This window comes from Streptomyces sp. NPDC024632 (genome assembly GCF_055559175.1).
This window is the reverse complement of record NZ_JBVHLD010000008.1, coordinates 243397-301067: the sequence shown is the minus strand read 5'-3', so window position 1 is coordinate 301067 and position 57671 is coordinate 243397. Positions and strand designations below refer to the sequence as shown.

Genomic DNA, 57671 nt, shown 5'->3' with positions numbered 1-57671 from the left:
ACGTCTTCTTCCGGATCGGCGGCGCGGCCGTCGGCAAGGCCACCCAGTCGCTGGTGGTCAACAGCAACAACGTCATCGGCGACCACATGTGGCTGTGGCGCGCCGACCACGGCAACGGCGGCACCGTCGGCTGGAACACCAACACCGCAGCCACGGGCCTCGTCGTCAACGGCCAGAACGTCACCATGTACGGCCTGTTCGTCGAGCACTACCAGCAGACCCAGGTGCAGTGGAACGGCAACGGCGGCAGAACGTACTTCTTCCAGAACGAGATGCCCTACGACCCGCCCAACCAGGCTTCCTGGATGAACGGTTCCTCGCAGGGCTACCCCGCCTACAAGGTGGCCGACTCGGTCACCAGCCATGAGGCGTGGGGGCTCGGCAGCTACTGCTACTTCTCCGCCAACTCCTCGGTGGTGTCGGCCAACTCCTTCCAGGTGCCCAACACCTCCGGGGTGAAGTTCCACGACATGGTGACCGTCTCGCTCGGCGGTGTCGGCACCATCAGCCATGTCATCAACACCACGGGAGCGGCCGTGAACAGCGGCCATCAGGTCACGTACCTGACCAGCTACCCCTAGTCACACAGGGGTACACGGGGGACACAGTGGGGCCGGCCGGCACAGGGGGCGCATCCCGTCGGCCGGCCCCTCTCCCGTGCGGTGACCCCCGCTCACCCGCGCCGTAACCCGCCTCCTCCCGTGCCGTGGCCGGGCACGGTGACGACCGACACACCCGTGGTCGAACACCGGAAGCCCCGGGAGTCCAGTCGCTATCGTCGGCAGACGCGCGGTGGTGCGCCGCGCGAGTTCCGCCCCCCGACGAGAGCGGAGTTCCGAATGACCCTCATCCTCAAGCCCGGAACGGCCTGGAGCGACGCGTGGCGGCGCGCCCTGCGGACCGCGCCCGAGGCATTCCGCGACGACCGTGTGCTGAATCTGTGGGACGGCCGCTGGCAGGCCGACGGCCGCCCGCTGCCCGCCACTTCACCGGTCGACGGCAGCCCGATAGCCGGGCCGCCCCGGCTCGACGCGGCCACCGCGCGACAGGCGGTACGCGCCGCGCTCGACGAACACCGGAGCTGGCGGCACGTACCGCTGCCCGACCGCAAGGCGCGTGTCTCGGCGACTCTGGACGCCCTCACCGAACACCGCGACCTGCTGGCCCTGTTGCTGGTCTGGGAGATCGGCAAGCCCTGGCGGCTGGCCCGCGCCGACGTGGACCGGGCCATCGACGGCGTCCGCTGGTACGTGGACGGCATCGAGCCGATGGTGGCGGGCCGCACCGCACTTGCCGGTCCCGTCTCCAACATCGCGAGCTGGAACTACCCGATGAGCGTGCTGGTGCACGCCATGCTCGTCCAGGCGCTCGCGGGCAACGCGGTCATCGCCAAGACGCCCACCGACGGCGGCCTGGCCTGCCTCACCCTCGCCGCCGCGCTCGCCAGGCGCGAGGGCATTCCCGTCACGCTGGTCAGCGGCAGCGGCGGCGAACTCTCCGAGGCCCTGGTGCAGTCCTCGGAGATCGGCTGCGTCTCCTTCGTCGGCGGCCGGGACACCGGCGCCCGGATCGCGACCGCCGTCGCCGACGTCGGCAAGCGGCACATCCTCGAACAGGAAGGGCTCAACTGCTGGGGCCTGTGGGAGTACAGCGACTGGGACGCCTTCGGCGCGCAGATCCCCAAGCTCTTCGACTACGCCAAGCAGCGCTGCACCGCCTACCCGCGGTTCGTCGTCCAGCGCTCCCGCTTCGCGGACTTCCTCGCCGCGTACCTCCCGGCGGTCAAGTCGGTCAGGACCGGCCACCCGTTGGCCGTCTCCGCGCCCGACGACCCGCTGCCCGCACTCGACTTCGGGCCGCTGATCAACGCGGCCAAGGCGAAGGAGCTGGCCGATCTGGTCGCCGAGGCCGTCGACCGCGGCGCGGTGCCGCTGCACCACGGCGCCCTCGACCCCGGCCTCTTCCTCCCCGGCCAGGACACCTCCGCCTACCTCGCCCCGGTCACGCTGCTGGGCCCTCCGCCGTCCTCGCCGCTCCACCACACCGAGCCCTTCGGACCCGTCGACACGATCGTCCTGGTCGACACCGAGGCCGAGCTGCTCTCCGCCATGAACGCCAGCAACGGCGCCCTGGTGGCCGCCCTGTCCTGCGACGACCCGCGCACCACCGAACGCCTCGCCTCCCAGGTCCGCGCCTTCAAGGTCGGCCGCGGCGCGCCCCGCTCCCGCGGTGACCGCGACGAACTCTTCGGCGGCCTGGGCGCCTCCTGGCGCGGCGCCTTCGTCGGCGGCGAACTCCTCGTCCACGCCGTCACCGAAGGCCCCACCCTCGACCGCCTCCCGGGCAACTTCCCCGACTACCAATTGCCCGCGGCCTAGGGAGGCGCCCTGGGTGAGGCCGCGGTTGCGGCGAGCCGTGCGGGGGAGCCCTCTTGCGCAGACTCACCGCGATCCCCTTTTTTTGCCGCCCTCTCGCCTCCGGCGGCTTAGATCCGGTGTCGACAGTCGATCGTGCTCGCTCCCTCGTTCCTCGGTCGCTGTGCGCGTTCTCCCTTTCGACACCGGCGCCGCCTTCGGCTCGCTGGCTACCGGCGAACCCACCTGCGCAGCGGTGAAGCGGCGGTGAACCGTGCTCAGAAAAACCCCGGTCGACCCATCCCCCCACGGGTGGGCCGACCGGGGCCGACGGTGGTCGACCGCTGCGTCAGGACAGCGTCGAGGCTGCCGGGTCCCACGCGTCCGGCAGCGGTGACACGGCCGGGGCGCTGGTTTCGAGGGTGCGGACGGTGTGCTCTTGCGCGGCGTCCGTCACCGTGGCCATCAAGTCGAGTACGTGCTGGGCGAGTTCGCCGGAGGCGCGGTGCTCGGTGCCGCCCCGGATGGCGCGGGCCATGTCCAGGACGCCCAGGCCGCGACCGGCGACCGTACCGGTGACGGGCAGGTCACGCCAGTCGTCGTCACCGAACGCCCGGACCTGCAAAGGCCCTTCGAAGGTGTTCGGGTCGGGCAGCGACAGCGTGCCCTCGGTGCCGGTGACCTCGATGAGGCGGCGCGGCACCGAGGAGTCGAAGCTGAAGGTCGCCGAGCCGCTGGGGCCACCGGCGAAGTCCAGCAACGCGTGCACGTGCGTGGGCACTTCCACCGCGAAGGACGTGCCCTCCTTCGGCCCGGAACCGATCACCCGCTGGGCACGCGCCTGCCGCGCCGAGGCCGAGACCCGCGCCACCGGCCCGAACAGCGCGACCAGCGCCGTCAGATAGTACGGACCGATGTCGAAGAGCGGCCCGGCACCGTACTGGAAGAGGAACTCCGGGTTCGGGTGCCACGACTCGGGGCCGGGCCCCTGCGTGACGGCGGTCGCGCTCACCGGCTCGCCGATGACCCCGGCGGCCAGCGCCCGCTGCGCGGACTGGAGCCCGGCCCCGAGAAAGGTGTCGGGAGCGCTCCCGACCCGCAGCCCGCGCGACCGCGCCTCGGCCAGGATCTTCGCCCCGTCGGCCGGCGCCAGCGCGAGCGGCTTCTCGCCGTAGACGTGCTTGCCCGCCTGGAGGGCGGCCGTGGCGACCTCCGCGTGCACGGCCGGGATCGTCAGGTTGACGACGATCTCCACCTCGGGGATCGCCAGCACCGACGCGAGGTCGCCCGCGGCCGGAATCCCGTACGTCCCGGCCGCCGTACGGGCCCGCTCGACGTCGATGTCGGCGACGGCGAGCACCCGCAGGTCGGGGAAGGCGGTGAGATGGTCCAGATACTGCGCGCTGATGACACCGGCGCCGACGACGGCGACGCCGACCGGGCCTGTGGTCATGAACGCTCCAGCGCGGTGAGGTAGGAGAGGCTTTCCGCGACGGCCTCGAAGATGTCGCCCGCGCAGGAGTCGAGTTCGACGATCCGCTGCGCGTCGGGCGCGGCGGCCAGGATCGACGGCACGTCGATGCTGCCCTTGCCGACCGTGGTGTGCGGCTCGTCCTTCACACCGGGACCGTCCTTGACGTGCAGCGCCAGCACCCGGTCGCCCAGCGCGCGCAGCAGCGCCGGCACATCGGCCCCGCCGACCGCCGCCCAGTACGTGTCGACCTCCAGGAACACCTCGGGGGCCAACCGGTCCGCCAGCTCCTCCAGCGCGGTCCTGCCGTCGAAGCGCGGCTCGATCTCCCACCAGTGGTTGTGGTAGCCGATCCGCATACCGCGCTCGGCGGCCTTCTCGGCGAAGCCGTTGAGGAGGTCCGCGGTGCGCGAGAGACCGTCGGGGGTGGTGAACTCCTCGTGTGCGATCCCGCCGGGGATGATCACCAGGTCGGTGCCGACCGTGGCGATCGCGTCGAAGACCTCCGACGCCTCCTTGTCGAACAGGGCGTACGCGTGCGTGCTGTTGACGCTCAGCCCCAGGTCGTCGGCGACCTTGCGGAAACCGGTCGGGTCGGCCGTGGGGTCGTACGCCTCGACGGCGGTGTAACCGATCCCGGCGAGGCGGGACAGCGTGCCGTCGCGGTCGGCGGCGATCTGGTCCCGGAGGGTGTAGAGCTGGATGCTCAAGGGCGTGGCCATCGTGACGATGCCTCCTGGAAGTACGGCGGGTGCGGGTACGGCGGGTGCGGGTACGGCGGGTACTGCGCGTGCGGGTGGTGCGGGGGAGCGGCGGCCGGCGGTGACACGCGGTCGGATCAGCCGACGATCAACGGCCGCAGCGTGCGGTGGGCGATCTCCAGACCCTGGGTGATCCGCTGGACGTCGCCGCTCCAGACGGGGTCCTCGTGCTCGACGGAGAGCGTGCCCGTGAAGCCGCCCTCGTAAAGGGTGTCGACGATCCGGCGCCAGTCGACGTCGCCGAGCCCCGGCACCCGGTAGCGCCACCAACCGCTGTCCCAGCCGTCGGTCCGCGCCACCGACCGGCCGAAGAAGCCGTAACGGTCCCTGGCCCGCGGGTCGAGCTGCGCGTCCTTGGCCTGCGCGTGCGGAATGCGGTCGATGTACGGCTTCAGCGCCTCGACCGGGTCGATGCCCAGCCACAGCAGGTGCGAGGGGTCGTAGTTGAGATAGAGGCCGAGGCCGAACATCCACTCCCACAGCTCGGGGGAGTAGGCGAGGTTGCCCGGATAGCCGTCCGGGTGCCAGCCCTCCATCACGCAGTTCTCGATGATGATCTTCACACCGCGCTCGCCCGCGTACTCCACCAGCGGCGGCAGCTCCCGCTCGGCCAGCGCGATGTTCTCCTTCACCGTCAGACCGGGGTGGCGGCCGACGAACGTGCCGACGTAGTCCACGCCCAGCAGTTGGGCGGCGTCCACATTGGCGCGTACGTGGGCGGCGATCTCCGCCCTGCGGGTCTCGTCCGGGTGCAGGTTGTTCTCGTAGTACGCCAGCGCGGACAGCGTCAGGCCGTGCCGGTCGAACAGGCCGCGCACCTCGTCGGCCCGCTGCTTGCCGAAGCCGGTCACGTCGATGTGGCTGGCCTCGAACTCCCGTGAGCCGGTGGACGGCCAGGTGGCCACCTCCAGCGACTGGTAGTCGTGCGAGGCCGCCCACGCGGCGATCTCGTCCAGCGGGAGCTGCGGAAGGCAGGCGGTCAGGAAGCCCAGCTTCATCTCAGGAGACCTCTTTCCAGGTCCGGTCCGCCGCCGATTTCAGTACGGCCTCGGTCAGGCGCACCATGCGGGCGGCGTCGTCGAAGGTGGGGAACGTGCCCCCGGTGCCGTCGGCCGAGGACCCGCCCGCCGCGCCCGGGGCGCGGATCGCTGCGTGCACATCGCGGACGAAGGCGGCGAAACAGTCGAGATATCCCATCGGGTGGCCGCCGGGGACCACCGAGAGCCGGGCCGCGGCGGGCGAGAGCGTGGCCGGGTCGCGCAGCACCGCCGCGTTCTCACCGCGGCTGCCGACGAACAGCGACTCGGGGTTCTCCTGGTCGAAGGCGAGCGAGGTCCGCGTGCCGTCCACCTCGAACCACAGCCGGTTCTTCCGGCCGGGCGAGATCTGCGAGACGGTCACGGAACCGGTGGCACCGCGATCGGTGCGGAACAGGAGCTGCACCACGTCCTCGGTGTCCGGCCTGACCCGCGCGCCGCCGTCGCCGGCGGGACCCGTACGGTCCACGGTCTGGCTGACCGCGGTCAGCTCCGCGATCCGGTGCCCGGTCACCCACTCCACCAGGTCGCACCAGTGCGAGCCGATGTCGGCGAAGGCGCGGGAGGGCCCGCCCGCGGCCGCGTCGACCCGCCAGTTGGTGTCGCCCGGCTCCGAGAGCCAGTCCTGGAGGTAGTGGCCGTGCACCAGCCGGACCTCGCCCGCCCGGCCGTCCAGCACGCGGGACCGCGCCTCGGCCGCCATCGGGTGGTAGCGGTAGACGAACGGCACCGCCGCCACCAGACCGCTGTCCGCGGCGAGCGCCGCGAGCGCGTCCGCGGTGGCCGACGACGTGGTCAGCGGCTTCTCGCACACCACGTGCTTGCCCGCCCGCAGCGCCAGTTCGGCGAGCCCGGCGTGCGCGTCGTTGGGCGTACAGATGTGCACCACGTCGACGTCGTCACTGGTGACCAGCGCCTCCGAGGAGTCGAAGGCCCGCTCGACCCCGAGCGCCGCCGCGGCCTCCTTGGCCCGCGCGGGCGTCGACGCGCTGACCCCGACCACCGGGGCACCGCTCCTGCGCACCGCGTCCAGGTGCACCTGGCCGATCATCCCCACACCGGCGATGGCCGTACGCAGTGCCGGACGCGATGACGTGCGCAGCGAAGAACCCGCTGTAACCGAGCTAGTCCCGCCCACAAGTGCCCTCCCTTTCCGCTTGCTTGAAACGCTAGCCACCGCTGTTTCGGTTGACAATGGCAATATTTCCGCTATCTTCTGTCATAAATCGGGGGCCGGGCCGTACAGGACGCGGACCGGGACGACGGACGTACGGCGCAGGGGAGGGCAGGAACCGGTGACAGCCGCAAGCGACCGGCAGTTGACCGCGCTCAGCGAACTGGCGGGACTGGTGGCGGGCGGCGCCACCCGGCGCAGCCAACTCGCCACCGCCACCGGGCTGTCCAGGGCCGCGGTCGCCCAGCGGGTGGACCTGCTGATCGCCAAGGGACTGCTGGTCGAGACCGGCACCATGGCCACCGAGCGCGGGCGCCCGCCGCTCACCCTCCAACTCGCCTCGCGGAACGCGGTGGTCTGCGCCGTCGACCTCGGCGCCACCCACCGCACGGTCGCCGTCGCCGAACTCGGCGGCCGGGTCCTCGCCGAAGCAACCGAAGCCCTCGACATCAACGCGGGACCCGAGGCCGTACTGACCGGGGTGCACGAGCAGATCGGCCGCCTGCTGGCCGACGCGGGACACCCAGCCGACCACGTACGCGCGATCAGCATCGGCGTGCCGGGCCCGGTCGAGGCCCGCACCGGTACGGTGATCCGGCCGCCGATCATGCGCGGCTGGGACGGCTACCGGGTCCCCGGCTTCTTCGCCGGGCGCTACCACGCGCCCGTCCTCGTCGACAACGACGTCAACATGATGGCCCTGGGCGAGTACGGCCACCGTCCGGCCACCGCCCATCTGCTGTACGTCAAGGTCGGTACGGGCATCGGCTGCGGCATCGTCTCCGGCGGCGTCGTGCACCGCGGGGCCAGCGGCGCCGCGGGCGACATCGGCCACATCCGCGTACCGGGCCACGACGACGTGCTGTGCCACTGCGGCAACACCGGCTGCGTCGAGGCCGTCGCCTCGGGAGCGGCCATCGCGGCGAAGCTGCGGGAGGCAGGGTTGCCCGCCGAGCACGCCGCCGACGTGGTCCGCCTCGTGGCCGCGGGCGACCCGGTGGCCCGCCGCCAGGTACGGCTGGCCGCCCAACGGCTCGGCGACGTCCTGGCCTCGCTGGTCAGCTTCTACAACCCCGACACCATCGTGCTCGGCGGCAGCATCGCCAGCCTCCACGACGACCTGCTCGCCGACATCCGCGGCGCCGTCTACCGCAGGGCCCTCCCACTGGCCACCAGAACCGTCGCCATCGAGACCACGATGCTCGGCCGCAGGGCGGGCATCGAGGGCGCGCGGCGGCTGGCGGTGCAGCATCTGCTCTCGCCCGAGGGCATCGGACACGTGCTCGCGGAGCCCGCGGTCTGAACCACTGTTGCCCCCATACCTGCCGGTGGACGCGCGTCACGTCAACTCACGGACCCATGACGGCTTTGGCGTATGGGTCGCGTACGCCCCCGCGGTGTGGGCATGCTGGTCCCATGGATGCGCACGGCGACGATGTTCCTGCCTACCAGTCGATCCGGGTCACCACGCCCGAGTCCCCGGTCGCGGCGCTCGCCGACATCGAGGCGTGGAAGGCGAGAAAAACCTACCCCTCGATGCTGTTCGCGGGCGGCCCGGTCTTCGGCATCGCGTGCGAACTGGAGTCCGGCGGCTGGGAGTTGCACCCGTACTTCAGCGGACTCGCCCCGCAGGACGCCCGCGACAGCCTCGGCTCCCACTTCCGCCGCCTCGCCCACGCGGCCGACGAGGCCGGTGACGCCGAGGCCCGGGCCGAACTCCTCGCCGCGGGCGAGCGCATGGACTGGGAAGCCCTCGACGAGGTGACGGTACGCGGCAGCCGCTACCGCGTGGTGCGCGCCGAACGCTTCATCCGCATGGGGCCCGACGGTCCCGAACCCCCGCGCGACACCGACCCCGACCCGAGCGGCCCCGGCGAGTCCGGCGGCTTCGACCCCGCCGCGGGCCTGGTCATCGACCCCGTCAACGCGACCGGCATGTCCGAGGGCATCCTCAAGGTGGAACTCCTCGCCGCCCTCCGCAAAAGCGGCACCGTCCCCGCCGACGTCCGCGACGACTCACGGCACGCCGCCGACACCCACCCCGGCGGTGTCCTGCTCCCCGCCACCTTCATGACCGCGGAACGCGACGGCGGCAGTTGGCGCCCCGACTCCAGCGGCACCGCCACCACCCCGCAGGCGGCCCGCGACGGCCTCGCCATGCAACTGCGCGTCATGCTCCCCTGGCAGAAGGACCTCAGCCCCGAGCAGCGCGAGATCTACTCCCGCGCCGCCGACCACCTCGACGAACACCGCTGCGACGAACTCGACGTCGCAGGACGCCACTTCCGCGTGATCCGCGTCGAACGCCTCATCCGCATCGGCCCCGACGGCCCCGAGGGCCCCCGCCCCTCCGACCCCGACCCCACCCCGCCCGTCATGGTTCAGGACCAGCAACTGCGCGAACAGGGCCTCCTCACCGACGAGGACGAGGAGCCCGACCCCGAACCGGACGAGCACATGCGGAAGTTCATGCGCCTCTTCGAGGAAGAACGGCTCCGCCGGGACAACCTCAAGAACAAGCCCCACCCCTGACCCACCCAGCCGGGCACCGCTGCGCCCAAGAGCCTGCGCCCCTGCGGTACGGCGGCGTGGGGAGGCGGAGGGGCGGCAAAAGAGGGGAGGGACGGTGCGCCCGCGCAAGGCGCCCCCTCACCCCTGACCTCCCCCTCCCACCCCCCACCAGTAATGAGCCGCATACGACCGCCACGGGCGCCACCTCTCCGTCCCGGGCGGCACCGGCTCCGTCGAGGGGAAGACGTCCGGGTCGCCGAGGGCGCGCATGCGGATGTGGGCCGCGGTCAGGGGAGTGATGCCGGGGACGGTCAGGAGGGACCGTTCGGCGGCGTCGCGGTCGGCGCCCGGGTCGAGGACGACCGTACCGTCGGCGAGGGCGCGGCAGAGGTCTCTGACGGGGGAGCGGCCGGCCGGACTGCCCAGGTCGGCCTCGGTCAGATCCTCGGCCCGCGGGAAGAGGTGCGTGAGGGCGCCGTCGGGGGCTCTCAGCGGGGTGCCGTATCGGGCGACCAAGGCGGCCAGGGGCGCCGGGGAGAACGGCGCGGCGCCTTCGCCCAGGGCGGCGCGGACGGCGTGTTCCGCCGGGTCGGGGGAGCCGGGGGAGCGGAGGCCGGGAAGGGCGGCGACCAGCGGGGCCAAGCGCGGGTCGGAGCCCAGGCGTTCGGCGACCGCGTACGGATCGGCGTCGAGGTCGAAGAGCCGGCGGACGCGCTGGGTGGCCGTGGTGAGGTCGCGGAGATCGCCCAGGTGGAGTCGGCAGTCCAGCCAATTGCCTGTGCCGGGCCGCTCGGCGACCTCGGCGATGCCCGTGCCGTGGGGGAGCCGCAGGGTACGGCGGTACGTACGGCTGCCGGGGGCGCCGACGATCTCCTCGACGCCGGGCACGGCGCGTGCGGCGAGGAAGTCGAAGACCCGCGCGGAGGCGTAGGGGCCCCGGAAGGCCAGCCGGAGCGGCACCCCGGCGGCCCCGCCCACCGGCCCGGAGCGCGCGTCCGTGCGCAGCTCGGTCGGGGTGGCGGCGTAGATCTCCCGGATCGTCTCGTTGAACTGCCGCACGCTCGCGAAGCCCGACGCGAAGGCGATCTCGGCGGCCTGGAGCGAGGTGGTCTGGAGGAGCACCCGCGCGGTGTGGCCGCGCTGCGCCCTGGCCAGGGCGATCGGCCCGGCGCCCAGCTCGGCGTTGAGCTGCCGCTGCACCTGCCGGGCGCTGTAGCCGAGCCGGGTGGCGAGGCCCGCGACGCCCTCGCGGTCGACGACGCCGTCCCCGATGAGCCGCATCGCGCGGCCCACCACGTCGGCCCGCGCGTTCCAGTCGGCGGAACCCGGCACCGCGTCCGGCCTGCACCGGCGGCAGGCCCGGAAGCCCGCGCCCTGGGCCGCGGCGGCGGTCGCGTGGAAGGACACGTTCTCGCGCTTCGGGGTGATCGCGGGGCAGCTCGGACGGCAGTAGATCCCGGTCGTGGCCACGGCGAAGAAGAAGACTCCGTCGAAGCGCGCGTCCCGGCTGCTCACCGCCTCGTATCTGCTGTCCTCGACTGTCACGCGTCCCAGTATGCGAGGGCTCCGGCGCCCCGAGCTGGCGGAAATCGGACACGGCCTTCCGGCGAGCGCGGGCGTCCCCGGAGCCCCGCCCCCCGGGGGCACCGGCGTCAGCGTGGCCGGACCGCCCGCGGCCCCACGACGGCCGCGCCGACCTCCGTGACGCGCGCTCGCAGGCCACGGTCGGCGGTGACGACGAGGCACGGGCGGTCGGGGTCCGCGGTGCGGGAGCGGGCGGCGACCTCGGTGATGAGGTCGTCGCCGCTGCCGGGCGCGGACTCCACGCGTACGCCGGGTACCGGCTCGACGCCGCGCGCCGCGCCCTCGACGATCAGGACGATGTCCAGCCGGTGGCCGCGGGCCCACGGCGGGGCGCCGCTGTCCTCGGCGAGGCCGGACGCGGCGAGCGGTACGAGCGCGTCGCGCAGCCGCTCGGCGGAGCCGCGCCGGTCGCGCCACCAGCCGTCGGGCACCGAGCCGACGACGTTGGCGCCGTCCACGACGAGCAGGGGTGCGGTCGGCGCGCTCGTCACCGGCCGCCCGCCAGGTGTGGGAAGCGGAATTCGGTGCGGCTGCGGAAGACCTCGTCGGGGCGCAGCTCGGTCGAGGGGTACTCGGGGTGGTTCGGCGAGTCCGGCAGGTGCTGGGTCTCCAGGCACACCGCGTCGTGCGCGTGGTACGTCCGCCCGTCGGGGCCGGTCAGCGAACCGTCGAGCTTGTTGGCCGTGTAGACCTGGATGGCCGGTTGCGTGGTGCGCACCTCCATCACCCGGCCGCTGTCGGGGTCGGAGAGGACGGCGGCGACCCGCGGCTCGCCCACGGCCTCGCCCGTACCGCCGCAGTTGCCGCGCAGCACGAAGCAGTGGTCGTACCCTCCGGCCGTCTTGATCTGCGGGTCGGCGTCCCGCACGCCGTCGCCGAGGGGGCGCGGCTCGTTGAGGTCGAACGGCGTCCCCTCCACGGCCTGTTCCGGCCCCCAGGGGATGGACTCGGGCGTGGCGGGCAGGAAGCGGTCGGCGTCGACGTACAGGGTGTGGCGCAGCACGTCGCCTCCCGCGATCCGCGACGCGGCTTCGGCGCCGTCCCTCGCCTCCGACCCGCCCAGGTTGAAGTACGCGTGGTTGGTCAGGTTGACCACCGTCGGCCGGTCGCTGCGCGCCTCGAAGTCCAGCGACAGCGTCCCGTCGTCGTCGAGCGCGTACGTCACCGTGACGTCCATCGCGCCGGGGAAGCCCATGTCGCCGTCCGGGCTGTGCAGCGTCAGCCGCAGCGCGCCGGGCAGCGGCTCGGCCCGCCAGACGCGGCTGTCGAAGCCCTCGGGGCCGCCGTGCAGATTGTGGCCGCCGTCGTTGTCCGGGAGCCGGTAGTGGCGGCCGTTGAGCGTGAAGCGGGCTTCGCTGATCCGGTTGGCGTAACGGCCGACGAGCGCGCCGAAGTACGGGGTGTCGGAGGCGTACGCCGCCAGGTCGGGCAGGGACAGCACCACGTTGGCGGGGCGGCCCGTCGGGTCGGGCACGTGCAGCGCGTGCAGGACGCCGCCGTAGGTGAGGATCTCGGCGCTCACCCCGGAGGCCGAGCTGAGCCGCCAGCGTTCCACTCGCCACCCGTCGGGAGTGGTGCCGAAGGGTTCGCTGAGCGGGGTGGGACGGGGCATCGGCAGTCCTCGTAAAGGGGGTCGGGGCGACGGATGCCGGACGCGGCGGACGTCCGACGGCGGGAAGGCGGCGGGAAGGCGGCGAGAAGACGACGGGGAGACCGGGCGGGGAAACCGGCCGGGGGCGCGACCACGGGCGACCACGGGCGGGCACCGGTGGCCGACCCCCCGGGGGACAACGCTACGCGGCGCGCTCACCCCGCTCTGGGCGCGGTCGACTCCCTGGTGACCAGCGTGTATCCGGGCGTGATCCGCTCCGGCCTGATCTGCGGCGTACCGGTCAGCCGCGCCACGACCCGCTCCACGGCGAGCCGTGCGATGGCCTGTTTGTCCGGTGACACCGTGGTGAGCGCGATCGTCGAGAAGCGGCCCTCCTCGACGTCGTCGAAGCCGACCACCGACACGTCCTGCGGCACCCGCAGCCCGCGCTCGACCAGGGCCCGCATCGCGCCGAGCGCCATCAGGTCGTTGTACGCGAACACGGCGTCGGGGCGGGTGCCGCGGTCGAGCAGCGCGTTCATCGCGGCGGCGCCGTCCCAGCGGCCGTAGCCGTCGGTGGCGGCCACCAGCGAGTCGTCGTCCGGCAGCCCGGCCGCCGCCAGCTCCTCGCGCCAGCCGCGCAGTCGCAGGTGCGCCGGTTGCCTGGCGCTCTCCCTGCGGGCGCCGAGGAACGCGATCCGCCGGTGCCCGAGGCCGGTCAGGTGCCGTACGGCGGTACGGGCCGCCGCCACGTTGTCGATGGCGATCTGGTCGTACGGGGCGTCGTACTCCCGCTCGCCGAGCAGCACCAGCGGCGCGTCGTCCATGCGGCCCAGCAGGTCCGCGGCCTCCAATTCGATCGGGCTGAGGATCAGGCCGTCGATAACATGGGCCCGGAAGCCCTGCGAGACCAGCACCTCCTTCTCGCGCTGGCCCGCGGTGTGGTCGAGCAGCACCGTGTAGTCGTGCCGGGCGGCGGCGTCGATGACGGCCCCGGCCAGCTCCGCGAAGTACGGGTTGCCGAGTTCGGGGACGGCCAGCGCGATGATGCCGGTGCGGCCCTTCCGGAGATGGCGGGCCGTCAGATTCGGCCGGTAGCCCAGCTCGTCGATGGCCCGCTGCACGCGCTCCCGCATCCCCGGCGTGACATGCGGATAGTTGTTCACCACATTCGACACGGTCTTGACGGACACGCCCGCCAGTCGCGCGACATCCTTCAGGCTGGCGCCCACGGAGTTCCTTCCCTCGGCCGACCTCGTGCGAGGCGCGGCGGTTCCGGCCTCAGTGTGCTGGAGCCGGTCCCGCGGATCGCGGACGGCCCCTCCCGGCCCGGTCAGGTGCCCCGGCGGGCGGCCGACAGATAGCGCTGGGCGACGACGACCACGATCAGGAAGCCGCCGCTGACCACCGACTGGTAGGAGGAGTTGAGCGAACCGATCTGATTGATCAGATTCTGGATCACACCGAGCAGCAGCACGCCCCACAGCGTGCCCGACACCGAACCCGCGCCACCGACCAGCAGCGTGCCGCCAATCACCACCGCGGAGATCGCGTCCAGCTCCATGCCGACACCGATGATGGTCACACCCGAGGACAGCCGGGCCGCGTTCAACGCGCCCGCCAGCCCCGCGAGCAGCCCGCTGAGCGTATAGACCAGCACCTTCGTACGGGCCACCGGCAGCCCCATCAGCAGCGCCGCGTCACCGCTGCCGCCGACGGCGAACAGCGCCTGGCCGAACGAGGTGCGCTGGAGCACGAGGCCGCCGACCCCGAACAGGGCCAGCGCGATCAGCACCGGGTAGCCGAAGCCCCACACCGCGCCGCCGCCCAGCTCCTGGAAGGCCGAGCCGCGCGGCACGAGATACGTGGTGGCGCCCTCGTGGGTGAGCGCGAGCAGCAGCCCGCGCGCGCCGAGCAGCGAGGCCAGCGTCACGATGAACGGGGCCATCCCGGCCCGTGCGACCAGCAGTCCGTTGAAGGTGCCGATCGCGCCGCACACCACGAGCGGCACCAGCAGCGCGGGCAGGAATCCGTACTGCGAGGCCCACGCGGCCAGTACACCGCCGAGCGCGAAGACCGAGCCGACCGACAGGTCGATGCCGCCGGTGACGATCACCATCGTCATGCCGAGCGCGACGATCGACAGGAACGACGCCTGGATGGTGATGCCGCGCGTGTTGTCGAGGGTGGCGAAGGAGTCGAAGACGAAGGACGAGATCAGGCAGAGCAGGACGAGGACGGCCAGGACGCCCTGGCGCTGGAGGAGTTCGGCGGCGCGCTGCCGCCCGGAGGGGCGCGACTCCGCGCTCACCGGCAGCGGCGCGTCACCGGCCACGGCGAGCGCGGGAGCGGGGGCGGCTGTTTTCACGAGGGCTTTCATCGGGATCGACGCTCCCGGGCGACGTAGACGGCGACGAGGATGATGCCCGCCTGGACCATCTGGGCGGTGGAGTCGTGCAGATTGTGGGTGACGAGCGTGGCGTGCAGGAGCTGCATCAGCAGCGCGCCGAACACCGTGCCGAGGACGCGTACCGAGCCGCCGGTCAGCGGGGTGCCGCCGACCACGACCGCGGTGATGGCCGACAGCTCCATCAGATTGCCCAGCGAGGACGGGTCGCTGGCGGTCAGCCGCGCGGTGGCGAGCACACCCGCGAGCGAGGCCAGCACCCCGCACAGCACGTACACGCCGATCAGCACCCGTTTGACGGGGAGTCCGGCGAGCCTGGCCGCGGCACGGTTGCCGCCGATGGCCACCAACTGGCGTCCGAAGGTGGTGCGTTGCACCAGGAAGGCGACCAACAGCGCGAGCACGCCCGCGATCAGGACGACGATCGGGACGCCGAGCACGCTGTTCGTGCCGAGGTCCAGCAGATTCTGGTTCTCGATCTGCTTGAGCTTCCCGTCGGCGATGACCAGGGCCAGGCCCCGGCCGCCGACGAAGAGCGCCAGGGTGGCCACGATGGGTTGCAGCCCGACCAGCGACACCAGCGAGCCGTTGATCAGGCCGACGAGCACACCGGCGAGCAGCGCCACCGACAGCGCGGGCAGCAGGCCGTATCCGAGGTAGAGCGGCAGCACGGAACTGGCCAGCGCCATCGTGGAGCCCACCGACAGGTCGACGCCCTCGGTGCCGATCACCAGCGCCATGCCCAGTGCCACGATGACGACGGGGGAGACCTGGACGAGCTGCGTGCGCAGATTGTCCGTCGTCATGAAGTGGTCGGTGAAGACGCCGTTGAAGACCAGCAGCGCGGCGACCGCGGCGTACACGCCGTACCGCTGGAGCCAGTCCGCGATCCGCGACCGGTCCAGGCCGCGCGGGAGTGAGTACGGGGCCGAGGTCATCGCGGGTCCTCCTTCGCGGTGGCGGAGCCGGATTCCGCCGCGGGAGCGGGTGCGGGCTCTGCGTCGGCGGGTACGGGCTCCGGGTCCGCGTCCGCGGGTTCCGGGTCGGTGTCCGGCGCGGCGGCGCTGTCGTCGTCCCCGGTCTCCGCCAGTACGGCGAGCAACGCGCTCTCCTCGACGTCGTCGCCGGTCAGCTCACCGGCCACCGCTCCGGCGCGCAGCACCACGATGCGGTCGGCGCCCTCGACCAGCTCCTCGATGTCGGAGGAGATCAGCAGGACGGCCAGGCCCTCTCCCGCGAGGTCGTCGATCAGCGACTGCACCTCGGCCTTGGCGCCGACGTCGATGCCGCGGGTGGGCTCGTCCAGCAGCAGCACCTTCGGCTCCAGGCAGAGCCAGCGGGCCAGCAGCACCTTCTGCTGATTGCCGCCGGACAGCTCGCCGACCTTCTGCTCGGGGCCCGCGGCCTTGATCCGCAGCCGCTTCATGAAGATGTCGACGATCCGGTCCTGCCGCTGCCGGGACACGATCCCGGCGCGGGACAGCCGGGGCATCGCGGCCAGCACGATGTTCTCCCGGACCGAGAGGCCGGGCACGATGCCCTCGGCCTTGCGGTCCTCGGGCAGCAGGCTGACCCCGGCCCTGATCGCGGCGGACGGGGTGAGGCGGCGCACGGTGTGCCCGCCGACGGTGACCTCGCCGCTGTCCAGTGACAGCGCCCCGGACAGCGCCTTGGCGGTCTCGCTGCGCCCCGAGCCCAACAGGCCGCCGAGGCCCAGCACTTCGCAGGGCCGCAGGTCGAGGCCGATGTCGTGCAGCAGGTGACGGCGGGTCAGTCCCCGCGCCGTGAGCACCGGTTGGCGCTCGGCGGTGTGTCCCTCGCCGAAGCTGGTGGCACCGTGCCTGCGGACCTCGGCGATCTCCCGGCCGAGCATCAGCGAGACCAGCCGCACCCGGTCGGTGTCGGCCAGGTCGCCGCTGTGCACGAGGCGGCCGTCGCGCAGGACGGTGACGCGGTCGCAGATCCGGTACAGCTCGTCCATCCGGTGGCTGACGTACAGGATCGAGATGCCGCGCTCGTGCAGCTCACGGATCACCCGGAACAGCGTCTCGACCTCGCGCGGTTCGAGCGACGAGGTGGGCTCGTCCATGACGACCACCCGGGCCCGCACGGAGACGGCGCGGGCGAGCGCGACCATCTGCTGGGTGCCGATGCCCAGGGTGTGCAGCGGGCGGCGCGGGTCGGCGGTGATGCCGAATCCGCCGAGGAGTTCCGCGGTCTCGCGGTGCATCCGGGGGAAGTCGATCAGCCCGAAGCGGTTCTTCGGCTCCCGGCCCAGGAAGATGTTGCGGGCCACGCTCATCAGCGGGACCAGGTTCACCTCCTGGTAGATGGTCGAGATCCCGGCCCGCTGCGCCTCGTGCGGGTGGTGGAAGGCGATCGGCTCGCCCGCCAGTCGCAGTTCGCCGTCGTCGGGCCGGTAGACCCCGGTGAGCAGCTTGATCAGCGTCGACTTGCCCGCGCCGTTCTCCCCGACCAGCGCGTGGATCTCGCCCTCGCGCAGGGTGAAGGAGACGTCGTCGAGCGCCACCACGCCGGGGAAGCGTTTGCTGACGCGGACGGCCTCCAGTACGGCCCCGGCCGCCGGTGGCGGGCTCGGCGGACCGGGCGGCGCGGACTGGGCCGCGGCGGCTTCGGGTGGTGCCATGGTCGTGGCCTTCCGGGGTCGCGGGGAAGCGGGAACTCTTCTAGGGGCTGACGGGCTGTACGGGCTCTACTGGTGGGGCGGGCTCTTACGGGCTGGGCGGGCTCTACGGGTTGGGCAGGCTCTACGAATGGGGCGGCCCGGCAGGCGGCGGCCCTGTGGTCGTACGGGCTTCAGGCGCCCCCACCGGCTCGACAGCCCGGCGGGCCGACCCGCCGATGGTGCGGCGTACGGCGGGGAGGCACCCCGCCGTACGCCTGTCCGAGGGGTGGCGCGGGGGGAGCCGCGCCACCGATTCCTCCTGACCGAGGGTCAGAACGCCCCGCCGACCGACGCCTTGGCGTTGGACTCGTCGTAGGCGCGGTCCGAGATGATGACGTTCTCCGGGATCGCCTCGCCGCTGTAGAACTTCTGCGCGGTGGCGAAGGCCAGCGGGCCGAAGCGCGGGTTGGACTCGATCACCGCGTTGTACGTGCCGTTGACGATCGCCTGCACGGCGTTGCGGGTGCCGTCGACCGAGACGACCTTGACGTCCTTGCCCGGGTTCTTGCCCGCGCTCTTGAGCGCGGTGACCGCGCCGAGGCCCATCTCGTCGTTCTCCGCGTAGACCGCGGTGATGCCCGGCTTGGACTGGATGAGCTGCTCCATGACCTGCTGGCCCTTGTCACGGGTGAAGTCACCGGTCTGCTGGGCGACGACCTTCAGGCCGGGCGCCTTGGCGGCGATCTCGTCCACGAAGCCCTTGGTGCGGTCGGTGGTCACGTTGTTGCCCGAGGAGCCGAGCAGGATCGCGACCTGGCCCTTGCCGCCGGTGGCCTTGATCATGGCGTCCGCCGCGCGCTTGCCCTGCTCGACGAAGTCCGAGCCGAGGAAGGTGACGTAGTCCTTGCAGGACGTGGCGTTGATCTTCCGGTCGATGGTGATCACCGGCACGTGCTTGGCGGCGGCGGCCTTCAGCGCCGGGTCCAGGCCGTCGGAGTTGAGCGGCGCGACGATCAGGAGCTGCGCGCCCTGCGCGAGCATGTCCTGGATGTCGCTGATCTGCTTGGGGAGTTGGGACTGCGCGTCGGTGGTCAGCAGCTTCTTCACGCCGAGCTTGGCGGCCTCGTCCTTGATGGACTGGGTCTCGGCGATACGGAACGGGTTGTCCTCCTTCTCCGACTGGGAGAAGCCCACCACCGCGTTCTTCAGGTCGAGCTTGGGGGCGCCGTACGCCGTCAGGGTGCAGCCCGCGCCGGACGCCGTCGGGTCCGTGGTGACCTGCTGCTGCGCCGCCTGGTCCGAGCCGGAGGGGGAGGCGCCCTTGTCACTGGACTCCGACTTGGAGCAGCCGGTGGCGGCCAGCCCTGCGGTGGCCAGCAGCAGACAGGTGGCGGCCAGTGCGCGGGTTCTGTGGTTCGTCATGCTCACGACACTCCTTGGTCGCGACGGCAGCGGCCGTCGAGTCGTACGTGGGTCCGGCTCCGTGCCGGGGCGGGTGCGCTTCCGGGGTCCGGTCCGGGCTCCCCGAGGAGGCGGTATGGCGTGCGGAGATGGCGGCGCTCCGGGGGTGGGAACGCCCGTTCCCTCCCTCGGCTTTACAACGTTATATACGCGCGGCGGCACCTCGACAACCCGTCGTTCCCGATGTTTCCAAAATGCTTCCCACCGCTGTGATCCGTGCTCAGGCAACAACCCCGACAGGCCCGTACGACTTCTGTCGCTGCTCTGGACATGCCCATCCCTGCGTGCTGTCATTCCGGGTGGCACCGCCGTTTCCAACGTTGGAAGGACCGTCGCCGCCAGGGTTCGCGCCCCCGCAGCGCCCCACCCGAAGCCACCAGGAGCCACCCCCCATGCCCCTGAACCGTCGTCAGTTCGCACTCACCGCACTCGCCGCCGGCACCGCAGGGCTCCAACTGCGGTTCGCGGGCGGCGCCCAGGCCGCCCCCACCCCCGCCGCGGCCCGGGTCGCCCCCGCCCGCGGCGGCCTCTACGCGCCGAACGCCGCACCGCTGGCCCCCACCGCCTTCCTGCGGCTGCCGCCCGGCGCCGTCACCGCGCGCGGCTGGCTCGACGGCCAACTGCGCCTCCAACTCGCCGGTCTGTGCGGCCGGTACGCCGACATCTCGCACTTCCTCGCCATGGACAACAGCGGCTGGGCGCACCCTGACCGCGCCGGCTGGGAGGAAGTGCCGTACTGGCTGCGCGGCTATGTCGACCTCGCCGTGCTCACCCAGGACGCCACCGCGCTGGCCGCCGTACGCCGCTGGATCGACGCCATCGTGGCCACCCGGCAGTCCGACGGCTTCTTCGGCCCGACGGCCCTGCGCACCTCGCTCGGCGGCGGCCCCGACTTCTGGCCGTTCCTCCCGCTGACCTGGGCACTGCGCAACTGGCAGGAGTACAGCGGGGACACCAGGATCATCCCGCTGCTGTCCGCCTTCTTCCGCTACATGAACGCCCAAGGCCCCGGTGCCTTCAACCAGAGCTGGGTGTCGGTGCGTTGGGGCGACGGCCTGGACAGCGTCTTCTGGCTCTACAACCGCACCGGCGAGAGCTATCTGCTCGACCTCGCCGACAAGATCCACGCGGGCGGCGCCAACTGGGTCAACAACCTTCCGTCGCTGCACAACGTCAACATCGCCCAGGGCTTCAGGGAACCGGCGCAGTACGCGCTCCGCTCGCCGTCCAACGCCCTCACCCAGGCCGCCTACCAGAACTACACCGCGGTGATGTCCGCCTACGGCCAGTTCCCCGGCGGCGGCTTCGCGGGCGACGAGAACGCCAGACCCGGCTTCGGCGACCCCCGGCAGGGCTTCGAGACCTGCGGCATCGTGGAGTTCATGGCCAGCCACCAGTTGCTGGCCCGGATCACCGGTGACCCGCTGTGGGCCGACCGCTGCGAGGACCTGGCATTCAACTCACTGCCCGCGGCCCTCGACCCGGCGGGCAAGGGCGTGCACTACATCACCAGCGCCAACAGCGTCGATCTGAACAACACCCCTAAGACGCAGGGGCAGTTCCAGAACGGCTTCGCCATGCAGTCCTTCCAGCCGGGCGTCGACCAGTACCGCTGCTGCCCGCACAACTACGGCATGGGCTGGCCGTACTTCACCGAGGAGCTGTGGCTCGCCACCCCCGACAACGGCCTGGCCGCCGCGATGTACGCACCGAGCAGCGTCACGGCCAAGGTCGCCGACGGCACCTCGGTCACCATCACCGAGACCACCGACTACCCCTTCGCGGACACGGTCACGCTCAAGATCACCGCACCGCGCGCCCTGGCCTTCCCGCTGTACCTGCGGGTCCCCGGCTGGTGCTCCGCCCCGCGCGTCACCGTCAACGGCCAAGCGGTCAGCGCCCCTTCGGGACCCGCCTTCACCAAGATCAGCCGCACCTGGAACAGCGGGGACACCGTCACCGTCCAGCTCCCGCAGCAGACCACCGTCCGCACCTGGTCCGCCAACCACGGCGCCGTCTCCGTCGACCACGGACCGCTCACGTACGCGCTGAACATCGGTGAGAACTATGTGCGGTACGCGGGCAACGCCGAGTTCCCCGAGTACGAGGTGCACGCCACCACACCCTGGAACTACGGGCTCGCGCTCGACTCCGGGTCCCCGTCCTTCACCAAGTCGGGCGGCTCACTGGCCGCCAACCCCTTCACGCACGACGGCACGCCGGTACGGATCACCGTGCCCGCCCGCCGTATCGCCGAGTGGAAGGCGGACGGACAGCAGGTCGTCAACCCGCTCCAGACCAGCCCGGCCCGCAGCACCGCGGCCGTCGAGACCGTCACACTGATCCCGATGGGCGCCGCCCGGCTGCGGATCTCCGCCTTCCCCACCGCCACCCCCAACGGCACCCCGTGGGCACCGGCAGGCGACTACCTGAGGATCTGGAACAAGAATTCCAACAAGGTCATGGGCGTCGACCTGATGTCGACCGCGAACAGCGCGCACGTCGTGCAGTTCGACGACAACGGCACCGCCGACCACCTGTGGCAGCTCGTCGACAACGGCGACGGCTGGTACCGCATCCGCAACCTCAACTCGCAGAAAATGCTGGGCGTGGACCTGATGTCGACCGCGAACAGCGCCCAGGTGGTGCAGTTCGACGACAACGGGACCGCCGACCACCTGTGGCAGCTCGTGGCCAACGGCGACGGCTGGTACCGCATCCGCAACAAGAACTCGGGAAAGGTGCTCGGCGTCGACCTGATGTCGACGGCCAACAGCGCGCCGGTCGTGCAGTACGACGACAACGGCACCGCCGACCACCTGTGGCAACTGCGCTGAGCCCCCGGCTCCCCCCACCCCCGCTCCGCTCTCCTTCCCCCCACCTCTGAGGACGGACTCCCGTGACCCCCGACGACTCCGCGACCCCGCACGCCCGCCCCGGACGCCGCGAACTCCTGCGCTGGAGCGGCGCGTTGACCGCCGCCGCGGCCACCGGCGGCTGGCTCGCCGCCGTGCCCGCACAAGCCGCCACAGCGAACGCCGTCACCGCGACGGCCGTTCCGGGCGCGGCCCCGCACGCCGCCCAGGCGGCGGCCTCCACCTTCAGCCCGCTGCGCCCGCCCGCCGTACCGCTGGCCGTCCGCTCGCCGTACCTGTCGACCTGGCTGCCCGCCGACAACCTCGCGGGGACCTGGCCCGCCTTCTGGACCGGCCACGTCACCGCGCTGTGCGGTCTCGCCCGGATCGACGGCGCGGCTTACGTCTTCCTCGGCAACCCCGCGCTGCCCGGCGGCCCCGCGCTCACCACCATGCAGCAGGTGTCGCTGCAACTCACCGCCACCCGCTCGGTCTACCAGCTCAGCGGCGGCGGCGTGACGCTCACCGTCACCTTCTTCTCACCCGTCGACGTCGGCGATCTCCAGCGCCAGTGCGTACCGCTCAGCTACGTCACCGTGCGGGCCGCGAGCAACGACGGCCGCTCCCACACCGTGGACGTCCACCTCGACGCCTCCGGCGAGTGGGTGCACAACAACGTCGCCACGCCCATCACGTGGGACCGCACGACCACCGGCCGGATGACCGTGCTCAGCGCGGAACCCGCCACCCCGGGCGTCCTTCAGGAGAGCGGCGACCAGGCGTCCTGGGGACGGCTCGTGCTGGCCACCGCCACCGGCGGCGCGGTGACCCATCAGATCGGCCAGGACACCGTGGTGCGCGCGGCCTCGGCGGGCACCGGGCGGCTCGACGGCTCGGTGGACACCGCCAAGCCGCGCGCGATCAACGACCGATGGCCGGTGCTCGGCCTCAACCGGGACTTCGGCACCGTCGACTCCGGTACACCGTCGGCGGAGTTCACCGTCGTCCTCGGCCATGTCCGCACCCCCGCCGTCACCCACCTCGGCGCACAACTCCAGCCCTGGTGGACGCACTACTGGAGCTCCTGGACCGCGATGGTGGACTGGTTCGACGCCGACCGCGGCGCCGCGCTGACCGCCGCGACCGCCCTCGACCAGAAGATCCACGACGACGCGGTCACCGCGGCCGGCGGCGGAAGCACCGGCGACCACTACGCCGCCGTCTGCGCCCTCGCGCTGCGCCAGGCCGTCGCGGGCACCGAACTGGTCGACCGCGACGGCGGCCCCTGGGCGTTCTTGAAGGAGATCTCCTCCAACGGCGACATGTCCACCGTCGACGTGATCTACCCCGCCTTCCCCGCCTACCTCTACCTCTCCCCGGCCTACCTGCGACTGGTGCTCGAACCGCTCTTCCACTACGTCGAACACGGCGGCTGGTCACAGGACTTCGCACCGCACGACCTCGGCACCTACCCCAACGCCTTTGGCCGCGCCGACGGCAACGAGGAGAGCATGCCGGTCGAGGAGTCCGCGAACATGCTCATCATGGTCGCGGCGATCGTCCAGCGGCTGCCCACCGCTGACGGCGCGTCATACGCCGCCGCCCACTACGCGGTGCTGCGCCGCTGGGCCGAGTACCTGGTCGCCAACACCCTCGACCCCGGCTACCAGAACCAGACCGACGACTTCACCGGCTTCATCGCGCACAGCGCCAACCTCGCGCTCAAGGGCATGGTCGGCATCGGCGCGATGGGCGTCATCGCCGCCGCCACCGGCAACACCGCGGACGCCGCCCGCTACCGCTCGGTCTCCCGCGGCTACCTCAGCCAGTGGACCACCCTCGCCCAGGACTCCTCCGGCACCCACCTCAAACTGGCCTACGACCAGGACGGCACCTGGAGCCTGAAGTACAACGGCTTCCCCGACCGGCTGCTCGGCCTCGACCTGGTCCCGGTCGGCTTCGCCGAACAGGAGGCCAACTGGTACGCCTCCCACGCCGGCACTTACGGCATCGAACTCGACCCGCGCAACGACTACACCAAGGCCGACTGGGAACTGTGGACGGCGGCCTGGCTCGCCGACCGGCCCGGCGTCCGCGACCTGCTCGTCAACGGCGTCTACGCCTACGCCGACACCACCGGACAGCGCGTCCCGTTCAGCGACTGGTACACCGTGGCCAGCGCCGCCCAACGCGGCTTCCAGGCCCGCCCGGTGGTGGGCGGCGCGCTGGCCCTGCTCCTGAAACCCGCCGCGTCCACCGTGGTGTGGTGCCGGATCCAGAACCGCAACTCCGGCAAGGTGCTCGCCGTTTCCGGCATGTCCCGCGCCGACACCGCCGAGGTCACCCAGTACGCCGACAACGGCACCGCCGACCACGTCTGGACCGTGCTCGACAACGGCGACGGCACCGTACGCATCATCAACCGCAACAGCGGCAAAGCGCTCGCCGTCCACGACCAGAGCCTCGACGACGGCGCCCACGTCCAGCAGTACCAGGACAACGGAACGCCCGACCACCTGTGGCGGATCGTCGACAACGGCGACGGCTGGAAGAAGATCGTCAACGTCCGCTCGGGCAAGGTCCTCGCGGTCGACGGCATGTCCCAGGCCGACGCCGCCCAGGTCACCCAGTGGACCGACAACGGCAGCGCCGACCACCTGTGGCGGATGATCTGAGCGCCCTCGCCCGACCGCTCAGCAGGGATCGCGCCACGCGTCCAGCGAAAGGTGCTTCACCATCGAACTGAGCCCCAACTTCCTCGCCTGAGAGCAGAACTGACCGGCCTTCAGCTTGTACTCGACGTGGAAGACCGGCTTGTCCGCCGCGATGAAAGGCGCCATCTGCGCACACTCGTCGTACTGCGCGCACTCCTCGTTGACCGCGAAGTCGAAGTACCGCACGAGCGTGGCCACCTGGCCTACGTCGTTCTTCAGACCGACGGCCAGCCCACGCTCGTGCGCCAGGTCGGCGATCATCCGGTTGTACGTGATCTGCTGAGCGGCCGTCAGCGGAAAGCCGGTGGTGTTCGCGTAGCCGTCCATCAGGTCGGGCTCCACCGCGTCGAAGCCCTTCTCGCGGCACATGTCGAAGCGGGCGGCCATCAGCGGGCGCAGGACGTCCACCCGGCGGATGTCCAGCCAGCGTTCGCCGTCCCAGCCGTCGCCCTCGCCGCGCACCGACGCGGGGAATTTCCCGCTGTCGGGGCGGAAGGACTCCCACGCCCCGACGTTGATGTAGCAGATCACCTTGCGCCCGGCCGCGTGCAGCTTCCTGACCACCTCGGCGCCGTTCTCGAAGCCGTCGATGTCGTAGACCGGTACGTCCACCGAGGTGTCGACCGTGCCGCTGAGCTGCCACTGCCAGGGAGTGCGGGCGCGCGGATGCCAGTACGCGGGCGCGCCCCGCCCGGTCGCCGCGTGCGTGGGCGTACCTTCCGGGGCGCTCGCCGGGCCGGTCGTGGCGGGGCTCGACGCGGCGCCCTTCGCGGGCCCGGACGCGGTCACCGAGGGACTGCCGCCCGCCGTGCCCCCGCCGTCCGTACCTCCACCTCCGCCACCGTCCCCGTCACCCGACGACGAGCAGGCCGCCAGCACGAGCAGCAGGGCGGCGGTCACCGTGCGCACGGTGAGATTCAGCGCCGTACGGCGGGCGGTCATACGTTTCCTCCGATCGGGACGGGCGCGGTCCGCCACGGATTGGGCGGCAGACCGGGGACCGCGCAGCGCACGGCCGCACCGCGCAGCGCCGCCAGCCGGGCCGCCCGCCCCGCGAGACCGTCGGGCACCCCGTACACCAGATGGCAGAACCGTTCGGCCGGATGCCCGGCCGTCCAGCGCGGCACGCCCGCGCCCTGGTAGTCGTCCCAGGTCCCCTCGAAGGTCACGAGCAGGTCGCAGAGACGGGCGTAGCCGGGATCGGGGTGCACCCCTGGATTGAACACCACCGTCCGCGCCCCGCAGAGCCGGGCCGTCCTGGCCAGCCACCGGTAGTACGGGATCCGCCGCGCGTCGGACGCCACCCGGTCGAAGAACACGCCGTCGGTGGCGTACCAGGCCCGGTGCCTGCGCAGATCGCGGTAGACCGTGTGCGCCGGGCGGGCCGCGTAGTCGGTGTCGACATAGCCGAGCACCGGCGCCCCGGCCTCCCGCAACCGCCGCGCGGCGAGCGTGTACACCGGGTCCGGCCGGTCGCCGGGACCGTCCGCGGCGTTGAGCACCACCCCGTACAGGGCCGGTGCCGCGTCCTCCAGGGCCTGCCACGCGGCCGGGTCCACTGCCGGGTGGACGTACAGCGGCACGAGCAGCGAGCCCGCGGAGGGCGCGGGGGAGCCATGGCTCACGGTGAGATCCTGACCGGCTCGCCCGGCACCGCCGCCCACAGGGCGGTGAGCGCGTCCCGCAGCGTCCGCGTGGGCTGCCAGCCCAGCGCGTACGCCGCGAGCGTGATGTCCGCCTGGTGCCAGGACACCCCGGCCGAGCGCTCCGAGCCCCGCCCCGACTCCTCCAGCCGGCCGGTGAAGCCGCTGACCGAGGCCAACTCCGCCGCCAGCATGCGCACTTGGGTCGCCTCGCCCGAGCCGATGTTGACCACGGGCGGCACCGAGCCGGGCGCGGCCACCGCGAGGGCCACCGCGTCCGCCACGTCGTCCGCGGCGACGAAGTCGCGGTACGCGGCCAGACTGCCGGTGCGCACCACCCCTTCGCGCGGCGCCTCGCGGAAGGCGGCGGCCAGCCTGCCGGGCAGCCCGGAGGTCGGCGAGCCCGCGCCGACCGGGTTGAAGACCCGCAGCACCACCGCGTCGAGGCCCGAGCCGGTCACGGCGAGGGTGCCCGCCAGCTTGGCCGCCCCGTAGACGCCCTCCGGCCGGGCGGGCGCCGACTCCGCCAGTGCGGCGCCGGGCTCCGCCGGTCCGTACTCGGCCGCCGAGCCCAGGTGCACCAGCCGCGCCGACGGCGTGGCGAGCGCCATCGCCTCGCACAGCGCGGCCGGCCCCCGCGCGTTGGTCGCGCACAGCGTGCTGGCGCGGCCCGCCACCACGCCCGCGCAGTCGACCACCGCGTCGGGGGCCAGCGCGGCGAGCCGCCGGGCCAGGACGTCGACCGGCACGGTCGCCAGGTCGGCCGCCAGATCGAGTCCGGCGCCGCCCTTCGGACCGCCCCGCGCGCCGCCCTTGGCGCCGTCCCCCGCGCCCCGCCCGCCGCGCAGGATCCGCGCACCGGGCGTCCGCTGGAGCCGCGCGGTCACCCGGGAGCCCAGGAAACCGCCACAGCCCAGTACGAGAATCCGCGTCCGCGTCATGTCCCCTCACGCCCCCTTGAGCAACAGGCCGCGACGGCTGCTGAATTCGGCGTTCGCCCGGTCGTAGTCGTCGGGGCGGCCGATGTCGAGCCAGTAGCCGTCGAAGTCGAAGGCCCGCGGCTGCGCACCCGCGGCCAGCAGATCGAGCACCACCTCGTCGAAGCCCAGCGGCAGACCGGGGGTGTAGCGCAGGAGCGTGCTCCGGGAGACCCCGTACACCCCCATCGACACCCGGTAGTCCATGCTCGGCTTCTCGGTGAAGGCGACCACCCGCCCGTCGTCGGTGCTGAGCACCCCGAAGTCGATGTTCACGGTACGGGCGTAGGTGGCGATGGTGAGCGGCGCGCCCGTGCCCCGGTGCTGGTCGAGGACGGCGGAGAAGTCGAGGTCGGTGAGCACGTCGCCGTTCATCACCAGGAAGTGTTCGGGGAGTTGGTCGATCATCGTGAGCAGCGGGCCCATCGTGCCCAGCGGACTGTCCTCGGTCACGTAGTCGACCTCGATGCCCCACTGGGAGCCGTCCCCGACGTACGCGCGGATGATGTTGCCGAGGTGGCCGATGGCGATGGTGCAGCGGCGGAAGCCGAAGCCCGCGAGCTGGCGCATCACGATCTCCAGGATCGCGTGGCTGTCGCCGATCGGCACCAGTGGCTTGGGCAGTGCGGTGGTGTACGGCCGGAGCCTCACGCCTTTGCCCCCGGCGAGAATGACTGCGTGCATGGTGGTCCCCCCTGCGGTTGGTTGTCAGCGGTTCTCTGCTGCGATGAGAGTGGTCAACAGGTGCCCGGCGCGGCGCTGATGAGGCGGCGTCAGACGTTGTACGCGGTGGTCTTGTAACGGGCCAGGTGGGCTGGGTCGCGGAAGAAGTCGATGGTGTGCGCCAGCCCGTCCTCCAGGCTGTGGGCCGGTCGCCAGCCCGTGGCCTCGCGCAGCCGGGTCGCGTCGCAGACCAGCCGCATGACCTCGGAACCGGCGGGCCGCAGCCGCTGCGCGTCCTCGCGCACCAGCAGCTCGGTGTCCATCAGCTTGCCGATCAGCCGCACCAGGTCGCCGACCGAGATCTCGCCGCCCGTACCGGCGTTGAAGGTCCGGCCGACCACCTTCTCGGCGGGCGCGGTGCCGACCGCGACGAAGGCCGCTGCGGTGTCCTTGACGTAGCTGAAGTCCCTGGTCGGCCGCAGGTCCCCGAGCGTCACCTCCCGCTCGCCCGCCGCGACCTGGCCGATCACCGTCGGGATCACCGCGCGCATCGACTGCCGCGGCCCGAAGGTGTTGAACGGCCGCAGTGTCACCACCGGCGTCTCGAAGCTGGCGTGGTAGCTGTCCGCCAGCCGGTCCCCGCCCGCCTTCGACGCGGCGTACGGCGACTGCGTGACGATCGGGTGGTCCTCGGTGATCGGCACGGTCCGCGCGGTGCCGTACGTCTCGCTGGTGGAGGTGTGCACCAGCCGCGGGACGCCGAACTCCCTTACGGCTTCGAGGACGTTGAGGGTACCGGACACATTGGTGTCCACATAGCTGCGCGGCGCGCGGTACGAGTACGGGATCGCGATCAGCGCGGCCAGGTGGTAGACGGTGTCGCTGTCGGCGACCAGGTCCCGTACGGAACCGGAGTCGCGGACGTCGCCGAGGACCACCTCGACCCGGTCCAGCACGTCGGGCGCGAGCACTTCGAGCCAGCCGTGGGACGAGAACGAGTTGTACTGCACCATCGCGCGGACGCGGCGCCCGGAGGCGACCAGCGCCTCCACCAGGTGCGAGCCGATGAAGCCTTCCGCGCCGGTGACGGCGACGGGTGTCTCGGTGGACACGGATGAATCTCCTTCTGCGGAGGGTCGGTTGGAGTGGTGAGGTCGGAGGTCGGTGGTGTGCGGCGCGGGTGTGCGCGCCGCGGACGCGGGGTCAGCGGTGGGTGGTCACGCGGCCGGTCATCGTGAAGGCCGCCGTGAGCAGGACGGCGGCGGCTCCCGCGCAGACCAGGCCGAGTACGGTCCCGGCCGTCGCGGTGTGCGCCGCCAGCAGCACGACCGCCGTCAGGACGGCGGCGGCGAGCACGTAACTCCCCGTCCACGCCCGGCCGCAGGACTGGAGGAGCAGCGACAGCCACAGCGTGCCGCCGAGGGCCAGCAGCACCGACAGGTGCGCCGGGTTCCAGGCGGCGGCGCCGGGCACGACCGCCGCCTCGACGGCCGCGAGCGCGGCCAGCGCGACGGCGTAGAGCGCGAGACAGCCCGCCAGCACGCGCCACGACCTGGCGAGCAGCCGCTCGTGCACGGTCGTCCCGCGCAGGGCGGTCAGACACCGGCTGCGGAAGCGGAAGAGCAGCCATTCGGCGACGCCCATGCTCACCGTGAGCGCGGCCACGAACTCCCCGGTGAGCGCCGCCGCGACCACCAGCGCGCCGCCCGCGAGCCCCGCCATCCCGTGCGGCAGCGACAGATACGGCGACAGGCCCTTGGCGTCGGTGACGCCGTCGTCGGCCCGCCACAGCAGCCGGGCCGCCTCCGGCAGGGTCCGGAGCGAGGAGACGAGCCCGGTGCGGGTGTCTGTGCCGGGTCCGGCTGCCCCGCGGCCGAATCGGCCGGGTGTGGTGGGGGTGTCCGTGCCGGGTCCGGCTGCCCTGCGGCCGAATCGGCCGGGTGTGGTGCGGGTGTCCGTATTGGTCATGGCGGACCCGCGGACGAACCGGCTTGCGCGAGAGCGCAGTTGGGCGCCGCGGTCGGCGCGCACACGCTCGCGCCAGGGCGCGCGCGGCGGCTTGGCGGGCCCGCGCTCGGGCGGCTCGCCGGTCAGGGCGGTGCGCAGCGCGGTGGCGAGGGCCGCCCCGCCGGCCGCCGCCGCGGTGACGACCAGGACGGCGGCGACAGCGGGCGACGGCAGGCCGCCGGCCCCGCAGGCGACCGCGACGGCGAGCGGCGTCAGGACGTAGAGGAGGGAGCGCTCGCGGCCGAGCACGAGCAGGACGGTCGCGGACGCGACGTACACCGACTGGCCGGCCGCGAAGGCGAGGGCGGAGAGATGGCCGGGGCCCGCGACGGCCGCGGCGGCGGCGCCGGCCAGGCAGGCCCCGACCGCCGCGCCGGTGACCAGGCAGCGCGCGGCGGCCCGCGGGCGCTGGGCGAGGAGGTGCAGGTGCGCGCGGTGCGCGAGCGCCTGGTTCCAGCCCCACCCGCACAGCGCCGCCGCGCCCCACGCGGCGACCGCGCGGGACACCCCGAACGGCCCGTCGTCGCCGCCCGCCCAGCGCCCGCCGAGCACATAGGCGACGCCGGGCAGCGCGAAGGTCAGGCCGCGCAGTACGCAGCGCCACACGTCGACCTGCCACGGGTCGTCGGCGGGCTCGGGCTCGGGGAAGCGCCGCGGCACCGTCTCGAACAGCTCCCGCGCGAGCGAGAACAGGTCCGGGTGCCCGTAGCGGCCGGTGATCTGCTCGTCGGTCAGCCCCTCGGATTCCAGCACCGCCGCGATCTCGTCGGGATGCACGGCCGCCGAGCACGCCGCCGACAGCCGCTCCGCCAGCTCCGCGACCGGGTCGCCGACCGCCCAGGACGGCACCCGGCGCGGGCGCGGCAGCTCGTGCAGCGCGGCCATACCGCCGCCCGCGACCCTGCTGAGCAGGGACATCGGCCCGCTCACCGGCCGTCCCCGACAGCCCGCACACCGACGACTGTCACGTCATCGGCGTTCTCAGCGGCGGCTGTTGACAGTCCATCAGCTTCGGCGTCCGCTGAACCCCCGCGCCAGACACGGGACATCCAGGTGACACCGCCGTAGATCTGCGCGCCGCGGTCCTCGACCCGGCTCAGTCCCGTGTAGATCCCCCGGAAGGCGTCAATCGTCTGACGGAGCGTGAACTGGTCGATGACCCGCAGCCGCGCCTCCCAGCCCATCGAGGCGCGCCGCGCCGGATCGCGCAGCAGCTCGACCGCGGCCCGCGCCATCGCCTTCGGATCGCGCGGCGGCACGACGAGACCGGTGTCGCCCACGGCCTCCCGTACCCCGCCGACATCGGTCGACACGGTGCACCGCCCGCAGGACATCGCCTCGATGAGGGTGAAGGGGAAACCCTCGCTGATGCTGGAGAGCATCACGACCTGCCCGGCCGCGTACGCGGTGCGGATGTCGTCCACCCGACCCTCGAAGGTGACCGCGTCGGCCGCGCCGACCGTCGCCGCCAGTGCCTCGCACCGCTCGCGGTACGCCTCGCCGCCGCGCGGAGTGCCGCCGAAGATCCGCAGCCGCGCGGCGGGTATCTCGGCCCTGACCAGCGCGAAGGCGCGGATCAGCGTCTCCAGGTCCTTGATCGGGTCGATCCGCCCCGCCCAGGTGAGCGTCGGCACCTCCGGCTCGGGACCGGCCATCGGGAACGCCCCGGGATCGACTCCGTTGTAGACGGTACGGATCCGGTCAGGCGCCGCGCCGCCGTGCTCCTCCCACCGCCGGTTGTAGCGGTTGCCCGGCGTGATCAGCGCACTGTTGCGGTACGTCTCGCGCGACAGCAGCCGGAAGAAGGTGAGCAGCAGCGCCTTGACCGGCCAGCGGTACGGGCCCGTGCGGTAGCCGAGATAGCGTTCGCGCTGGTAGACGCCGTGCTCGGTGAGCAGCAGCGGAGTGTCGTACCGCTCGTGCGCCACCAGTCCCGGCAGCGTGGCCAGCCCGCCGCTGACGGCGTGCGCGACCTGACCCGGCGGCGGTACCACGGCCAGCGGGCGCAGCGCGTGCTCCAGCAGATCGACGGCGCTGAGCGCGTCGGCCTGAGTCGGCACCGCGGCCGACACGGTCGTACCGGGGCGGCGCCACAGCCGGACCAGCGTCCGCACCGCCTCCTCCGAGCGCAGCCCGGCCGACAGCGCGCCCATGCCCGCCCACCCGGCGAGCGCGTACAGCGCGGGTCCGAAGTCCTCGTCGGGCGCCGCGGACCGGCCGCCGCGGGCCGGCGGCTCGTCCGCGCCGTCCTCGTGCAGCAGCGCCCGCAGAAAGCGTTCCCACACCGCGAGGAACGCGCGGCGGTCCCGGCCGCGCGGCGCCCTGCCCTCCGGCGCCTGCCCCCACAGCGGGACCACGTCGAGCCCGGTGACCTGCGCCGGGAGCGGCCAGACCGGGGTCTCGCGGCCGGTGCCCGTCACCGCGATCACCGAGAATTCGACGTCCGGCATCCCCTGGACCAACTGGTCGCACCACACGCTGACCCCGCCGGGGCTGTGCGGATACGTGCCCTCGGTCAGCAACGTCACCCGCGCGGTGCGCGAGGGCGGTGCGCCGAAGATTCTGTGCGTGGAAATCGTGTCCCCCCTGGACGTTCTCGTGTCACGGGGCGCCGGTGACCGTGCGGCGCCCTGGTACCGCGGGCGGGGCCGGGTACGCCCCGCCCGCGGGTGGGTCACTTCCCTGTGCTACTTCCTGGTGTGGTCGCCCGGTCCCACGGGCACGGCCTTGGCGACGCCCTTGGGCACCGGCAGATGGCCGACGGAAGCCTTGATCGTGATCGGCCCGAGCGAGACGTTCAGGTTGACCAGCGCGGGCACCGCGCCGGACGGCAGCGTCAGCGACACATTGCTCTGGAGCACGCCGGGCGTGGTCCAGCCGGACACCTTGCCCGCGTAGGAGGTGCCGAAGGCGGTCGTGCCGAGCAGTTGGGACTGTCGCGTACCGGCGGGCATCGTCGCGGTGATCTGCGTACCGCTCGGCGCGTTGACCGTCACCGCGTCACCGATCCGGTAGGCGGTCACCTGGCCGCCCTTCCACGCGGTGTCCCACGCCGCCCTGCGCTGCAACTCGGTGGCGATGTCCGAGGTCCGCAGGTTGACGGTCGGAGTGCTGGCGGCGAACAGCGACGCGTAGTCGCTGAGGATGCGCTCCAGCACCGGGTAGGCGATGCGGCCCTCCGCGAGGTTGGACTGGTGCATGAAGTGCGGGCGCGGGTTGTTGGCCAGCACGTGCCCGAGGTCGATCTTGGCCTCGAGCGGCACGATGTACGACGCGTAGCCGGTGTCGGTGTCCAACGGCGCGGTCAGACAGGTGGAGTTGCCCGAGGTCGCGCAGGCGCCGCTGCCGCCCTGGGCGGAGCTGGTGTAGATCCAGTTGTACTCGTCGGTCTCCTCCTGCGCCGTACCGGCGTTGTAGAAGACGTTCATCGGGAAGCGCGGCACGGTGACCGCGGGACCGACCTGACGCTGGCCCGGGTCGCGGGAGTTGTCGCTGGCCAGGTACTTCACGCCGAGCTGGGTCAGCGCGGGCGCGAGGTTCGGATTGTCGACCGGCTGCTGCGGCAGCACCTTGAGCCCGGAGTGCTCACCGGTCACCAGCTCCTGGTTGTTCAGCGACAGCCCGTGCGAGGCGGCCCAGTTGCGGTTGTCCTGCACCGAGGCCGTGATGTCGGCCTTGCTGACCCACTGGACATTCCCCGAGGCGTCCGTCCCGCAGACCCACGGCACCACGCTGACGTCCTGGACACAGCCGAGGAAGGGGTGCAGATACGTGTGGTTGACCCAGCGGTAGGCGCTCTTGTCGGCCAGGAGCTGGGTGGCCAGCGGGTCGACGGTGGTGTCGTGGTCGGCCTTCCAGTCCTCGCTGCCGCCGCCGTTGAAGACGAAGTCGAGGGTGAGGCCGTGCGCCTGCGACCACTGCTTGGCGTACTGCGCGTCCGCCGCGGTCATCCGGATCGGATCGGTGTCCTCACCGGTGCCGATCGGGCAGTCCACGTCGCCGGGCGTGCAGTTGAGGGTGGTGTTCCACCGGTCGTCGGCCAGGAAGATGTCGTCGACCTGCACCTCGAAGTAGTTGCGGTCGGCGCCGAGGTGGATGCCCTGGGTCATCCACTCCACGATCCCGCGCGCCAGCAGCCGGAACTGCTGCTGGTACTGGTTGTAGACGAACGGCAGCACCAACTCGCTGCGCCCGTCGTGGTTGTACTGCCCGACCAGCACACCGCGCGCCGAACTGTCCGGAATCGGCGCGTCGACCAGCGTGGTGAAGGCCGCCCCGGCGGCCTGGGCCGCCAGCGGCGTCGCGAGGAAGCCGTAACTCTCGGCCACGTTCGGGTCGTTGTCCTCGAAGGGCACCGCGCCCTTGAGGTAACCGAAGTCGCCCGCGGTGCCCTGCGCCGTCACCTGGCCCTGAATGCCGTCGAGTTGGCCGATGTACCCCGGATCCTGCGCGTAGTTCAGCCCGACGCCGGGCTGCGCGTAGGTGTACGCGTCCACCTGGCGGATGCCGAAGTCCGTCTCGTACGCCGCCAGTGCGGCCATCTCGGCGGAACCCGCCCCGAACGGGTTGTCGTTGGGCAGCACCACCGACTGGAACTTGGCGCGTGCCCGGCCGCTCACGGTGTCGCTGAGGTAGGCGGCGTTGATGGTCGGTCGGCCCGCCTGGTTGAGATCGATCCTCGTGTACGGGGTCCCCGCCCCGTCGAGTTCCGCGGTGATGGCCTGTGTCGCCGGTCCGCCGTCGTCGACGACCAGCACCCTCAGATCGATACGGGGCGGTGTCGCGGCCTGCGCCCCGCTCGGTGCCACCCCCAGGGCCACGAGAACCGCCGCTGAACTCAGAGCGGCAGCACGCAATGCTCTGCCCATAGTTTTCCTCCCCCGGAAGACGGCATGAATCGGCTCAGCGTCTTCCTACTGGCAGCGGCCGAATCCCGGCCGCAATTACGGGGACCATCGTGGGGCACGGTGCGGAGGACTTGTGACCATTCTGCGAAGGTGGCCGGAAGGCAGGGGAAACCGAACGGCGTGACGCGCCTGCCCGACCCTTCCCACCTGCGAGTTTTCTGAATGACATGAGCACGGCGCGAAAGGATTATCGACCTGAATGATGAATCATCGCTCGGATTTACGATTTTCTCGACCGTGGTGAGGATCGATCGTCCGCGTGGTGGAAAATGACCGGAAAATGATCGAATCGAATTCCCGGAGAACGAGGGGAATACGCGGGGCGTATAAGGCGCACAGCGGGGGCGTACCGGGGCGAGACCGTGCGGAAAGCGGTTACGGGGCCAATGCGGCGCGAGTACAGGGGCCATAGACACCCGTGGGGTCACAGGTGATTCCGCGGTCCCGCTGAATCTGCGTCACACCGCGCACGGTGGCGTCGTCGTACACCCCGGTGGGCGACACATAGGTGAATCCCTGCGCGAACAGCAGCCGCTGAAGATCGGTCACATCCGATCCGCTGTCACCCGCCTGGAGCGTGCGGGGAGTTGGGGCCGTGGCGCTCGGCGCGGGGGAGTCGCTGGGGGCGGTGGTGGGCGGTGCGCCGGTCACGCTCGGCCCCGGCGCGGGGGAGCCGTTCCCATGCCCGGTCCCGGTTTCCGTGCCGCTTCCGGGCATCGCTGACGGCCGGGCCGGTGGCGTGGCCCGACGGGTCGGATCGCCGTCGGGCGCCGGGGCCCGGCCAGTGTGGCCGCCGGTCGAGGGCAGCGGTCCGGCCGCGTGGCCGGATATCCCGCCGCTGGTCAGCGGCCGGGTGCTGGAGGGCGGGGGAGCCGGCCGGTCGGGCGCCGTCGCGCCGGGCGACTGCGGCCACACCTGCCAGGCGATCACCGCCGCCACCGCGACCGCGGCGATGGACACGGCGCCGAGCAACAGCGGGCGCTCGCGCAGCCGTTCACGTCGGCCGGGCCCGCCACCGGGTCCTGCGGCCGCCGCGCGGCCGGTGTCCTCGGGCCCCGGCACGGAGAACACCACGTCGATCACATCCGGCGGCTCCTGGCCGCCGCCTCGGGACTCGGGTGCCGCCACCGCCGTCGCCGCGCGGTCCGGCCGGTACCGACGCTCCCCGTCCGCTGCCCGCCGCCCCGCTCTGTCGTCTTCCATGTCCATCACCGGTTTCACTCACGCCACTGCCGGATCATCCCCACCCGCGAAAACTCCCGCACCCCAGGGTGCGGTAACAAGGTGGCCCCGCCAAGGGGGCCTTGACATCCGCGGACAAGGGTGAGCCATCGGGGAGCCGACGGGCCGAACCGGTCCCTCGGCGTCCCCTCTTTCGTATCAACAGGCGCAGCGGCACCGTGCGTGATCCACGGTTGTCGCCCGCGGCCGGGCCCGACGCGGCAGAATTATCGTTTCTGCTGCGCGTCCGGCCCGGCGACCGGCGGTGCGGCGGCGGTGCTCAGTACATCGACGGCGGCGGCGGGGGCGGCGCGGGACTCGGCTCAGGCGTCGGCGGCACCGGGTCGGGCGCCGGGCCGGGAGGCACCGGCTCGGGTCCCGGAGGTGTCGGCGTCGGATCCGGCACCGGGACCGGACCCGGGCCGGGGGTGGGACCGGGCACCGGCGACGGGAACGGATCGGGCCCCGGCGTCGGGAAGGGCTCGGGCACGGGGTTGGTCATCGCTGCCTCCGAAGGTCCTGGCGAGGGCCTCTTCGTGATCCTCGCCGACTGGACACGACACGTACCCGGTCATCGCGCGCCTATGCCGCACGCCCCCGCGCGCGCTCCCGTGGGAGTGAACCGCGCCGGCGCCCGCAACTGCGCGCCCACGGCGCGTTGTCTGTCCGGGGGACCGATCCACGGCGGAAGGAGCCGGTGATGGCAGAGGACTGGGAAGACCTTCGGGAACCTGGTGTGGTGCACGTCCTGATCACCGCGCGCGACGAGGCCAGCGCGTATCGCGTCTTCGATGCCCTGGTCGACCGCTTTCCCGCGGTCGGTCCACCTGCCCCGGCCCGCTCCCGGCCCGGCCTCGTCGTCCTGTCCGTCCTAGCCCCCACCGCCTGACGGCTCCCGCCTCAGGGGCGGGCGGTGACCTTCGGGGGCGTCGTGCCTGGTCGCGCCCACGCGGCGGCAGCCGCTCCGGGCCAGGACGTGCCCCGTAGGGGCGCGGGGAACTGCGCGGCCGGCCCCCACCGGCGGGTGGTCCGGGGACGACCGGAATGCCCCTTCGGGGCGGGTGGTGAGGTGCGGGAGCGTGGTGGCTGGTCGCGCCCGCGCGGCGGCGCCGCACATCGAACGCGGCGCCGGGCCCCTGGAGGGATCGGCTCACCGATCCGGGCCGGGACGTGCCCCGTAGGGGCGCGGGGAACTGCGCGACCGGCCCCCACCGGCGGGTGGTCCGGGGACGACCAGAATGCCCCTTCGGGACGGGTGGTGACGTGCGGGGGCGTCGTGGCTGGTCGCGCCCCCCGCGGCGGCAGCCGCACATCGAACGCGGCCGCGGGCCCCTCACGACACTGCCTTGCGCAGGGCCAGGGCACCTCGCGGCGGCCTTGGGGAACCGCGTTCCGCGCGGTGCGGGGACGGCGGCCGAATGGCCCATCGGGTGTTTGGGGGTGCCGCCCGGCCGACGGGGTGGGGTGTCACCCGGATGGGTCGGAGGCCGGGGACGGGGCGGGCGAGGGCAAGGAGGCGCGGCGGTACGGGGGTTGGGAGGAATCGGGCGGCCGGAGGCGGCAGCAGGGAAGGCGGACAGCGACGGCGCCGGGTTGGGTGGGGAGCGTGCCGGTCCCCCCATGAGCGGTCGCCAGACCGCCCCGGTGCGTGGAGAGACCGCATGCGCTCTGGACGTGCCCCCGGACGGACAACGGCCGCCCTCGTCGCGGGGACGGCGCTCGCGCTGGCCCTGGCCGCACCCGCCGCGCGGGCCGACTCCGACCTCACGTCCTTCGGTTTCGGCGTCTCGCCGACCACGGTCGTGCCCGGCGGGAAGGTCACCCTCACGGCCACCGACTGCGCCGGCCGGGCGACCGCCTCGGCCCCGGCGCTCTTCGGCGACGTGACCCTCGGCAAGGGCGACGGGCCGGGGCAGGTCGCCACCGCCACGGTGGACGGCGAGGCCAAGCCCGGCGCGCGGTACGTCGTGACCTTCACCTGCGGAAGCCAGCGGGGCACCGCCGCGCTGACCGTCGCGGCCGGTACGACGTCCACCGGTACGAAGCCCACCGGCGCGGTGCGAACCGGCCTCGGCGGCGATGTGTCCGCCCCGAACCCGCGGGAGATCCTGGCGGGCGGCGTCCTGGTCGCCGCCGCGGGCGTGCTCGTCGTCCGCCGCCGACGCGCCGCCCGCGGCTGACGGCGTACCGCCGCCCGCGAGGCTCCCTCGCGCGGTCGTCCACGCGCACCTGACGCGCATCCCCACGGAGCCCCGACTGAGTCCTGCACGAGCGGCCCGTACGAGCGGCCCGTACGAGCGGCCCGTACGAGCGGCCCGTACGAGCGGCCTGCACGAGCCGCCCAGACGGCGGAAGCGCGGCCCCGTGGCGGAATGTGGGACGCTGGATAATGTCCCTCATGGCAATAAATCATGCCAAAGCTATCCTGGTGGTCCGTGTGGCCCGCCTCGCGGATGTGGTCAGATGACCGCCGCCCGACCCCGGAGCAGGTGCATGACGGCACGCAAGCGGCCCCCAGGTGGCGGCTACGACCCCCGCGTGGGGCCTTTCCCGACGGGTCTGCCGACGGCCCCGGAGATCGGCCCCGGGGAGCGGCTTGCCATGAACGGCATGGGCACCTTCGACTGGGACCTCGACCTCGGCACCTTCGACCTCGACCAGGCGGGACTGGACGTCTTCGACCTGCGCCCGGAGGAATTCGACGGCCGGATCGACTCGCTGGTGCTGCGGGTGACCCCGGAGGAGAGCGCCCGCCTCGACATCGCGCTGCGCAGGGCCCTGCAAGCGGGCCGCCGCAGCTACGGCGGATACTTCCAGGTCACCCGCAGGGACGGCGCCAAGCAGTGGACGCACACCCAGGGCGCCATCCTGCGCGACGACCTCGGCAACGCGTACCGCGTCCTGGGCATCGTCAGGGACGCGACCGCCGAGCTGACCCAGACCCCCGCGCCCAGCACCCCGCCGCCACGGCACGAGCGCCGCAGCCTGCCCTCGATCGTGCGCCGTACGATCGAGGCGCTGTCCACGGCCGTCACGGTCGACGACGTCATCGCGGTACTCACCGGCGCGGGCGGCCTGGAGCGCTTCGGCGCCGACGGACTGACGCTCGGCCTGATAGAGACCGGCAATCTCAAGGTGGTCGCCTTCAGCGGCCGGGAGATGTCCTTCTACGAGGGGCTGCGGCTGCGGCGGCTCGACGACTCGCTGCCGCTCACCCAGGCCGTCATCACGCAGCAGCCGCGGTTCGCCACGGACTTCCCGGCGCTGGCCGAGAAGTTTCCGCTGCTGCGCGCCCAGATGAAGCCCGGCGCGGGCGTCGACTCCGACAGCAACTTCGCGGCGGCCTTCCTGCCGCTGGTCGCCCAGGCCCGCTCCATCGGCGGCCTCGCGCTCTTCTACCACGACCGCACCGAATTCCGGCCCGAGGACCGCGAGCTGTACATGACGCTCGCGGGCATCCTGGCCCAGTCCCTCCAGCGCGCGATCCTCTTCGACCAGGAGCGGGAGTTCGCCACCGGCCTCCAGGCCGCGATGCTGCCCCGGCACATCCCGCGCGTCGACGGCGCCGAGATCGCCGTCCGCTACCACGCGGCGCGCAGCGGGCGGGAGGTCGGCGGCGACTGGTACGACGTGGTCGCGCTGCCGCAGAACCGGGTCGGCCTGGTCGTCGGCGACGTGCAGGGCCACGACACGCACGCCGCCGCCGTGATGGGCCAGCTCAGGATCGCCCTGCGCGCGTACGCGGCCGAGGGCCACCCGCCGTCCACCGTGCTCGCCCGCGCCTCCCGCTTCCTGGCGGAACTGGACACCGAGCGCTTCGCCACCTGCGCCTACGCGCAGATCGACCTCGCCACCGGCTCCGTCTCCGCCGCCCGCGCGGGCCACCTCGGGCCGCTGATCCGGCACACGGACGGGCGTACGGGCTGGCCGAATGTGCGCGGCGGCCTGCCGCTGGGCCTGGCCACCACCCTGGAACTGCACGAGTTCCCCGAGACCCGGATCGACCTGGTGCCCGGCGAGACGCTGGTGTTCTGCACCGACGGCCTGGTCGAGGAGCGCGGTCTGGACATCACCATCGGTATGGAGGCGCTGGCCGAGGCGGTGCACTTCGGCCCGCAGCCCGCCGAGGCGCTCGCCGACCACCTCGCGGAGAACCTCTGGGAGCGCTGGGGCTCGGGCGACGACGTCGCGCTGCTGATCCTGCGCCGCGCCCCCGACACCGGCACCCCGCGCGCCCCGCGGATGCACAGCTACGTCCACCAGGCCGACCCCGAGGGCCTGGCCGACGCCCGGTCCGCCCTGCGGCAGGCGCTCACCGACTGGGGCCTGGCCGACCTCGCCGACGACGTGGAACTCGCCGCGGGCGAGCTGCTGGTCAATGTACTGCTGCACACCGAGGGCGGCGCCGTCCTCACCCTTGAGGTGCTGCCGGAACCGGTACGCCGGGTGCGGCTGTCGGTCCAGGACCGGTCGAGCGTCTGGCCGCGCCGCAGATCGCCCGGCGAGGCGGCCACCTCGGGCCGCGGCCTGCTGATGATCGACGCGCTCGCCGCCTGCTGGGGCGTGGAGCCGCGCGGCGACGGCAAGGCCGTCTGGTGCGAATTCGACCCGGACGAGACCGGTACGGACGGCTGAGCCCCCACTCCCGGGACCCGGCCGCCCGTACCGCGGCCGCGCTCAGCTCACGTTCAGCGCCGTGTCGTCGATGACGAACGAGGTCTGGAGCTTGGAGCCCTCGGTCCCGGTGAACTTGACGGTGACCGTCTGCCCCGCGTACGCGCCCAGATCGAAGGTGCGCTGCTGGAAGCCGGAGGCCGCGTTGACGTTGGAGTACGTGGCCAGGGTGCTCAGTACGGTGCCGGAGGAGTTCAGGACCTGCGCCTTGAGCGTGTCGTAGGCGGTGGTGCCGGTCTCCGCGGTGTCGATGTGCAGCCAGAAGCTCAGACTCGCGGCGCAGCCCGCCGGGATGGTCACCGACTGCGCGACGGTGTCCGTGGTGGCGGTCCCGTAACCGTCGAGCCACGCCTTGTACGAGCCGCTGTGCGCCGCCTGCGACGCGTTGTTGTTGATGACGCCGCTGGTCGCCGTCCACGACGAAGTGCCGGACTCGAAGCCGGGGTTGGCCAGGAGCTGGCGCGCGGTGCAGGTGCCGCCGGTCGGCGGGGTGGTCGGGGGAGTGGTGGGCGGCGTCGTGCCGCCCGATCCCGAACCCGCCAGCCAGGCCGTCGCGTTGAGCGCGAGCGCGGCGTCGGTGCCCGCCGGGTCGTCCCAGCCGTTGTAGAGGGTGTTGCCCGACTGGCCGGTGCCGTCGTCGGCGGGTGAGCTGTCACCCCAGATCGCCACCCGGCCGCTGCCGAAGGTGCTGGTGACGAAGAACGCGCCGGTGTTGCCGGACGAACCCGTCTTGTACAGCAGCCCCTTGACGTTCGGATTGTCGGCGGGCTTGAGGGTGAAGGTGGTGCCGTCGCGCAGGATGCTGCCCGTCACATTGCCGAACGGGCCGTGCAGCACCGGGTTGGACGCGTCACTGATCGCCCGCGGATTGTCGGTGCTGATGTCCAGCAGGTCGACGGAGAAGCCGAACGGGTCGGTGTTGTCTACCCCGTTGCTGGTCAGCAGGTCGTTGATGACGCAGGGGGAGTCGCAGCCGTCGTTGTTGCGGTCGCTGTTGTTGTGGTCGGAGATCAGGAAGAGCCCGCCGCCGTTCTGCACGAATTTCATCACGGCGGTCTTCTCGGCCGCGCTCAGCTTCACGTTCGGCTCGGGCAGCACGAAGGTGTCGAAGTTGCTGAGGTCCTGGGCGTTGGAGCTGTTGCCGTAGGTGATCGTGCGGCCGGACGGCAGGGTGTTGAGGGTGTACCCGCCCGCCTTCTGGAGCGCGACGCCCCAGGCGGAGAAGGCGCCGGTCCAGTCCGTCTCCTTGGTGGGGTTGGCGTTCTGGCCGAGCGGGTCGGGCTGGCTCGTGCTGATGATCCAGTCGGCGTTCCCGGCCGTCTCGGCCTTGGTGTTGTCGAAGAGCACGCGGTGCGTCGTCGCCGCGGCCGGCGCGACCGGGGCGCCGGGGGCGGCCTGAGCGGAGCCGCCGCTGATACCGGCCGCGCCGAGCGCGATCGCGCCCAGTGCGGCTGCCGCGCCGATCAGCACACGGCTGCGGGGCACACGGGTTCCAAGCATCCGTCAACCTCCAGGTGGGGGGCGGTCAGTGGGGGTGCGGGAGATGATTCTGCGCGCGTAGAACCTGTGACTGATGTGCCGTGTGTTACGAGCGGGTGAATGCTGCCGGTCGGCTCTCGCCGCGCGCGTCCGGTGGGTGGGGGCCGGAAACTCCGCGCGTCACTCTAGGCTCATGACGCGACCCTGACAACATTGCCGCCCGGTGCGCCGGTGCGCCGGTGCGCCGGTGCGCCGGAGCGCGGTTCGCAGTCCCCGAACCCCCGATCCCCGAACCCCCCGGCCCCCGACCCCCCGGTCCGGCAACCCCCTGCCCCGGACATACGTCCGCCTCCCCGTGTGAACCGTCATCACATACGGGGAGGCGGACGCGCCTACCGCGGCGGGCGCGGCGTCGCGGTTACTGCGACACGCGCACGTAGTCGATCAGCATGCGCTGCGGGAAGACCGTGGTGGCGTCGGGAGCTCCGGGCCAGTCACCGCCCACCGCGTTGTTGAGGATGATGTAGAACGGGTGGTCGTACACCCACGGACCCCTGGTCGCCTCCACCGTCGCCTTGTCGGCGGTGAAGAAGGCGTGGCCGTCCACCGAGAACGTCATGTGGTGGGAGTCCCAGTCCACGGCGTAGGTGTGGAAGTCCGAGGCGAAGTCGCTGCCCGCGAGGGTGTACGGGGACCCGTAACCGTTTCCGCCGTTGTAGGCGGGGGCGTGCAGCGTGGAGTAGACGGAGTCGGCGACCTTGCCGACGTGCTCCATGATGTCGATCTCACCGGAGTTGGGCCACGGCGTGCCCGTCTTGAAGTTGGACCCCAGCATCCAGAACGCGGGCCACAGACCCTGCGTGCCGCTCACCTTGATCCGCGCCTCGACGTGGCCGTAGGTGAAGTTGAAGTGGTCCGAGGTGTTGATCCGGCCCGAGGTGTACTGGTGGCCCTGGACGTTCTCCTTCCTGGCCTCGATGACGAGGTTGCCGTTGCCGTCCATCGAGGTGTTGTCGCCGTTGGTGTAGTACTCCAGCTCGCCGTTCTGCCCGCCGCCGATGTCCTGGGTCCACTTACCGGTGTCCGGCTTGGTGCCCGCGGCGCCGTTGAACTCGTCGCTCCACACCAGGTGCGTGGGGTTGCCCGGGTCGGGCGGCAGGGCGGGCGGCGCGGTGGGGTTGCCGCCGGTGCCGTAGACGTCGAAGGTCCACAGCGAGTACCCGTAGCCGTTGCTGCGCGCGGTGCCGTACATCCGCACGTAGCGGCCGGTGCCGTCCACGTTCAGGGTCTCCTTGAAGCCCTTGCCGGTGGTGGTGGAGTAGATGCTCGTCCAGTTGGTGTTGTCCGGCGAGACCTGGATCTGGTACGCGGTCGCGTAGGCCGGGTCCCACTGGAGGACGACCTGCGTGATGTGCGCGGTCGCGCCCAGGTCGACGCTGATCCAGCCGGGGTCGACCCAGCCGTTGGTGTCGCTGGTCGCCCACCGGGTGGCCGGGTCCTCGTCGAACGCCTTGGCCGGCGTGCAGCCGACGCAGCTATTGGCGTTCTGGTAGGTCGAGGCGGAGGCCGGCTTGTTGTACGACAGCAGGACCGCGCCGCCCGGCGGCGTGGTGGGCGGGGTGGTCGGGGGTGTGGTGGGGGGTGTGGTCGGGGGTGTGGTGGGGGGAGTGGTCGGCGGGGTCGTGCTGCCGCCGCCACCGGTGAAGATCTGGAACTCCCAGAGCGAGACGCCGTATTGGGTGGCGCGCGCGGTGGTGTAGACCCGGACGTAACGGCCGGTGCCGGTCAGGGTGATCAGCTCGGTCGCGCCGGGGCTCGTGGTGGTGGAGTAGGCGTTCGTCCAGGTCGTGCCGTTGGCCGAGACCTGGATCTGGTACGCCTTCGCGTACGCCGTCTCCCAGCTCAACTGGACACCGCAGACGTTCTGCGAACTGCCCAGGTCGACCTGGAGCCACTGCGGGTCGGCCGCCGCGCTGGACCAGCGGGTGCCCATGTTGCCGTCGACCGCGGCCGACGCGGGAGTGCCCGCGTTCTCCGTGGACGAGGCCGTCGCGGGCTTGTTCAGCGCGGAGTTGGCCGTACCGCAGGCCGCGTTGCCCGTGCCGGTGGAGCCGTAGACCTTGAACTCCCAGAGCGAGACGCCGTATTGGGTGGCGCGCGCCGTGGTGTTGATCCGGACGTAGCGTCCGGAGCCGGTGACGTCGAGGGTTTCGGTGCCACCGGCGCCGGTCGTGGTGCTGTAGACGTTCGTCCAGGTCGTGCCGTTGGCCGAGACCTGGATCTGGTACGCCTTCGCGTACGCCGTCTCCCAGTTGAGCACCACCTGGGAGAGGGTGGACGTGGCGCCGAGGTCGACCTGGAGCCACTGCGGGTCGGCCGCCGCGCTGGACCAGCGGGTGCCGAGGTCGCCGTCGACCGCGGCCGACGCGGGCGTGCCCGCGTTCTCCGTGGAGGAGGCGGTGGCCGGTTTCGCCTGCGAGAGCAGGGTGCCCGCGGCCTTGGCCGGAGTCTGTGAGACCGCCAGCGCGAGCGTCGCGACGAGGGCCGCGACGAAGGCGAAGATCAGCGATCTGGGGAATCGTGTCGTGGGGGACGGAAGGGTCTGTGGGGGGTTGCCGATCACGGCGTCTCCTGATTGGTCGCCGAGCGAGAGAGCGCTCTCTGAATGCTGCGATGATTACGGCGCTGTTGCTGACACGTCAAGAAAGTGAACGAGATTCGCCCCGCGAATTCACTCGGGTCCGCCTTGATGTCGACACCCGAAGGGTCAACGAACCACTCGTCCCGATAAGGGAGTTAAGCGGCTTGTCGCTGTGTGCAAGAGCTTGAGACGGTGAACATGGCGATGGCGGCGGAGAAAAATCTCCGCCGCCATGATTGGTCCAGTCCTGCGCGTCAGCCGCAGGTCAGTACCGGCCCCGCCCAGTCGGCGTGGTCGGAGTCGTTGCCGTTGCCGCCGTCGGTGACCACCAACCGCAGCTCCGTACCGCCGCCCAGAGCGGCCGTCAGATGCCGGGCCGTGTCACTGCCGGTCACCACCCCGCTGTCGGCGACCAGCGTCGAGTCGCGGTAGATCTGGAAGTCCACCGAGCCCTTGCTGCCGACCTCGTCGTCCACCCCCACGTCGGCGGTGACCGAGGAGCACCCGCCGCCCAGGTAGTAGACGACCGTGCTGGCCGCGTGCACGCCCAGCCCCTTGCTGTACGTGGTGCCGCCGACGGTGATCGTCCTGCCGTCGCCCGCGGCCTGTTCGCCGTTGCTGCGGTCGCGCTCGACCGGGCCCCAACCGCTCACCGCCGACGACCAGTTGAGGTCGCTGAGGGCGTGCGTGCCGGCCGAAGGGCCTTTGCCGCAGGCCATCTTGGCGTCGGCCCAGTCGGCGTGGTCGTAGTTCATGCCGTCGCCCGCGTCGGTGGCCACCAGCCGCAGCGTCGTCCCTCCGGTCAGGTCGGCGGTCAGGTGCGCCGCCGCGTCGTTGCCCGTACGGGTCCCGCTGTCGGCGACCAGGGTGGAGTCGCGGTAGATCTGGAAGTCCACCGAGCCGTTGCTCCCCACCTCGTCGTCCACCCCGACGTCCACGGTCAGCTTTCCGCACAGACCGCCGACGTAGTAGGAGATGTCACTGGGCGCGTGCACCCCGAGTCCCTTCGCGTACGTGGTCCCGCCGATGGTGATCGTCCTGCCGTCGCCCGCGGCCTGTTCGCCGTTGCTGTGGTCGCGCTCGACCGGACCCCAGGCGTTCACCGCCGAGGTCCACGACAGGTCGCTCAGCTCGTTGAGCCCGGTCGGCGGCGGCACCGGGCTGCCCGGGGTGACCCGGAACATCACCGTGCCGTGCGCGGGCACCGACGCGCTGATCGTGCCGCCGGTGCTCGATGTCGCCTTGGACCACAGGTCCTTGAGCGCGTACGAGGACGCGCCGCCGACGCCGACGGCCTGCGCGGTGGTGCTGACGGTCTGGGCGGAGGCGTTCTCATTGGTGAGCGTCACCGCGCGGTCGCCGTTGGCCAGCGGCTTCGACATCACCACGAGCCCGCCGGAGGAGGAGACCACCGAGCCCTGCTTGCCCAACGGGTCCTGGTCCACCGCGATCACGTCGGCGTTCTTCAGGATCGTCAGCGTGGCGGCGGACGCGGTCCTGATGTCGCTGCCGATCAGCAGCGGCGAGGCCATCTCCGACCAGAGGCTGAAGTGGGTGCGGTACTCGGTGTCGGTCATGCCGCCGTTGCCGACCTCCAGCATGTCCGGGTCGTTCCACGCGCCGGGCTTGGCGTACGGCGCGAGCTGCTGGTTCTGGTGCGCGATGTTGATCATGCTGGACCACGAGTCGCTGATGTCCCCGGTCGTACGCCAGGAGTTGCCGACCGCGGGCGCCCAGTTCCACGGCTGGTTGGAGCCCCATTCGCAGATGCTGTAGAGGATCGGCCGGCCGGTGGCCTTCAGCGCGTCGCCCATCGCCTTGTAGCGCTGCTGCGCGTCGACGTTGTTGTTGTTGCAGTTGTCGTACTTGAGGTAGTCCACGCCCCAGGACGCCCACAGGTTGGCGTCCTGCTGCTCGTGGCCGAGGCCGCCGGGGAAGCCCGCGCTGTTGCAGGTCTTGGTGCCCGCGGAGGAGTAGAGGCCGAATTTCAGCCCCTTGGAGTGGACGTAGTCGGCGACGTTCTTGATGCCGTCGGGGAAGCGCACGGGGTCGGCGACGAGGTTGCCCGAGGCGTCGCGGCTGGGCAGCGCCCAGCAGTCGTCCAGGTTGACGTAGGTGTATCCGGCGGCCTTGAGGCCCTGGGAGACGAAGAGGTCGGCGATGCCCTTGACCATCGCCTCGTTGAACTGGGACCCGCAGCCGGTGGAGTTCCAGTTGTTGAAACCCATCTGCGGGGTCAGGGCCAGGCCGTTGTCGAGGGCCGCGGCCGGTGGTGCGGCGGCGATCTGAGCGGTCACGGCGGCGGTCGCGGCCAGTGCGGTGAGTCCGGCTCCCGCCCCGGCGACGAGGGTGAGCGACGCGGCCGAGGCCGCGAGACGCTGCCGGAGGTGGTGTGTTTTGGTGTGTCGTTCGTGCGGCATGTGCGGCTCCGAGTCATTTCAATGGCGCACAATCCAACGGGGTCGAACGAAAGCAACCACATTTCAGCGGTGCAGCGTGAGCATGTCAATAAGCGCGGTGCGGTGAACCCCGAAGTGCCGTGCGCCAATCCCGAATGACCGTACGAGGCGCGCCACCGGCCGTTCCGGAGGAGATCGACTTTAGGGTGGGCCCGGACCACTGAGATCGCCGAGAGCGGGAACGTGCACGGGATGCCCGACGTACCAGAACCCATGGTCAAGCTGGTCCGGTGGACCACGGAACCGGCCGCGGCCCAGACCCTCAGGTCCACCGCCGCGGCCGTCATCGCCTATGTCGCCGCCGTCCAGCTCACCCCGCAGCCCGCCCCGCTGACCGCGCCCCTGACGGCTCTGCTGGTCGTCCAGGTCACCCTCTACTCCACGCTGACCACCGGCATCCGGCGGGTGAACTCGGTGGTGGTCGGCGTCCTGATCGCCATCGGCTTCAGCGCGCTGGTCGGGCTGAGCTGGTGGAGCCTGGGTCTGACGATCTTCAGCGCGCTGCTGATCGGCCGCGTCGTACGGGTCGGCGAGTTCGTGCCCGAGGTCGCGATCAGCGCGATGCTCGTCCTCGGCGTGACCCGGGTCGCGGACACCGCGTGGGACCGGGTGCTGGAGACGCTGATCGGCGCGGGCGTCGGCCTGCTGTTCAACCTGCTGTTCGCGCCGCCGGTCTGGGTGCAGTCCGCGGGCGGCTCCATCGAGTCGCTGTCCCGCCGGATGGGCGCCCTCTTCCGCGACATGGGCGGCGAGCTGGCCGGACACCTCCCCGTCGAGCGCGCCGCCGCCCGGCTGCACGAGGCGCGCCGCGTCGACCACGACATCGTCGAGGTCGACGCCTCGCTGCGGCAGGCGGAGGACAGCCTGCGGTGGAATCCGCGGGTCCGCGAGGGCGTGCTCTCCCGGATCGTGCTGCGGACGGGGCTCGACACCCTGGAGATCTGCGCGGTGGTGCTGCGCGTGCTGTCCAGGACGCTCACCGACCTCGCCAAGCACCGCACCGAGGAGTCGCTGTTCCCCGACGACGTCGCCGTCGAACTGGAGGAGCTGTTCGACCACGTGGCGCACGCGATCGAGAGCTTCGCCGTACTGATCACCACCCAGGTCGCGGCCAACGCGCAGTCGGCGGAGGAGCAGCTGGCGCAGGCCCTCACCGACAGCACGGCCAGCCGTGACAGGACCGCCCAGCTGCTGCTCGCCAAGGTGCGCGAGCACCCCCGGCAGTGGCAGCTGCACGGCGCGCTGCTGGCCGAGGTCGACCGCATCCTGGACGAGCTGGCCGTCGAGAAGCGGTCGGAGCGTTTGGTGGAGGAGCTGGATCGCTACTCGCGCGAGCAGAGCGACCGGCACCCCTGGCTGCACATGATCAAGAAGCGGCTGGGCGCCGCCCGTGCGGTCCTGCGCTGACGGCCGGCGCGCGAGCTCGCGTCAACGTACGGCTGACGTGCGCGGCGACCGTATACGACCGTACGGCTCAGGCCCCGGTCTCCTCCTGCGGGCCGAACCAGTCGAGGCAGACCACCAGCGCGTCGTCGTCCGCTTCGTGCCCCCGGTAGTCGGGCAGCTCGCGCAGCACCGCGCCCGGCACGTCGGCGGCGGGCAGCAGACTGGTCGCCGACAAGCCGCGGATCAGCGCCCGGTCGCCGTACGCGTCGCCCTCGGGGGAGTACGTGGCGTAGACGCCGTCGCTGGCGAACAGCAGCCGGTCGCCGGGCAGCACCTGGAACTCCTCGGCCACGTACAGGGTCTCCTCGAACATCCCGAGCGGCAGCTGCTCGTCGAATGCCACCCGCTCGACGGTCTTGCCGCGCTGCCGCCACAGCCGGGGCGACCCGGCGTCCACCACCTGCACCACACCGCTGGGCACGTCGAAGGAGAGCAGCAGCGTGGCGACGTGGGCGGCGCCGCGGTAGCGCGACCACAGCGCCTGGTCGGCGAGCGCGGCCTGGTCGGCGATGCCGATGCCCGCCCGGCGCGCGTTGCGCAGCGCGTTGACGGCCAGGCTGGTCAGCAGGGACGCGTCGATGCCCGCGCCCATGCCGTTGGTGATGGCCAGGGTCAGGGTGTCCGGGCTGGCCGACCAGTCGAAGTTGTCGCCGTGGATGGCGTAGGCGGGCTCCAGCTGGGCGCCGAGCGCGTACTCGGGCCGGGCGAAGGCGCGGCCCGGCAGCAGCTCCCACTGCATCTCGGCCGCCAGGGTGAGCCGCGTGGCCCTGCGCGCGATCAGATAGTGGTCGGTGTCCCGCTCGGCGACCACCAGTTCGCGTCCGAGCAGCTCCGCCACCTCGGCCAGCTCGCCGACGCCCTGCACGGCGTGCCGGTCGGCGGGCAGCACGACCGTGAGGATGCCCAGCCGGTCGCCGCGCACGGTGACCGGCAGATGCACGGTGACCTCGCCGTCCCGCCCCGCGCGCTGCTCCACCGGCTGCTGGCTGCCGAACGCCCTGCCCTGCGGGGTGTTGTGCACCGGCAGCGAGAGCCTGGCGGGCGCCGAGACGTCGACCGACTGGAGCACCGTGGTGCTGTAGTCGGCCAGCAGCAGGTCGGCCGAGACCGTGCCGTAGTGCTCGGCCAGCGCGGTGCGCGCGGTGTCCAGCAGAGCGTAGGGAGCCGCGGAGCGCAGAGCGCGTTCTACGGCCAGGAAGTTCGTCACGGGCGGGACAGCCTTTGCGATCGGTGGGAGAGACGGCGGGTGGGGGGCTGAAGCGGTGCTGACGGACGGCGGCGGTGAAGGGGGGTCGGGGACGGCGGCCGAGGTGAGGGCGGGGTGACGAGGTGGGGCGCGGCGGGTGGCAGGGGGCCCGTGCGGGGAGGCGCGGGCTGACAAACCGCCGTCGTCAGTGGCACAGTGGCCAGGTGCCCCACATCGTTCCGCCTCACCGCCATGAGCAGGTCGCTCATGAAGCCAGTGCTGTGTCGGAACTGCTGGAGGTCCTGTGGGGGAGAGGCCAGGAGGCCGCACCGTCCGGCCCCCTGTCACCGTCGCAGGTGCGGGCGCTGTTCGCGATCGAACAGTACGAGGGCGCCAATCTGCGGACACTGGGCGACGCGCTGGGATCGCGGCCGTCCTCGGTGAGCAGGCTCTGCGACCGGCTGGAGGCGGTCGGTCTGGTGGACCGGCAGACGAGCCCGACCAGCCGCCGCGAGGTGGAACTGCGGCTGACCCGGCGCGGGCACGCGGCACTCGCCGAATTCCGCGACTTCAGGGCCCGCGAGGTGAAGGCCGTGCTGGGCCGGATGGCGCCGGACGAGCTGGCGGCGCTCGCCGAGGGACTGACGGCCTTCCGCCGTGCCGCCGCCGGTGCGGCCGTACCCGGTGCGACCACCGCCGACCCCGCACGCCGTGCGGCGGACTCCGCCTAGCATCACGCACCGCTCCCCGCCCCGGGCGCTGTCGCCCGCGCACTCGCATCCCGACCCGCACCCATGCCGTGACACGAACACGTGTGCGTCGGCACAGACTCTTGTCCGATGGATATTGTTGTCAAGTGGCAACGATCTTACTAGGGTGGCTCGCGTGACTGCGCATGTCGGGCAGCACGGGGGCGACGGAACGCCTCGTACGGCCGCCGGTGCGGCAGAGAGTGAAGGAAGCGCTGTGAGCGGTGGCGGAGAGGGTGCCGGGAGACCGGTCGAGGTGGCCGTCCGCCGGGCCGGGACCGCGCTGGTCCTCGCCTTGCGCGGCGAGCTCGACCTGGAAACCCTGGAGCCGCTGCGGGCTGCGCTGGCCGCGGCCAGGCGCGACGACGCGCCCCGCGTGGTGCTCGATCTGTCGCAGGTCACTTTCTGTGACTCCTCCACGGTGAACGAGTTGCTGCGGGCCGATGTCGATCTTGGCCCCGGTCGCCTGTGGCTCGCCGCTCCCTCTCCCTTCGTCGCCCGGCTCTTCGGCCTGGTCGGACTGCCGATGGTGCTGGCCGTCCGTGACTCCGTCGAAGAGGCGCTGGCCGGCTCCGACGACCGCGCGTAACGCTCGGCGCCGCACTGCGCGCCTTCCCCTGAAGCACGGGGGCGAACCCGCTGTGACGTGAGACCGCTCTCACGCGTACCCACTGTCACCCGACCCGCCCACGCGCGGGCGCTCAGGCATGTCCGGAAACCGGCAGGTCCGCCAACTGGCTTTGCCATGGCATGAATCGTTGCCTTCCGAGGCGTAGACGCCGCCGTAGCGCGTCTGTAACACTCTGCCAACACAAACGCAAATTTTTCGCAGAACAACGATGGATCTGCATGGGAAGAGCGCAACTTCATATGCTCAACCCGCACGTTTCGGATAGTCCGTCTCCTGAACCTCCCACCGCTCCGGTCGCGACGAAGCGCCGGACACGACATAGAGGGACGCTATGAGAACGAAGCGCTCCATCCCACGGCTGATGGCGGGGGTGACCGCGACGAGCCTGCTGCTCCTGGGCGGGTCCGCTCTTCCCGCCATGGCATCGGGAGAGCCAAGTCCGGCGACCGACAGCGCGGTCTCGGTCAGTAGCACCAGCGGCAAGAACAGCGCCGCCCACCTCAACGACGGCGACCAGAACACCTATTGGCAGAGTTCGGGCAAGTCCCTGCCGCAGTGGGCGCAGATCGACCTGGGCCGCACCACCCGCATCGACCAGGTGCGGCTGAAGGTCCCCTCGGGGTGGAAGTCCAGGTCGGAGACGCTCTCGATCCAGGCGAGCGAGGACGGCGAGACCTTCAACACCCTGGTCGGCTCGGCGAAGTACACCTTCAGCCCGTCGACCGGCAACACCGTCAAGATCTCCTTCCCGGCCTCCATGGCGCACTACGTGCGCGCCGAGGTGACCGGGAACTCCGCCGGGTCCTCCGCCCAGCTCTCCGAGATCACCGCGCAGGCCGCCGCGGCCTCGACGGTCAACCTCGCCAAGGGCAAGCCGACCGCGGAGTCCAGCCACGCGGACGTCTACGGCTCGGGCAACGCCGTTGACGGTGACGCGAATTCGTACTGGGAGAGCTCCAACAACGCCTTCCCGCAGTGGCTCCGGGTCGACCTCGGCTCCGCGGTGGCGGTCAACCAGGTCGTGCTGAAGCTGCCGCCGGCCACGAGCTGGTCGACGCGCACGCAGACCCTGGCCGTCCAGGGCAGCACCAACGGCACCACGTTCACCGACATCGTCGCCTCGGCGGGTTACTCCTTCAACCCGTCGTCGGCCAACACGGTGACCATCAACTTCAACTCGACGACGACCCGGTACGTCCGGCTGAACATCACCGGCAACACCGGCTGGCCCGCGGGCCAGATATCCGAGTTCGAGGTGTACGGGCCGACGACCGGTGACACCACCGCGCCGACCGCGCCCGCCAACCTGGCGTACACCCAGCCCGCGTCCGGCCAGGTCAAGCTGACCTGGAGCGCCTCCACCGACGACACGGGCGTCACCGGCTACGACGTGTACGCCAACGGCGCGCTGCGTACCTCGGTGGCCGGGAACGTGCTGACGTACACCGACAGCCAGCCCGACACCGCGACCGTGGCGTACTACGTGGTCGCCAAGGACGCGGCGGGCAACCAGTCGGCGCACAGCAACACCGTGACGCGCACCGGCACCTCGGGTGACACGCAGGCGCCGACCGCACCGGGCAGCCTGGCGTACACCCAGCCCGCCTCCGGCCAGATCAAGCTGACCTGGACGGCGTCGAGCGACAACGTCGGTGTCACCGGCTACGAGGTCTTCCGCAACGGCAGCCAGATCGCCACCACCGCGGCCAACGTGCTGACCTACACCGACAGCCAGCCCGACACCGCGACCGTCTCGTACTTCGTACGGGCCAAGGACGCGGCCGGGAACGAGTCGGCGAACAGCAACACGGTGACCCGCAACGGCACCAGCGTCGGCGGTACGAACCTGGCGGTCGGCAAGCCGATCGTCGCGTCCGCCACCGTGCAGAACTTCGTCGCCGCCAACGCCAACGACGACAGCCTGTCGACGTACTGGGAAGGCAGCGGCACCAGCACCCTGACCGTCTCGTTGGGCTCCAACGTGGACACCAGCTCCGTGGTGGTCAAGCTCAACCCCGACGCCTCGTGGGGCAACCGGACCCAGACCATCGCGGTCTCCGGCCGGGAGCAGAGCGCGAGCACGTTCACCCAGCTCTCGCCCGCGACCGCGTACAACTTCAGCCCGTCCACCGGCAACTCGGTGACGATCCCGGTCTCCGGCCGGGTCGCTGACGTGCGCCTCACCTTCAGCTCCAACACCGGTGCGGGCGGCGGCCAGGCGGCCGAGTTCCAGGTCATCGGCGTACCGGGGCCCAACCCCGATCTGACCGTCAGCTCCCTGACGGCCTCGCCCGCCTCGCCGATCGAGACCGACCCGATCACGCTCAGCGCGACGGTGAAGAACATCGGCACCGACGCGGCGGCCTCCACCGACGTCAACTTCTACCTCGGCACCACCAAGGTCGGCACCGGCACCGTCGGCGCGCTGGCCGCGGGCGCGAGCAGCGTCGTGACCGCCAACATCGGCGCGAAGGACGCGGGCAGCTACCAGCTCACCGCCAAGGTCGACGAGTCCAACAAGGTCGTCGAGCAGAACGAGACCAACAACAGCTACACCAACCCCACCGCCCTGGTGGTCAAGCCGGTCGACACCTCCGACCTGGTGGCCTCGCCGGTCGCCTGGTCGCCGGGCAACCCGTCGGCGGGCAACAACGTCAACTTCTCGGTGGCCATCAAGAACCAGGGCACCGTGGCCTCGGCGAGCGGCGCGCACAACGTCACGCTCACCCTGGCCGACGCCACCACCGGCAGTGTCATCAAGACGCTGACCGGCTCCTACAGCGGCGCCATCGCGGCCGGAGCGACCACCAGCCCGATCAACCTGGGTAGCTGGACCGCGGTCAACGGCAAGTACACCGTGAAGACGGTGATCGCCGTCGACGCCAACGAGGTGGCGACCAAGCAGGCCAACAACACCAGCACCCTGTCCTTCTTCGTCGGTCGCGGCGCCAACATGCCGTACGACTCGTACGAGGCCGAGGACGGCGTGCTCGGCGGCGGCGCCCAGGTCGTCGGTCCCAACCGGACCGTCGGCGACATCGCGGGCGAGGCGTCCGGCCGCAAGGCGGTGACGCTCAACTCCACCGGGCAGTCGGTGTCCTTCACCACCCGCGCCAGCACCAACACGCTGGTGGTCCGCTACTCCATCCCGGACGCCGCGGGCGGCGACGGCATCAACTCCAACCTGAACGTCTACGTCAACGGCACGTTCCTCAAGGCCATCGACCTGACGTCCAAGTACGCCTGGCTGTACGGCAACGAGACCGGCCCCGGCAACAGCCCGGGTGCGGGCGGCCCCCGTCACATCTACGACGAGGCCAACCTGCTGCTCGGGACGACCGTCCCGGCGGGCAGCACGATCAAGCTCCAGAAGGACGCCGCGAACACCAGCACGTACGCGATCGACTTCATCAACACCGAGCAGGCCACGGTGATCCCGAACCCGGACCCGACGAAGTACGTCGTGCCGGCCGGCTTCACCCAGCAGGACGTGCAGAACGCCCTGGACGCGGCGCGACAGGACACCACCAAGCTCGGCGTCTACCTGCCGACCGGTGACTACTCGACCGCCCAGAAGTTCCAGGTCTACGGCCGGTCGATCAAGGTGATCGGCGCCGGTCCGTGGTTCACCCGCTTCCGCACTCCGGCCGACCAGTCGAACACCGACGCCGGATTCCGCGCGGACGCCACCGCCAACGGGACGACGTTCTCCGGATTCGCGTTCTTCGGCAACTACACCTCGCGCATCGACGGTCCCGGAAAGGTCTTCGACCTCTCCAACGTGGCCAACATGACCATCGACAACATCTGGGTCGAGCACACGGTCTGCATGTACTGGGGTGCCAACACCGACAACATGGTGATCAGCAACTCCCGTATCCGTGACACGTTCGCCGACGGCGTCAACATGACGAACGGCTCCACGGACAACCACGTCTTCAACAACGAGTCGCGGGCGACCGGTGACGACAGCTTCGCGCTGTTCTCCGCCATCGACGCCGGCGGCGCGGACGAGAAGAACAACGTGTTCGAGAACCTGACGTCGCTGCTGACCTGGCGCGCGGCGGGCGTCGCGGTGTACGGCGGGTACAACAACACCTTCCGGAACATCTACATCGCGGACACCCTGGTCTACTCCGGAATCACCGTCAGCTCGCTGGACTTCGGTTACGCGATGAACGGCTTCGGAACCGTGCCGACCAACATCCAGAACGTGTCGCTCGCCAGAACGGGCGGTCACTTCTGGAACGGCCAGACCTTCCCCGCCATCTGGCTGTTCTCGGCCTCGAAGGTGTTCCAGGGAATCCGCATCAGCGATGTGGACATCACCGATCCGACGTACAGCGGCATCATGTTCCAGACCAACTACGTGGGCGGTCAGCCGCAGTTCCCGATCACGGACACCATCTTGACCAACATCTCGATCACCGGTGCCCACAAGAGCGGTGACGCGTACGACGCGAAGTCGGGATTCGGTCTGTGGGCCAATGAGCTGCCGGAGGCCGGTCAGGGACCGGCCGTTGGTTCCGTCACCTTCAACGGTCTGCACCTGAGCGACAACTTCCAGGACATCAAGAACACCACCTCGACCTTCACCATCAAGGTCAACAACTAAGGGCAGCCGCTGAGGAGCGGCCGTCAGCTGGGAGGTGTCCGCGTTCGGCTCTCGAACGCGGGCACCTCCCGCATGCGTTCACGGGCGGGGTTGGAGAGCAAAAGGCGTGCGGTTGTCTTCAGTTGGTGAACGTGAGGGCTTGACGTGGCATTGGTCTAGTCCTACCTTCGCCGATGCGCCCTCAGTCATGTCGGAGTCCGCCGTTCACGGATCAGAACCGATCCGGGTGCGCGGGTCCGGCTGTCCGCTACCGGAAGGTCTCCCCCCATGAACAGACCGCGCATTCGGCTCAAGGCGCTGACCGCACTCGCCGCCGTCCCCGCACTCGCGGCGGGACTGCTGCTGGCCGCGGGCGCTCCGGCGCAGGCCGCGGCCAATCCGGGCCCCGGCTTCCCCGCGCAGTACGCGGCGCCCTACGCCGAGGTCTGGAACTCCCCGTCGGCGCTGGCGGCGGTGAAGAACGCCACCGGGTTGAAGTACTTCACCCTCGCGTTCGTCATCGACGGCGGCGGCTGCAACGCCACCTTCAACGGCAGTACCTCGGTCACCGACGCGAGCTGGACGTCGGCCATCAACACCCTGCGGTCCGGCGGCGGCGATGTCATCGCCTCCTTCGGCGGCGCGGGCGGCACCGAGATCGGCATCTCCTGTACGTCGGTCGCCGCGCTCAAGACCCAGTACAAGCGCGTGATCGACGGACTCAACCTGACCCGCCTCGACTTCGACATCGAGGGCGGCGCGCTCAACAACACCACCGCCAACGACCGGCGCAACCAGGCCCTCGCGCAGCTCCAGCAGGAGTACGCGGCGGCCGGCAAGAAGCTCGACATCGACTACACGCTCCCGGTCAACCCCACGGGCCTGGAGTCCAACTCGCTCAGCCTGCTGAACAACGCCAAGAGCAACGGCCTCAACGTCAACCTCGTCAACATCATGACGATGGACTACGGGCCGTCGATGGACATGGGCCAGGCGGCCATCAGCGCGGCCACCGCGCTGCACAGCCAGCTCGGCGCCATCTGGAACACCAAGACCTCCGCGCAGCTCTGGGCGATGGAGGGCAACACCCCCATGATCGGGGTGAACGACTCGACCAACGAGGTCTTCTCGACCGCCAACGCGCAGTCGCTGGAGACCTTCGCGAAGAACAACGGCATCCAGGAGCTGTCCTTCTGGTCGCTCGGCCGTGACAAGGCATGCGCCACCAACGGCCAGTTGTCGGACTCGTGCAGCGGCACACCCCAGTCGCAGTACCAGTTCTCCAGCATCTTCAACGCCATCACCGGCGGCGGCACCACTCCGCCGCCCACCGGCGGCACCACCGGGCCGATCCGGTCCGGTTACGCCAACAAGTGCGTGGACGTGGCCTCCGCGAGCAGCGCCAACGGCGCGGCGGTCCAGCTCTACGACTGCAACGGCACCACCGCGCAGAACTGGACGGTCGGCAGCGACAACTCGCTCCAGGCCCTCGGCAAGTGCATGGACGTGGCCGCGGCGGGCACCGCCAACGGCAGCCAGGTGCAGCTCTACGACTGCAACGGCACGGCCGCCCAGAAGTGGACCCGCAGCGGCAGCACCCTGGTCAACACCGGCTCGGGCAAGTGCCTGGACGCGACCGGGCCCAGCTCCGCCAACGGCACCCGGCTCCAGATCTGGACCTGCGCGGGCGGCGCGAACCAGCAGTGGACGCTGCCTTCGTGACCCGCGCGTCCGCTGAGCGCTAGCTGAGCGGACAGGCGAATCGACCGGTCCCGGGGGGGGGGGGGGGGGGGGGGGGGGGGGGGGGGGGGGGGGGGGGGGGGGGGGGGGGGGGGGGGGGGAGGGAGG

General features: G+C 71.6%; 39 protein-coding genes (1 of these 39 running past the window's edge). 14 read left to right on the top strand and 25 right to left on the bottom strand.

The genetic code is table 11. The annotated features are described in order from the left end of the window. On the top strand, positions 1 to 581 hold the 3' portion of the coding sequence (locus tag ACZ37P_RS19345) for an RICIN domain-containing protein (protein ID WP_391050685.1). Its footprint begins 1669 nt before the window's first position; 581 of the gene's 2250 nt are visible here — the last part of the coding sequence; its start codon lies beyond the left edge, outside the window; the stop codon is at positions 579 to 581. A gap of 258 nt (positions 582 to 839) precedes the next feature. Next, the gene (locus tag ACZ37P_RS19340; RefSeq protein WP_467347629.1) at positions 840 to 2378 is read left to right on the top strand and encodes an aldehyde dehydrogenase family protein; all 1539 of its coding nucleotides are present in this window, start codon (positions 840 to 842) and stop codon (positions 2376 to 2378) included. Between the two features lie 325 nt (positions 2379 to 2703). Here ACZ37P_RS19340 and ACZ37P_RS19335 read toward each other — a convergent pair whose 3' ends face one another. The 4 genes from ACZ37P_RS19335 to ACZ37P_RS19320 form a co-directional block, all read right to left on the bottom strand. After that, positions 2704 to 3807, bottom strand: coding sequence for a Gfo/Idh/MocA family protein (locus ACZ37P_RS19335; RefSeq protein WP_401314356.1), 1104 nt, complete (start codon positions 3805 to 3807; stop codon positions 2704 to 2706). Next, positions 3804 to 4547 carry a sugar phosphate isomerase/epimerase family protein gene (locus tag ACZ37P_RS19330; protein ID WP_467347627.1) on the bottom strand — a complete coding sequence of 248 codons (744 nt, stop codon included), beginning with the start codon at positions 4545 to 4547 and terminating at the stop codon, positions 3804 to 3806. The genes ACZ37P_RS19335 and ACZ37P_RS19330 overlap by 4 nt, the downstream gene beginning before the upstream one ends. 116 nt (positions 4548 to 4663) lie before the next feature. After that, positions 4664 to 5584 (bottom strand): sugar phosphate isomerase/epimerase family protein, encoded by a 921-nt coding sequence (locus tag ACZ37P_RS19325; protein ID WP_355347775.1) that lies wholly within the window; start codon positions 5582 to 5584, stop codon positions 4664 to 4666. Between the two features lies 1 nt (position 5585). Beyond that, on the bottom strand, positions 5586 to 6761 hold the full coding sequence (locus ACZ37P_RS19320; protein ID WP_391160688.1) for a Gfo/Idh/MocA family protein: 1176 nt from the start codon (positions 6759 to 6761) through the stop codon (positions 5586 to 5588). Positions 6762 to 6918: 157 nt separating this feature from the next. Here ACZ37P_RS19320 and ACZ37P_RS19315 point away from each other — a divergent pair, with 157 nt between their 5' ends. Together ACZ37P_RS19315 and ACZ37P_RS19310 are read left to right on the top strand one after the other, a co-directional pair. Further along, positions 6919 to 8100, top strand: coding sequence for an ROK family protein (locus ACZ37P_RS19315; protein ID WP_317452715.1), 1182 nt, complete (start codon positions 6919 to 6921; stop codon positions 8098 to 8100). Positions 8101 to 8213: 113 nt separating this feature from the next. Next, positions 8214 to 9329: a DUF5954 family protein gene (locus tag ACZ37P_RS19310; protein ID WP_467347624.1), complete on the top strand. Its 1116-nt coding sequence runs from the start codon at positions 8214 to 8216 to the stop codon at positions 9327 to 9329. Between the two features lie 117 nt (positions 9330 to 9446). Here the strand turns inward: ACZ37P_RS19310 and ACZ37P_RS19305 are convergent, their stop codons facing one another. From ACZ37P_RS19305 to ACZ37P_RS19270, 8 genes are all read right to left on the bottom strand, one after another. Then, complete coding sequence (locus ACZ37P_RS19305) at positions 9447 to 10853, bottom strand: AlkA N-terminal domain-containing protein (protein ID WP_467347623.1); 1407 nt, start codon at positions 10851 to 10853, stop codon at positions 9447 to 9449. A 107-nt stretch (positions 10854 to 10960) separates the two neighbouring features. Further along, a complete protein-coding gene (locus tag ACZ37P_RS19300) occupies positions 10961 to 11383 on the bottom strand; it encodes a PIN domain-containing protein (protein WP_355347762.1) in 423 nt (140 codons plus the stop codon). Then, positions 11380 to 12504: an aldose epimerase family protein gene (locus ACZ37P_RS19295; protein WP_355347759.1), complete on the bottom strand. Its 1125-nt coding sequence runs from the start codon at positions 12502 to 12504 to the stop codon at positions 11380 to 11382. Before ACZ37P_RS19295 ends, ACZ37P_RS19300 begins: the two co-directional genes overlap by 4 nt. A gap of 194 nt (positions 12505 to 12698) precedes the next feature. After that, the gene (locus ACZ37P_RS19290) at positions 12699 to 13715 is read right to left on the bottom strand and encodes a LacI family DNA-binding transcriptional regulator (RefSeq protein WP_355347756.1); all 1017 of its coding nucleotides are present in this window, start codon (positions 13713 to 13715) and stop codon (positions 12699 to 12701) included. 101 nt (positions 13716 to 13816) lie between these two features. Then, the gene (locus tag ACZ37P_RS19285; protein ID WP_467347622.1) at positions 13817 to 14851 is read right to left on the bottom strand and encodes an ABC transporter permease; all 1035 of its coding nucleotides are present in this window, start codon (positions 14849 to 14851) and stop codon (positions 13817 to 13819) included. An 8-nt stretch (positions 14852 to 14859) separates the two neighbouring features. Beyond that, positions 14860 to 15828 carry an ABC transporter permease gene (locus ACZ37P_RS19280; protein WP_355347753.1) on the bottom strand — a complete coding sequence of 323 codons (969 nt, stop codon included), beginning with the start codon at positions 15826 to 15828 and terminating at the stop codon, positions 14860 to 14862. Next, on the bottom strand, positions 15825 to 17537 hold the full coding sequence (locus ACZ37P_RS19275; protein WP_467347621.1) for a sugar ABC transporter ATP-binding protein: 1713 nt from the start codon (positions 17535 to 17537) through the stop codon (positions 15825 to 15827). Before ACZ37P_RS19275 ends, ACZ37P_RS19280 begins: the two co-directional genes overlap by 4 nt. A 309-nt stretch (positions 17538 to 17846) precedes the next feature. Then, entirely contained in the window at positions 17847 to 18938 is a 1092-nt protein-coding gene (locus ACZ37P_RS19270; RefSeq protein ID WP_355347747.1) for an ABC transporter substrate-binding protein, read from the bottom strand. A 431-nt stretch (positions 18939 to 19369) separates the two neighbouring features. Here ACZ37P_RS19270 and ACZ37P_RS19265 point away from each other — a divergent pair, with 431 nt between their 5' ends. Then, a complete protein-coding gene (locus ACZ37P_RS19265) occupies positions 19370 to 21814 on the top strand; it encodes a beta-L-arabinofuranosidase domain-containing protein (RefSeq protein ID WP_467347620.1) in 2445 nt (814 codons plus the stop codon). Between the two features lie 62 nt (positions 21815 to 21876). After that, complete coding sequence (locus ACZ37P_RS19260) at positions 21877 to 24507, top strand: glutaminase domain-containing protein (protein ID WP_467347618.1); 2631 nt, start codon at positions 21877 to 21879, stop codon at positions 24505 to 24507. 18 nt (positions 24508 to 24525) lie between these two features. On the opposite strand, the gene ACZ37P_RS19255 is transcribed toward ACZ37P_RS19260, so the two are convergent. The 9 genes from ACZ37P_RS19255 to ACZ37P_RS19215 form a co-directional block, all read right to left on the bottom strand. Continuing rightward, positions 24526 to 25488: an endo alpha-1,4 polygalactosaminidase gene (locus ACZ37P_RS19255; RefSeq protein ID WP_401855262.1), complete on the bottom strand. Its 963-nt coding sequence runs from the start codon at positions 25486 to 25488 to the stop codon at positions 24526 to 24528. Further along, the gene (locus tag ACZ37P_RS19250) at positions 25485 to 26171 is read right to left on the bottom strand and encodes a spherulation-specific family 4 protein (RefSeq protein ID WP_401722698.1); all 687 of its coding nucleotides are present in this window, start codon (positions 26169 to 26171) and stop codon (positions 25485 to 25487) included. Before ACZ37P_RS19250 ends, ACZ37P_RS19255 begins: the two co-directional genes overlap by 4 nt. Beyond that, positions 26168 to 27130 carry an NAD-dependent epimerase/dehydratase family protein gene (locus tag ACZ37P_RS19245; protein WP_467347617.1) on the bottom strand — a complete coding sequence of 321 codons (963 nt, stop codon included), beginning with the start codon at positions 27128 to 27130 and terminating at the stop codon, positions 26168 to 26170. Before ACZ37P_RS19245 ends, ACZ37P_RS19250 begins: the two co-directional genes overlap by 4 nt. Before the next feature lie 6 nt (positions 27131 to 27136). After that, on the bottom strand, positions 27137 to 27850 hold the full coding sequence (locus ACZ37P_RS19240; RefSeq protein ID WP_355347729.1) for a sugar phosphate nucleotidyltransferase: 714 nt from the start codon (positions 27848 to 27850) through the stop codon (positions 27137 to 27139). Positions 27851 to 27939: 89 nt separating this feature from the next. Then, positions 27940 to 28941, bottom strand: coding sequence for a GDP-mannose 4,6-dehydratase (locus ACZ37P_RS19235; protein WP_391160661.1), 1002 nt, complete (start codon positions 28939 to 28941; stop codon positions 27940 to 27942). A 91-nt stretch (positions 28942 to 29032) separates the two neighbouring features. Further along, complete coding sequence (locus tag ACZ37P_RS19230) at positions 29033 to 30766, bottom strand: hypothetical protein (RefSeq protein ID WP_467347614.1); 1734 nt, start codon at positions 30764 to 30766, stop codon at positions 29033 to 29035. Continuing rightward, positions 30763 to 32364, bottom strand: a complete 1602-nt coding sequence (gene pelF, locus ACZ37P_RS19225; RefSeq protein WP_467347612.1) for a GT4 family glycosyltransferase PelF — start codon at positions 32362 to 32364, stop codon at positions 30763 to 30765. Before pelF ends, ACZ37P_RS19230 begins: the two co-directional genes overlap by 4 nt. Before the next feature lie 159 nt (positions 32365 to 32523). Then, positions 32524 to 34704, bottom strand: coding sequence for a hypothetical protein (locus ACZ37P_RS19220; protein ID WP_467347610.1), 2181 nt, complete (start codon positions 34702 to 34704; stop codon positions 32524 to 32526). A gap of 414 nt (positions 34705 to 35118) precedes the next feature. Continuing rightward, positions 35119 to 35946: a peptidoglycan-binding domain-containing protein gene (locus ACZ37P_RS19215; protein ID WP_467347609.1), complete on the bottom strand. Its 828-nt coding sequence runs from the start codon at positions 35944 to 35946 to the stop codon at positions 35119 to 35121. 718 nt (positions 35947 to 36664) lie between these two features. Here ACZ37P_RS19215 and ACZ37P_RS19210 point away from each other — a divergent pair. The 3 genes from ACZ37P_RS19210 to ACZ37P_RS19200 all read left to right on the top strand — a co-directional run bounded on the left by ACZ37P_RS19210 (position 36665) and on the right by ACZ37P_RS19200 (position 40599). Continuing rightward, positions 36665 to 36853, top strand: a complete 189-nt coding sequence (locus ACZ37P_RS19210) for a hypothetical protein (protein WP_355347712.1) — start codon at positions 36665 to 36667, stop codon at positions 36851 to 36853. A gap of 772 nt (positions 36854 to 37625) precedes the next feature. After that, on the top strand, positions 37626 to 38144 hold the full coding sequence (locus tag ACZ37P_RS19205) for a hypothetical protein (RefSeq protein WP_467347608.1): 519 nt from the start codon (positions 37626 to 37628) through the stop codon (positions 38142 to 38144). Between the two features lie 313 nt (positions 38145 to 38457). Next, complete coding sequence (locus ACZ37P_RS19200) at positions 38458 to 40599, top strand: SpoIIE family protein phosphatase (RefSeq protein WP_391050727.1); 2142 nt, start codon at positions 38458 to 38460, stop codon at positions 40597 to 40599. Positions 40600 to 40641: 42 nt separating this feature from the next. On the opposite strand, the gene ACZ37P_RS19195 is transcribed toward ACZ37P_RS19200, so the two are convergent. The 3 genes from ACZ37P_RS19195 to ACZ37P_RS19185 form a co-directional block, all read right to left on the bottom strand. Then, entirely contained in the window at positions 40642 to 42138 is a 1497-nt protein-coding gene (locus tag ACZ37P_RS19195; protein WP_467347606.1) for a hydrolase, read from the bottom strand. 397 nt (positions 42139 to 42535) lie between these two features. Next, the gene (locus ACZ37P_RS19190; RefSeq protein WP_467347698.1) at positions 42536 to 44683 is read right to left on the bottom strand and encodes a discoidin domain-containing protein; all 2148 of its coding nucleotides are present in this window, start codon (positions 44681 to 44683) and stop codon (positions 42536 to 42538) included. 329 nt (positions 44684 to 45012) lie between these two features. After that, the gene (locus tag ACZ37P_RS19185) at positions 45013 to 47178 is read right to left on the bottom strand and encodes an NPCBM/NEW2 domain-containing protein (protein WP_467347605.1); all 2166 of its coding nucleotides are present in this window, start codon (positions 47176 to 47178) and stop codon (positions 45013 to 45015) included. 231 nt (positions 47179 to 47409) lie between these two features. Here ACZ37P_RS19185 and ACZ37P_RS19180 point away from each other — a divergent pair, with 231 nt between their 5' ends. Further along, a complete protein-coding gene (locus tag ACZ37P_RS19180) occupies positions 47410 to 48624 on the top strand; it encodes an FUSC family protein (RefSeq protein WP_355347699.1) in 1215 nt (404 codons plus the stop codon). A 67-nt stretch (positions 48625 to 48691) separates the two neighbouring features. Here the strand turns inward: ACZ37P_RS19180 and ACZ37P_RS19175 are convergent, their stop codons facing one another. Beyond that, complete coding sequence (locus ACZ37P_RS19175; protein WP_355347696.1) at positions 48692 to 49870, bottom strand: PP2C family protein-serine/threonine phosphatase; 1179 nt, start codon at positions 49868 to 49870, stop codon at positions 48692 to 48694. Between the two features lie 203 nt (positions 49871 to 50073). Between ACZ37P_RS19175 and ACZ37P_RS19170 the strand changes: the two genes are divergently transcribed. The 4 genes from ACZ37P_RS19170 to ACZ37P_RS19155 all read left to right on the top strand — a co-directional run bounded on the left by ACZ37P_RS19170 (position 50074) and on the right by ACZ37P_RS19155 (position 57545). Beyond that, positions 50074 to 50580: a MarR family winged helix-turn-helix transcriptional regulator gene (locus ACZ37P_RS19170; RefSeq protein WP_355347693.1), complete on the top strand. Its 507-nt coding sequence runs from the start codon at positions 50074 to 50076 to the stop codon at positions 50578 to 50580. Between the two features lie 235 nt (positions 50581 to 50815). After that, entirely contained in the window at positions 50816 to 51187 is a 372-nt protein-coding gene (locus ACZ37P_RS19165) for an STAS domain-containing protein (RefSeq protein WP_355347690.1), read from the top strand. A 373-nt stretch (positions 51188 to 51560) separates the two neighbouring features. Next, the gene (locus tag ACZ37P_RS19160; RefSeq protein WP_391160642.1) at positions 51561 to 55844 is read left to right on the top strand and encodes a discoidin domain-containing protein; all 4284 of its coding nucleotides are present in this window, start codon (positions 51561 to 51563) and stop codon (positions 55842 to 55844) included. A gap of 267 nt (positions 55845 to 56111) precedes the next feature. Beyond that, positions 56112 to 57545, top strand: a complete 1434-nt coding sequence (locus ACZ37P_RS19155) for a ricin-type beta-trefoil lectin domain protein (RefSeq protein WP_467347602.1) — start codon at positions 56112 to 56114, stop codon at positions 57543 to 57545. Positions 57546 to 57671 lie beyond the last annotated feature (126 nt).

Bases quoted from the DNA above. Each gene is read 5' to 3' on its own strand.
- ACZ37P_RS19155 (WP_467347602.1), top strand. From the start codon at position 56,112: ATGAACAGACCGCGCATTCGGCTCAAGGCGCTGACCGCACTCGCCGCC.
- ACZ37P_RS19330 (WP_467347627.1), bottom strand. From the start codon at position 4,547: ATGGCCACGCCCTTGAGCATCCAGCTCTACACCCTCCGGGACCAGATC.
- ACZ37P_RS19265 (WP_467347620.1), top strand. From the start codon at position 19,370: ATGCCCCTGAACCGTCGTCAGTTCGCACTCACCGCACTCGCCGCCGGC.
- ACZ37P_RS19340 (WP_467347629.1), top strand. From the start codon at position 840: ATGACCCTCATCCTCAAGCCCGGAACGGCCTGGAGCGACGCGTGGCGG.
- ACZ37P_RS19240 (WP_355347729.1), bottom strand. From the start codon at position 27,850: ATGCACGCAGTCATTCTCGCCGGGGGCAAAGGCGTGAGGCTCCGGCCG.
- ACZ37P_RS19210 (WP_355347712.1), top strand. From the start codon at position 36,665: ATGGCAGAGGACTGGGAAGACCTTCGGGAACCTGGTGTGGTGCACGTC.
- ACZ37P_RS19200 (WP_391050727.1), top strand. From the start codon at position 38,458: ATGACGGCACGCAAGCGGCCCCCAGGTGGCGGCTACGACCCCCGCGTG.
- ACZ37P_RS19195 (WP_467347606.1), bottom strand. From the start codon at position 42,138: ATGCTTGGAACCCGTGTGCCCCGCAGCCGTGTGCTGATCGGCGCGGCA.
- ACZ37P_RS19185 (WP_467347605.1), bottom strand. From the start codon at position 47,178: ATGCCGCACGAACGACACACCAAAACACACCACCTCCGGCAGCGTCTC.
- ACZ37P_RS19255 (WP_401855262.1), bottom strand. From the start codon at position 25,488: ATGACCGCCCGCCGTACGGCGCTGAATCTCACCGTGCGCACGGTGACC.
- ACZ37P_RS19270 (WP_355347747.1), bottom strand. From the start codon at position 18,938: ATGACGAACCACAGAACCCGCGCACTGGCCGCCACCTGTCTGCTGCTG.
- ACZ37P_RS19280 (WP_355347753.1), bottom strand. From the start codon at position 15,828: ATGACCTCGGCCCCGTACTCACTCCCGCGCGGCCTGGACCGGTCGCGG.
- ACZ37P_RS19325 (WP_355347775.1), bottom strand. From the start codon at position 5,584: ATGAAGCTGGGCTTCCTGACCGCCTGCCTTCCGCAGCTCCCGCTGGAC.
- ACZ37P_RS19310 (WP_467347624.1), top strand. From the start codon at position 8,214: ATGGATGCGCACGGCGACGATGTTCCTGCCTACCAGTCGATCCGGGTC.
- ACZ37P_RS19160 (WP_391160642.1), top strand. From the start codon at position 51,561: ATGAGAACGAAGCGCTCCATCCCACGGCTGATGGCGGGGGTGACCGCG.
- ACZ37P_RS19245 (WP_467347617.1), bottom strand. From the start codon at position 27,130: ATGACGCGGACGCGGATTCTCGTACTGGGCTGTGGCGGTTTCCTGGGC.
- ACZ37P_RS19215 (WP_467347609.1), bottom strand. From the start codon at position 35,946: ATGGAAGACGACAGAGCGGGGCGGCGGGCAGCGGACGGGGAGCGTCGG.
- ACZ37P_RS19220 (WP_467347610.1), bottom strand. From the start codon at position 34,704: ATGGGCAGAGCATTGCGTGCTGCCGCTCTGAGTTCAGCGGCGGTTCTC.
- ACZ37P_RS19335 (WP_401314356.1), bottom strand. From the start codon at position 3,807: ATGACCACAGGCCCGGTCGGCGTCGCCGTCGTCGGCGCCGGTGTCATC.
- ACZ37P_RS19275 (WP_467347621.1), bottom strand. From the start codon at position 17,537: ATGGCACCACCCGAAGCCGCCGCGGCCCAGTCCGCGCCGCCCGGTCCG.
- ACZ37P_RS19295 (WP_355347759.1), bottom strand. From the start codon at position 12,504: ATGCCCCGTCCCACCCCGCTCAGCGAACCCTTCGGCACCACTCCCGAC.
- ACZ37P_RS19180 (WP_355347699.1), top strand. From the start codon at position 47,410: ATGCCCGACGTACCAGAACCCATGGTCAAGCTGGTCCGGTGGACCACG.
- ACZ37P_RS19205 (WP_467347608.1), top strand. From the start codon at position 37,626: ATGCGCTCTGGACGTGCCCCCGGACGGACAACGGCCGCCCTCGTCGCG.